The 46,982-nt window shown below is 69.6% G+C and carries 41 protein-coding genes and 2 pseudogenes (1 of these 43 cut by a window edge); 18 read left to right on the top strand and 25 right to left on the bottom strand.

Annotation, left to right across the window (positions count from 1 at the left end; translation table 11 throughout):
• Positions 1-228: 228 nt before the first annotated feature.
• Positions 229-1,067: pseudogene (locus MKK54_RS09905) on the bottom strand (3-keto-5-aminohexanoate cleavage protein).
• A 132-nt stretch (positions 1,068-1,199) separates the two neighbouring features.
• On the opposite strand from MKK54_RS09905, the gene aroQ reads away from it, so the two are divergent.
• Entirely contained in the window at positions 1,200-1,643 is a 444-nt protein-coding gene (gene aroQ / locus MKK54_RS09900; RefSeq protein WP_244010619.1) for a type II 3-dehydroquinate dehydratase, read from the top strand.
• A gap of 223 nt (positions 1,644-1,866) precedes the next feature.
• Here the strand turns inward: aroQ and MKK54_RS09895 are convergent, their stop codons facing one another.
• Positions 1,867-2,859, bottom strand: a complete 993-nt coding sequence (locus MKK54_RS09895) for a DUF808 domain-containing protein (RefSeq protein WP_244010618.1) — start codon at positions 2,857-2,859, stop codon at positions 1,867-1,869.
• 309 nt (positions 2,860-3,168) lie between these two features.
• Here MKK54_RS09895 and MKK54_RS09890 point away from each other — a divergent pair, with 309 nt between their 5' ends.
• The 6 genes from MKK54_RS09890 (at position 3,169) to MKK54_RS09865 (ending at position 13,058) form a co-directional block, all read left to right on the top strand.
• A complete protein-coding gene (locus MKK54_RS09890) occupies positions 3,169-3,954 on the top strand; it encodes an ABC transporter ATP-binding protein (RefSeq protein WP_244010617.1) in 786 nt (261 codons plus the stop codon).
• Entirely contained in the window at positions 3,954-4,844 is an 891-nt protein-coding gene (locus MKK54_RS09885) for an ABC transporter permease (RefSeq protein ID WP_244010616.1), read from the top strand. Before MKK54_RS09890 ends, MKK54_RS09885 begins: the two co-directional genes overlap by 1 nt.
• A 118-nt stretch (positions 4,845-4,962) precedes the next feature.
• Positions 4,963-5,946 (top strand): ABC transporter substrate-binding protein, encoded by a 984-nt coding sequence (locus MKK54_RS09880; protein ID WP_244010615.1) that lies wholly within the window; start codon positions 4,963-4,965, stop codon positions 5,944-5,946.
• Positions 5,947-6,153: 207 nt separating this feature from the next.
• Positions 6,154-7,476, top strand: coding sequence for an amidase (locus MKK54_RS09875; protein WP_244010614.1), 1,323 nt, complete (start codon positions 6,154-6,156; stop codon positions 7,474-7,476).
• Positions 7,477-7,520: 44 nt separating this feature from the next.
• A complete protein-coding gene (locus MKK54_RS09870; RefSeq protein ID WP_244010613.1) occupies positions 7,521-8,771 on the top strand; it encodes an amidase in 1,251 nt (416 codons plus the stop codon).
• A 444-nt stretch (positions 8,772-9,215) separates the two neighbouring features.
• A complete protein-coding gene (locus MKK54_RS09865) occupies positions 9,216-13,058 on the top strand; it encodes an autotransporter domain-containing protein (protein WP_244010612.1) in 3,843 nt (1,280 codons plus the stop codon).
• 167 nt (positions 13,059-13,225) lie between these two features.
• Here MKK54_RS09865 and MKK54_RS09860 read toward each other — a convergent pair whose 3' ends face one another.
• From MKK54_RS09860 to MKK54_RS09835, 6 genes are all read right to left on the bottom strand, one after another.
• Positions 13,226-14,116, bottom strand: a complete 891-nt coding sequence (locus MKK54_RS09860; RefSeq protein WP_244010611.1) for a 2-hydroxy-3-oxopropionate reductase — start codon at positions 14,114-14,116, stop codon at positions 13,226-13,228.
• A 39-nt stretch (positions 14,117-14,155) separates the two neighbouring features.
• Entirely contained in the window at positions 14,156-14,935 is a 780-nt protein-coding gene (gene hyi, locus MKK54_RS09855) for a hydroxypyruvate isomerase (RefSeq protein WP_244010610.1), read from the bottom strand.
• Positions 14,936-14,991: 56 nt separating this feature from the next.
• Positions 14,992-16,797 carry a glyoxylate carboligase gene (gene gcl, locus MKK54_RS09850; RefSeq protein ID WP_244010609.1) on the bottom strand — a complete coding sequence of 602 codons (1,806 nt, stop codon included), beginning with the start codon at positions 16,795-16,797 and terminating at the stop codon, positions 14,992-14,994.
• A gap of 68 nt (positions 16,798-16,865) precedes the next feature.
• Positions 16,866-17,816: a LysR family transcriptional regulator gene (locus tag MKK54_RS09845; protein WP_244010608.1), complete on the bottom strand. Its 951-nt coding sequence runs from the start codon at positions 17,814-17,816 to the stop codon at positions 16,866-16,868.
• Positions 17,804-17,977 carry a hypothetical protein gene (locus MKK54_RS09840; RefSeq protein ID WP_244010607.1) on the bottom strand — a complete coding sequence of 58 codons (174 nt, stop codon included), beginning with the start codon at positions 17,975-17,977 and terminating at the stop codon, positions 17,804-17,806. The genes MKK54_RS09845 and MKK54_RS09840 overlap by 13 nt, the downstream gene beginning before the upstream one ends.
• Positions 17,974-18,252 (bottom strand): hypothetical protein, encoded by a 279-nt coding sequence (locus MKK54_RS09835; protein WP_244010606.1) that lies wholly within the window; start codon positions 18,250-18,252, stop codon positions 17,974-17,976. Before MKK54_RS09835 ends, MKK54_RS09840 begins: the two co-directional genes overlap by 4 nt.
• A 127-nt stretch (positions 18,253-18,379) precedes the next feature.
• On the opposite strand from MKK54_RS09835, the gene MKK54_RS09830 reads away from it, so the two are divergent.
• The 3 genes from MKK54_RS09830 to MKK54_RS09825 are packed head-to-tail and all read left to right on the top strand — an operon-like array spanning position 18,380 to position 19,907.
• Entirely contained in the window at positions 18,380-19,633 is a 1,254-nt protein-coding gene (locus MKK54_RS09830) for a urate hydroxylase PuuD (protein WP_244010605.1), read from the top strand.
• The gene (locus MKK54_RS24515; RefSeq protein WP_279597275.1) at positions 19,630-19,761 is read left to right on the top strand and encodes a hypothetical protein; all 132 of its coding nucleotides are present in this window, start codon (positions 19,630-19,632) and stop codon (positions 19,759-19,761) included. The genes MKK54_RS09830 and MKK54_RS24515 overlap by 4 nt, the downstream gene beginning before the upstream one ends.
• Positions 19,746-19,907 carry a hypothetical protein gene (locus MKK54_RS09825; protein ID WP_244010604.1) on the top strand — a complete coding sequence of 54 codons (162 nt, stop codon included), beginning with the start codon at positions 19,746-19,748 and terminating at the stop codon, positions 19,905-19,907. Before MKK54_RS24515 ends, MKK54_RS09825 begins: the two co-directional genes overlap by 16 nt.
• Positions 19,908-19,930: 23 nt before the next feature.
• On the opposite strand, the gene MKK54_RS09820 is transcribed toward MKK54_RS09825, so the two are convergent.
• From MKK54_RS09820 to MKK54_RS09755, 14 genes are all read right to left on the bottom strand, one after another.
• A complete protein-coding gene (locus MKK54_RS09820; RefSeq protein ID WP_244010603.1) occupies positions 19,931-20,569 on the bottom strand; it encodes a response regulator in 639 nt (212 codons plus the stop codon).
• Entirely contained in the window at positions 20,566-21,123 is a 558-nt protein-coding gene (locus MKK54_RS09815; RefSeq protein ID WP_244010602.1) for a hypothetical protein, read from the bottom strand. Before MKK54_RS09815 ends, MKK54_RS09820 begins: the two co-directional genes overlap by 4 nt.
• Positions 21,120-22,061 (bottom strand): YncE family protein, encoded by a 942-nt coding sequence (locus MKK54_RS09810; protein WP_244010601.1) that lies wholly within the window; start codon positions 22,059-22,061, stop codon positions 21,120-21,122. Before MKK54_RS09810 ends, MKK54_RS09815 begins: the two co-directional genes overlap by 4 nt.
• Positions 22,058-22,618, bottom strand: coding sequence for an SRPBCC family protein (locus MKK54_RS09805; RefSeq protein ID WP_244010600.1), 561 nt, complete (start codon positions 22,616-22,618; stop codon positions 22,058-22,060). Before MKK54_RS09805 ends, MKK54_RS09810 begins: the two co-directional genes overlap by 4 nt.
• Before the next feature lie 3 nt (positions 22,619-22,621).
• Positions 22,622-23,611 carry a VWA domain-containing protein gene (locus MKK54_RS09800; protein WP_244010599.1) on the bottom strand — a complete coding sequence of 330 codons (990 nt, stop codon included), beginning with the start codon at positions 23,609-23,611 and terminating at the stop codon, positions 22,622-22,624.
• Positions 23,608-24,252: an MxaK protein gene (locus MKK54_RS09795; RefSeq protein WP_244010598.1), complete on the bottom strand. Its 645-nt coding sequence runs from the start codon at positions 24,250-24,252 to the stop codon at positions 23,608-23,610. The genes MKK54_RS09800 and MKK54_RS09795 overlap by 4 nt, the downstream gene beginning before the upstream one ends.
• Entirely contained in the window at positions 24,249-25,313 is a 1,065-nt protein-coding gene (locus tag MKK54_RS09790; protein ID WP_244010597.1) for a vWA domain-containing protein, read from the bottom strand. The genes MKK54_RS09795 and MKK54_RS09790 overlap by 4 nt, the downstream gene beginning before the upstream one ends.
• A complete protein-coding gene (locus MKK54_RS09785; RefSeq protein ID WP_313898385.1) occupies positions 25,310-26,254 on the bottom strand; it encodes a nonribosomal peptide synthetase MxaA in 945 nt (314 codons plus the stop codon). The genes MKK54_RS09790 and MKK54_RS09785 overlap by 4 nt, the downstream gene beginning before the upstream one ends.
• A 9-nt stretch (positions 26,255-26,263) precedes the next feature.
• Positions 26,264-27,118, bottom strand: coding sequence for a DUF58 domain-containing protein (locus MKK54_RS09780; protein WP_244010596.1), 855 nt, complete (start codon positions 27,116-27,118; stop codon positions 26,264-26,266).
• On the bottom strand, positions 27,115-28,146 hold the full coding sequence (locus MKK54_RS09775; protein WP_244010595.1) for an AAA family ATPase: 1,032 nt from the start codon (positions 28,144-28,146) through the stop codon (positions 27,115-27,117). Before MKK54_RS09775 ends, MKK54_RS09780 begins: the two co-directional genes overlap by 4 nt.
• A gap of 120 nt (positions 28,147-28,266) precedes the next feature.
• Positions 28,267-28,557, bottom strand: coding sequence for a methanol dehydrogenase [cytochrome c] subunit (locus MKK54_RS09770; protein WP_244010594.1), 291 nt, complete (start codon positions 28,555-28,557; stop codon positions 28,267-28,269).
• 104 nt (positions 28,558-28,661) lie between these two features.
• Complete coding sequence (gene moxG / locus MKK54_RS09765; RefSeq protein ID WP_244010593.1) at positions 28,662-29,255, bottom strand: cytochrome c(L), periplasmic; 594 nt, start codon at positions 29,253-29,255, stop codon at positions 28,662-28,664.
• Between the two features lie 117 nt (positions 29,256-29,372).
• A complete protein-coding gene (gene moxJ, locus MKK54_RS09760) occupies positions 29,373-30,230 on the bottom strand; it encodes a methanol oxidation system protein MoxJ (RefSeq protein ID WP_244010592.1) in 858 nt (285 codons plus the stop codon).
• Between the two features lie 235 nt (positions 30,231-30,465).
• A complete protein-coding gene (locus MKK54_RS09755) occupies positions 30,466-32,346 on the bottom strand; it encodes a methanol/ethanol family PQQ-dependent dehydrogenase (protein WP_244010591.1) in 1,881 nt (626 codons plus the stop codon).
• A gap of 460 nt (positions 32,347-32,806) precedes the next feature.
• On the opposite strand from MKK54_RS09755, the gene MKK54_RS09750 reads away from it, so the two are divergent.
• Positions 32,807-33,028, top strand: a complete 222-nt coding sequence (locus MKK54_RS09750) for a hypothetical protein (RefSeq protein ID WP_244010590.1) — start codon at positions 32,807-32,809, stop codon at positions 33,026-33,028.
• Between the two features lie 101 nt (positions 33,029-33,129).
• Positions 33,130-34,044 carry a trypsin-like peptidase domain-containing protein gene (locus MKK54_RS09745; protein WP_244010589.1) on the top strand — a complete coding sequence of 305 codons (915 nt, stop codon included), beginning with the start codon at positions 33,130-33,132 and terminating at the stop codon, positions 34,042-34,044.
• Positions 34,045-34,102: 58 nt separating this feature from the next.
• Here MKK54_RS09745 and gyrB read toward each other — a convergent pair whose 3' ends face one another.
• Both gyrB and MKK54_RS09735 read right to left on the bottom strand, forming a co-directional pair.
• Positions 34,103-36,550, bottom strand: coding sequence for a DNA topoisomerase (ATP-hydrolyzing) subunit B (gene gyrB / locus MKK54_RS09740; protein WP_244010588.1), 2,448 nt, complete (start codon positions 36,548-36,550; stop codon positions 34,103-34,105).
• A 210-nt stretch (positions 36,551-36,760) separates the two neighbouring features.
• Positions 36,761-37,405 (bottom strand): MBL fold metallo-hydrolase, encoded by a 645-nt coding sequence (locus MKK54_RS09735; protein ID WP_244010587.1) that lies wholly within the window; start codon positions 37,403-37,405, stop codon positions 36,761-36,763.
• A gap of 222 nt (positions 37,406-37,627) precedes the next feature.
• On the opposite strand from MKK54_RS09735, the gene MKK54_RS09730 reads away from it, so the two are divergent.
• From MKK54_RS09730 to MKK54_RS09720, 3 genes are all read left to right on the top strand, one after another.
• Positions 37,628-39,262 carry an ABC1 kinase family protein gene (locus tag MKK54_RS09730; RefSeq protein WP_244010586.1) on the top strand — a complete coding sequence of 545 codons (1,635 nt, stop codon included), beginning with the start codon at positions 37,628-37,630 and terminating at the stop codon, positions 39,260-39,262.
• 327 nt (positions 39,263-39,589) lie between these two features.
• The gene (locus tag MKK54_RS09725; protein ID WP_244010585.1) at positions 39,590-42,616 is read left to right on the top strand and encodes a penicillin-binding protein 1A; all 3,027 of its coding nucleotides are present in this window, start codon (positions 39,590-39,592) and stop codon (positions 42,614-42,616) included.
• 47 nt (positions 42,617-42,663) lie between these two features.
• Positions 42,664-43,788: a hypothetical protein gene (locus MKK54_RS09720; protein ID WP_409564155.1), complete on the top strand. Its 1,125-nt coding sequence runs from the start codon at positions 42,664-42,666 to the stop codon at positions 43,786-43,788.
• A 717-nt stretch (positions 43,789-44,505) separates the two neighbouring features.
• Here the strand turns inward: MKK54_RS09720 and MKK54_RS09715 are convergent.
• Complete coding sequence (locus tag MKK54_RS09715) at positions 44,506-44,721, bottom strand: hypothetical protein (RefSeq protein ID WP_244010584.1); 216 nt, start codon at positions 44,719-44,721, stop codon at positions 44,506-44,508.
• 254 nt (positions 44,722-44,975) lie between these two features.
• Here MKK54_RS09715 and MKK54_RS09710 point away from each other — a divergent pair, with 254 nt between their 5' ends.
• The 3 genes and pseudogenes from MKK54_RS09710 to MKK54_RS09700 form a co-directional block, all read left to right on the top strand.
• On the top strand, positions 44,976-45,224 hold the full coding sequence (locus tag MKK54_RS09710) for a hypothetical protein (RefSeq protein ID WP_244010583.1): 249 nt from the start codon (positions 44,976-44,978) through the stop codon (positions 45,222-45,224).
• A gap of 189 nt (positions 45,225-45,413) precedes the next feature.
• On the top strand, positions 45,414-46,226 hold the full coding sequence (locus MKK54_RS09705) for a Crp/Fnr family transcriptional regulator (protein WP_244010582.1): 813 nt from the start codon (positions 45,414-45,416) through the stop codon (positions 46,224-46,226).
• Between the two features lie 176 nt (positions 46,227-46,402).
• Positions 46,403-46,982, top strand: a pseudogene (locus MKK54_RS09700) (PAS domain S-box protein) (its annotated part continues 1,652 nt past the right edge of the window); the annotation flags it as partial.

Genomic DNA, 46,982 nt, shown 5'->3' with positions numbered 1-46,982 from the left:
GTACTGTGTCTCAAGACACGGGAGAGTCGGTCGCCGACAGACCTGCACAGGACAAGACAAACACCACCCACCCTCAAACGATCAAACGGTGGCGGGGGGTGGAGCAGCCCGGTAGCTCGTCAGGCTCATAACCTGAAGGTCACAGCTTCAAATCCTGTCCCCGCAACCAAATACATCAACCACACGACCCGCCTCGCCACCGCGAGGCGGGTCGTGGGCGTTCAAGCCTCACGAGCCCGTCAGGCCCAGCATCCCCCGGGCCTGCGCCGGCGTCGCCACCCGGCGCCCGTGCCGTCTCACCGCCGCCGCCGCGAGCGTGACCAGTTCGGCGTTGGATGCGGCCAGACGGTCCTTGGTGATCCGGATGTTGTCCTCCAGGCCCGTTCGAACCGCGCGGGCGCCGCGCGCCAGGGCCCAGTCCATCACTTCGGCCTAATGCCGCCCGTTCCCCCCCGCCGTCCAGGTCGCCCGCGGCAGGATGCGGCGCATCTCGCCGAGGAGCAGGTCGAGGAGGTGCGGGTCGGCCGGCAGGGCATTCTTCACGCCCATGACGAACTGCACATGCGGGCGTCCGTCGATCAAGCCGGCCTCCACCAGACGCGCGGCACCGTGCAGATGCGACAGGTCGAAGATCTCGATCTCGGGGCGCACGCCGAACTGTTTCATCTGGCAGGCGAGGTCGGTCACCAGCGTGGCGTGGTTTTCGTAGACGATCGTTGGGCAGTTGACCGATCCCGTGGAGAGCGAGGTCATGTCCGGGGGGGCCGGAGTGACAGGCCTCGGCTCGCCGGATCGCGACCCCGCCCTCCCGTCGAGAACTGGACGATCATGCCCGGACAGCTTCGGCGCAGGCCTTCCTGCACCGCCGCGAACCGGTCGGGGTCCGAGGACGGGGTCTCGTCGTCGTTGCGCACGTGGATATGCGCCAGGGTGGCGCCGGCCTCGTACGCCTCGGTCGTCGACGCGATCTGTTCGGCCACCGTCGCGGGCAGCGCCGGGGTGTCGGATTTGCGCGGTACGGAGCCGGTGATCGCGACCGCGATGACGACGGGCTCGCTTCCACGCAAACTCTCCCTTCTGCCTCTTGCTCTGGCGTGTCTCGCGGCAGGACCCCTCCCCTTCCAGGCCGGAAAGGCACCGCTGCCCGCGCGGAAGCGAGACCTTTTCGATGGCACGCGCTACGCCTATGGATGGACGCCATGCGCGACACCATCCTGATCCTCAATGGTCCGAACCTCAATCTGCTCGGTCAGCGCGAGCCTCATATCTACGGGCACGAGACGCTGGCGGATGTGGAGGCGCGATGCCGGACCCTGGCGGCGACGTTCGGCCTGGCCATCGATTTCCATCAGAGCAACGCCGAGCACCAACTCATCGACTGGATCCACGCTTACCGGGTCGGTTCGGCCGGGATCGTGATCAACCCCGGCGCCTATACCCACACCTCGATCGCGATCCTCGACGCGCTGAACGCCTGCGAGGTCCCGATCATCGAGTGTCACATCTCGAACGTCCACCGGCGCGAGGCGTTTCGGCATCATTCCTACGTCTCTCTGGCGGCCACCGCCGTGATGGCGGGGTTCGGGACGCAGGGCTACGAACTCGCGGTCCGGCACATCGCCCACCTGCGCGGCGCGCGGTAGGACCGGACCACGATGCACGCGATGCATCGAGGTCCATGCGGGCGGTTTCCCCGCGAAGTCCGCCGAACCTCGGTGAGACCGTCTTCGGCTTGATCGAAGCGGAGACAGGATCGCTCAGCCCGCGCGGCCTCTGAGCGAAGCCCCAATCCGCCATCCCGAAGGGGGCAAGCGGATTCGGGATGAGACGGCCGTTGGACCGGGCTCATCGCGGCCGGGTCTCGGATCAGGCGGCCTTCACCCCCGGACCCGCGATGCTTTTCCAGGCCGGTGCGAGGACGAGACTCGTCACCGGAATGAGGACGGCGCCGATTGCGAGGCCGACGAGGCCGGAGCCGGCGGCGGTGACCAGCCATTCGACGGCGCCCGCGAAGGGGCCGCTCACCCCTCCGACGGCCGCCGCCACGGCATGAATGGCGTGGCCGATCGCCGGCAGGCCATAGCCCTCAAGGCCATGCACCAGGATGCCGCCCCCGACCCAGATCATCGCGGCGGTGCCGACGATCGCGAGCATCGTCAGGAAGCCCGGCATGCCCTTCACCAGGCCGCGTCCGATGGCGCGAACCAGGCCGCCGAACGCAGAGCGTGACGTGTTGGCCGCCATCGCCACGCCGGCATCGTCCGCCTTCACGATCAGGGCGACACCCCCATAGACCGCGACGGTGATCCCGATCGCGACCACGGCGAGCACGGCCGTCTTGATCCAGATCGAACCCTCGGGCAGGGCCGCGAGGGTGATGGCCATGATCTCGGCCGACAGGATGAAGTCGGTCTTGATCGCGCTCGATACCTTCCGGTCCTCGAGGGCCCGCGCGTCTTCCGGCCCGACCTCCAGCCTCGCCTCGTGCGCATGGGCTTGATGCGGGAACAGCGCCTCGTAGACCTTCTCGGTGCCCTCGTAGGAGAGGTAGGCCCCGCCGAGCATGAGCAGCGGTGTGATGGCCCAGGGAGCGAAGGCGCCGAGCGCCAGGGCGGCGGGAAGCAGGAACAGGAGCTTGTTGCGCAGCGAGCCGAGGGCGATGCGGCCGACGATGGGAAGCTCACGCTCGGCGGCGAAGCCCACGACGTAGCGTGGGGTCACGGCGGCATCGTCGATCACCACGCCGGCGGCCTTGACCCCTGCCCGGCCGGCCTGCGCCGCGACGTCGTCGAGGGAGGCCGCCGCCACCTTGGCGAGGCCTGCGATGTCGTCGAGAAGCGCGATCAGTCCGATGCTCACGAAACCTCCTGTCGGCCGGCGATGCGACCATCGATCGCCCGCCTCATCGCCCGCCCCTCGGCTTGGCCTGCACGGGAGACGAACGAAACGGAGATTTGATCCCGCTTCCCCGTCGATGTGCGGACGGCGCGACGGTCGGCATGGGGAGACGATGTGGCGATCCCGCCGAAGAACCGGCCGGGCCCGCTCCGATTCATCGCGGACCGGGAGGCGCGACCCGTGCGCCTTCGCCCATCGTCCTCGATTCTGCATTCATAATTTCAGTTGGCCCGAGGATTGCTGGAAGCCCGCCATAGACACGGAGGGTTCATGACGATTCCCGAGGTCCAGCTCAGCCTGGACGGCATCCGCAAGTCCTTTCCCGGCAAGGGCGGCCCCGTGCCGGTGCTCGATGGGCTCAGCTTCGATATCTACGAGCGCGACTTCGTCAGCATCATCGGCCCGAGCGGCTGCGGCAAGACGACGGTGTTCAACGTCATCGCCGGGCTTCTCGAGCCCGATGGCGGGACCATGACCTTCCGCGGCGAGGTGGTGCCGGGGCTTCAGGGCCGTGTCGGCTACATGATGCAGAAGGACCTGCTCTTTCCCTGGCGCACGGTTCTGCAGAACGTGATGCTCGGCCTGGAGATGAAGGGCGTCGATCGCGCCCAGGCCCTCGACACGGCTCGCGAGTACCTCGCGACCTTCGGCCTGTCGGGCTTCGAGAACGCCTATCCCAAGACGTTGTCGGGCGGCATGCGGCAACGCGCGGCCCTGATCCGGACCCTGATCATGGATCCCGACATCCTGCTCCTGGACGAGCCCTTCTCCGCCCTGGACTACCAGACCCGGCTCTACCTGGAGGGCATTCTCCTCGACGCGGTGGAGACCTTCCACAAGACCGTGGTCCTCGTGACGCACGACATCGACGAGGCCGTCGCCTTGTCCAAGCGCGTGGTCGTTCTCGGCAACCGCCCCACGACGGTGAAGTCGGTCCACGAGATCGGCCTTGATGCCCGTTCGCCGATCGGCGCGCGCAGCGATCCGCGCTTCTCCGACTACTTCCACACCCTGTGCGGTGAACTCGAGATCCAGACCCGTCAGAGGGCCGCCTGATGACGACGCAAGCCCTGAAGACGTCCCGAACCCTGAAGGCCTCGGCGCGGCCGGCCCGCGCGGCCGTCACGCGGCCCCGCGCAAGGCCGGCTTCCCTCATGCGGGCGGCCGACACGACGCTCGGGCGCGGCATCATCCAGCTGCTGGCGGTCGCCGTGTTCTTCCTCGCCTGGGAGGTCGCGGTTCGGGCCGGCTGGCTCACGGAATTCCTGGTCGGCGCTCCGTCGGGCATCTGGCGCGTCTTCCTCGCCTCGCTGCTGGACGGGTCGCTGCCGGTCGACACCTGGTACACGCTGATCGAGGCCATCATCGGCTTCCTGATCGGGACGCTTCTCGGCTCGCTCGCGGGGCTCGGCCTCTGGTACTCTGCCTTCGTGGCGCGTCTCGTCGAGCCCTTCATCGTGGCGATCAACTCGGTGCCGAAGATCGCGCTGGCGCCGATCGTCATCCTGTGGTTCGGCACCGGTTTCGTCTCGAAGGTGGCGCTGGCGGTGTCGCTCACCGCCCTGGTCGCCCTCATCGCCGCCTATCAGGCCGCCCGCGACGCCGACCCGGACCTGCAGGCGCTGCTGGCCTCCATGGGCGCCTCGAAGAACCGCATCTTCAAGAGCGTGATCGTGCCGTCGACCCTGCCGGCCATCATCGGGATGTTCCGCATCAACATCGGCTTCGCCCTCGTGGGCGCGGTGGTCGGCGAGTTCATCTCCTCCCAGCGCGGCCTCGGGCACCTGATCTACTCGGCCTCCAGCCTCTACGACCTCAACACGGTCTGGGTCGGCCTGTTCGTCCTGATGTTCGTGGGCTTTCTTCTCTACCACGTCATCGATTTCGCCGAGCGCCGCATCCTGCCCTGGCGCCAGATCACGACGGCGGGACAGGTCCAGGTCTGAACGTCCCCGTCTCTCCGCGCTCACCCGGCCGCCCGTCCAGGGCGTGACCGGGGCGGCGGGCGCGTGCCGCGCCGAGCTTCACCGAACCACCGACATGTCTCGAAGAAGGGCCCCACGGATGATCCGTTCCAAACGCTTCCGTCTCTCGACATCCCTCGCCGCCGGCCTAAGCCTTGCCAGCCTGGGCCTCGCAGCCCTGCCGGCCCGCGCGGCGGACAAGGTCACGATCTCGCAGGCCTTCCAGTCGATGCTCTATCTGCCCTTCTATGTCGCCATGGATGCGGGCTTCTTCGCGGGCGAGGGCGTCGAGGTGACGAAGGAGACGGCGGGCGCCCCCGCGGTCGCGCTCTCGGCCGTGATCTCGAAGAGCGCGCAATACTCGATCCACGGCCCCGAATGGACCGCGATCGCCGCCTCGAAGGGCGCGCCCGTCAACGTCGTGGCGAACGTGGTCAACGGGGCCGCGGTCTGGATCGCCACCGCCCCCGATGTGACCTTCAACGACGTGAAGGACCTGAAAGGCCAGAAGATCGTCACCGGCCTGATGCCGACGACGAGCACGTCCCTGTTCCTGAAGCTCCTCAAGGAGAACGGCCTCAAGCCCGAGGACGTGGAGATGACCCAGGTGCAGCTCGGCTCCGAGCCGGGGCCCCTCCTGGCCGGCCAGGCCAAGATCGCCGTGATGTACGAGCCCGGCCTCGATCAGGTGGTGGCCAAGGGCATGAAGGTCGTGCTGAGCTTCCCCGAGCGCTATGGCCCCTATGCGTTCTCGGCCGTGAGCGCGCGCAAGGACGTCGATCCGGCCGTCACCCAGAAGGTGGTCTCCGGGTTGCAGAAGGCGATCCGCTTCATGCACGCGGAACCCGACAAGACCGTCGCCATCGCCAAGAAGCAGTTCCCGAACCTCGACCCCGCCGTGGTGGAGGCCGCCGTCAGGCGCATGATGCGGGAGAAGGTCTACCCGGACAGCGTCGACATCACGGCGGAGGCCCTGAAGACCGGGATGGAGACGCAGGTGGCGCTGGGCAATCTCTCCGCGTTGCCCGACTACGCCACCTTCGTGCGCCGCGACTTCATCGAGAAGAGCCTCGCGGCGAACTGAGACCAGACCGCGACGAGCGTCACGCATCGAGGTCTGCCCGCGCGGTTGTCCCGCGAAGTCTGACGGCGCGGCGGCGGGCATCCGCCGAACCTCGGTGAGACGGACCGATGGGTCGGACTCACCGAGACCTGGTATGAGACGATCGATCACCGGGAGCCGCGCCGCGTCGGCGCGGCTTTCCTTGGCGGAAACCAGGGGACCACGTGGATGCCAGGTGACCACCTGATGCTCAACCAGCTCGGCCTCGTCGACGCCCTGCGGGCCTTTCGCGACGGGCAAGCGACGCCGCGCGACTACCTCGCGGCCTGCCGTGAGGCTGCGTCCGCGCGGTCGGATCTCGCCGCCTTCACCCACCTCGCAGCGGATCTCGGCCCGGGCGACGGTCCCTGGGCCGGCATTCCCGTGGGCGTGAAGGACATCATCGCCACCGCCGACATGCCGACCACGAACGGCTCGCCCGTCTATGCCGACCACGTGCCCGCCGCGGATGCCTGGATCGTCGCGCGCCTGAGAGGGCTCGGCGCCTCGGTGCTCGGCAAGACGGTCTCCACCGAATTCGCCTGGCGCCATCCGGGGCCCACGCACAACCCCTGGAAGCGCGGGCATACGCCGGGCGGCTCGTCCAGCGGCTCGGCCGCCGCCGTCGCGGCCGGGATCGTTCCCCTGGCCCTGGGCACCCAGACCTTCGGATCGGTGATCCGGCCGGCCGCCTATTGCGGCGTCGTCGGCCTCAAGCCGAGCTACGGCGCCATTCCACGGGTCGGCGTGCACCCGCTCGCGGCCTCCCTCGATCATCTCGGGCTGTTCACGCGCTCGGTGACGGATGCCGCCTTCGCCCTGTCGCGGCTGATCGGCCAGGACGACGCGGACCGGCACGGCCGCCCGCTCCCGGGCTTTCCGATCGGTCTCGACGAGGCCCTGGAAGCCCGGCCCGCACCCCGGCTGGCGCTGGTCCGGACATCGGTCTGGGACAGGGCCGAGCCCGAGGCGCGTGCGCTTCTCGAAGCGGCGGCTGAGAGCTTCAGGAGGGCCGGAGCCCATGTCTCCGACCTCTCGCTGCCGACCCCCTACGACGCGCTTCCGGACGATGCGCGCACGATCCTCGCCGTCGAGGCGAGCGCCCACTTCGGACCGCTGGTGGACCGCTTCCCCGACCGGACGAGCCAGCCGCTCAAGGATCTGGTGGCGGAGGGAGCGGCGATGTCCGCCGTGGCCTACGTGGAGGCCCTGCGCCGGCAAGCCGCTCTGCGGGCGGATTTCGGTGCGGTGCTCGCGGGTTGCGACGCGGTCCTGACCCTGCCCGCCGCCGGCCCCGCGCCGGACGGACTGACCTCGACCGGCGATCCCGCCTTCTGCGTGCCCTGGACCTGTCTCGGCGTCCCGGCCATCGCGCTCCCGGCAGGGAAAAGCGATGGGCTACCGCTCGGCCTGCAGCTCGTCGGTTCCTATCGCAACGATCTCGCATTGCTGCGCACGACGCTCTGGTGCGAGACGGTCCTGGCCCGACCGGTCACGTTCCCCGCCGTGTAACCTGCGCGTCTCGATCAATGGTCCGATCAATGGAAAGCCGTCCCATGCTCTCCCTCCTGTCGCTGCGCGGCCGCATCGATGCCGGATCGCTCACGCCGCGTGCCGCGATCGCCCTGTGCGAGACGGCGATCGCCGAGCGCGAGCCGGAGATCGGTGCCCTGGTCGGCCGCCAAACGGACCCGATCGTGCCGGAGCGCGGTCCCCTCGCGGGCATCGCGGTCGGCGTGAAGGACATCCTCGACACCGCCGACCTGCCGACGCAGATGGGCTCCCCGATCTACGCGGGCTGGCGCCCGCGCGCCGATGCGGCGGTCGTGTCCCGCCTGAAGCGGCTCGGCGCCGTCCCCCTGGCCAAGACCACTACGACGGCCTTCGCCTTCCTCGACCCGACGGAGACGCGCAACCCGCGCCGGCCCGGCCATACGCCGGGTGGTTCCTCCGCCGGCTCGGCGGCCGCGGTGGCGGCGGGGATGCTTCCCCTGGCCCTGGGAACGCAGACCGGCGGCTCCGTCATCAGGCCCGCCGCGTATTGCGGTGTGGTGGGGATGAAGCCGTCCTTCGGGCTGCTGCCCACGGTGGGCATGAAGTGCTTCTCCTGGACGCTCGACACGCTCGGCCTGTTCACCGCGGGCGTCGCGGATGCCGCCCATGCCCTCGCGCTGATGACGGGACGTCCCGGCCTCGATCTGCCCGCGACCGATCCGGGCAGGCCGCGCATCGGTCTCGTCCTTCAGGATTTCTGCGCGCCGGCCGAACCCGAGGCGCTGGACGCGCTCGCGCGCGTCGCCGCCGCCGCCGAGGCCGCCGGAGCCCGCCTGCGCGACGTCGCCCTCCCGGCCATCCTCGCCGAAGCCTTCGGGCTGCACGGGACGATCCAGGATTTCGAGGCGGCCCAGTCGCTCGACTGGGAATACGCCACGCATCGCGCGGATCTCGGCCCCCTGCTCAGGCCGCATCTCGACGCGGCGCAGGCGGTGACGGCCCAGGCCTACGAGGCCTCCCTGAAGGTGGCGCGCCGCGCGCGGGAGCACCTGCCCGACCTCTTCGCCGAGCACGATCTCGACGTGATCCTGACACTCTCGGCGCCGGGGCCGGCACCGGAAGGCTATGCCAGCACCGGCGATTCCCGCTTCAACCGGCTCTGGACCCTGATGGGCGTTCCCTGCGTGACCGTGCCGGCGGGGTCGACCGGAACCGGCTTGCCGCTCGGCGTGCAGGTCATCGCCCGCCTCGGCGACGATGCCCGGGCCTTGCGCGCGGCGCGCTTCGTCGAAACCCTCGCGCATCGGGACTGATACTCGGTCTCACCGCGGTCTGGTGCGAGGCCCGTTCCGACGCGGAATCGCGGTCCTGCTTCGCGGAGCGGGGCCGGCCGGGTGACGCTCGCCTTCGAGCCGGACCGGTCTGATCACGCCGTCGTGATATGCCAAAATATCCCGATTTCGATTTCCTGATTCACATGAATTGATCAGGTAAAAAGACATAATAAGGATGTTGAGATCGGAATTTTCCATCGAAATAGTGCTAATTATGCATCGCGCGATGGGATTGATTGGGTTGCTTAGGATTACGTTTGACTCTCTCCGGGGATCGCGACTTCTAAGAGTCTAGCCGACAGGATGATCGGCGATTCTTGGTTAAAGTCCGGGGGGAGTATTTCGATGGCAGGCTTAGGCTTGACGCTGCGTCGTTCGTTGCTTGTGACAGTTCCGGCATGGTCTGTCCTCGTCTCGGAAGCGATGGCCGATTGCCAACCGGGTACGCCCGTCAGCGGACAGACCGTGACCTGTTCCGGTGCATCCGCCGCCTTCATCGCTCCCGCGACCGCAACGGGCCTGACCGTCAACGTGGCGTCCGATGCCACCGTGAGCTCGGTTCAGACGAGCACCGGCGCCAATCCGAGCTTCACCAACATTCGGGTCAACGGCTCCAGCATCGTCAACAACGCCGGTACGATCTCCACCCCCGCCGGCCAGTTGCGCGACAATTTCGGCGTCAACCTCGCGGGCGATCTCTCGACCCTGAACAACACCGGCACGATCATCCTCGCGGCGCCCGTCGGGAACACGGCCACCCGCGTCTACGGTGCCTATTCGAGCGCGCCCAGCACCGCGCAATACGCCAGCACGACGGTGAACAATTCCGGCACGCTGAGCGTGATCCAGAACGGCAACGGCATCGCGCGCGGCATCTATTCCGGTGAGAACACCACGCTCTTCACCATCAACAACACGGGCGTCATCAGCGCGACCCGTGCCGCCACGGCGACCGCCACCACGGCGATCGTCGCGGGCATCGATTCCGACGACGACACCGACCGCCTCGTGGTGAACAACGCCGCGGGCGCGCGCATCACGGCGAGCGGGATCAACACCCGCGCGGTCAACGGGCGCGCGGCCGATTTCGTGATCAACAACAGCGGCACGATCGAGAACACCACCGCCGGTGAGGCAGCGATCGCGACCTACGCGCTCAATTCCGGCAACGCGGGCGACGCCACCACGCCGCGTGCCTACAGCACCACCCTCACCAACACCGCCACGGGCCTGATCACCGGCGACGTCCGGCTGCTCGACCAGGACCTCCAGACCGACGCCACCCTGGTGAACCTGCGCCGCGCGGGCACGCTCACCAACGCGGGGACGATCAACGGCAACGTCGCCTTCGGCGGCGGCAACGGCACCGTGACCAATACGGGCCGGATCAGCGGGAACATCAGCTTCCTCGACGTGGCCGGGACCGTGAACGCGGTGAATCTCGGCACCGGCTCCAGCATCGGCGGGAACATCACCGCGCGCGGCCTCGGCACCAACACCCTCACCCTCTCGGGCACCGGCACCCTGACGGGCGCCGTGACCGGCTTCACGAGTCTGACCCAGTCCGGCGGCGCCTGGACCACGGGCAGCGGCTCGTCGCAGACGATCTCGGGCAACCTCACGGTTGCCGGCGGCACGCTCACCCTGGGCGCGGGCTCGACCCAGACCATCGGCGGCCTCGTGCAGGTGACGGGCTCGGGCGCCCAGCTCACCGTGGCCAACACCCTCACCAACAAGACCGTGAACCTGTCGGGCTCCAACACCACGGTGCTGAACCTCGGGACCATCACCGGCACCGGCGCGGCGGGCCGCACCAACACCGCGGCGAACCGCGTCTACGGCGTGCTCGCCAACTCGACCGGCGCCGACTTCACCAACGTCACGGTGGTGAACCGGGGCACGATCGCGGTGACGGAGAACGGGATCGGCGTCTCACGCGGCATCTATGCCGGTGAGAACATCGCCTCGATGTTCATCACCAATTCCGGCACGATCTCGGCCACCCGCTCGGCGACCAGCACCGGCACCGCCGCCGTGGCGGCCATCGATTCCGACGACGACGTCGCCGCGCTGACCGTGACCAACCAGGCCGGCGGCACGATCTCGGCCACCGGCACGGGAACGCGCGCGATCCAGGGCCGCGCGCAGAGCTTCACCATCGCCAATGCGGGCACGATCACGGGTCCGGCGGGCGGGCAGGCCATCGTGGTCTACGGCAACGGCACCGCGCTTCTCACCAACGCGGCCACGGGCACGATCAACGGCGACGTCCGCTTCATCGATTCCGACCCGCAGGTCGCCACCAGCACCGCGCGGCGCAACAGCACCACGACCAATGCCGGCCGCATCAACGGCAGCATCCTCTACGGCATGGGCAACCAGACGCTGACCAACACCGGCACCATCACGGGCGGCATCACCTTCAACGACGTCGCGGCGAGCCGGAACACCGTCACGCTCGGCACCGGCTCGGTCGTGGGGGGCAGCATCGTCGCGCAGGGCCGGGGCCGCAACGCCCTCGTGCTGACCGGCACCGGCACCCTCGCCAGCAACGTCTCGGGCTTCACCACCCTGTCGGCGCAAGGCGACGCCTACACTCTGGCCGCCGGCACCACCCAGAGCTTCTCGGGGGGCGCCACGGTCGCCAGCGGGTCTCTCACGGTGAACTCGATCCTGAACGCCGACACGCAGGTCGCATCGGGCGCAACGCTCCTCGGCACCGGCCGCGTCAACGGAACCCTGACCAATTCCGGAACGCTCGCGCCCGGCAACGCCGCCGCCCCCTACGGCACGCTCGGCGTCGGCGGCAACTTCGTCCAGACGTCCGGCGCCGCGCTGACCACCGCCGTCGCGGCGACCGGCGAGGCCGCCCGCCTCAGCGTCGACGGCACCGCGACGCTGGCGGGCACGGCCAACCTCGTGCAGGCCGCCGGCGTGTATCGCCCGGGCACGCGCTACACCCTCGTGACCGCCCAGGGCGGCGTTAGCGGCGGCTTCAGCGCCGTGACCACGAGCAACGCGCTTCCGACGCTGATCCGCGCCGTGGCCTCGAACGACGCCAACAACGCCTACGTCACCCTGGCCCAGCAGAGCTTCGGCCTGGTGGCGCGGACGTCGAACCAGGCCAACGCGGCCCGGGGCCTCGACACGGCGCTCGCCGGCAACACCAGCGCGCTCACGGTGCTCGACTACCAGAGCGACGGCGCCAACGCGGCGCTGCTCGACCGGGTGGCCGGCCAGGGCTACGCCTCCGTCGCCGACCCGCAGCTGCGTGTGGGCCGGGCCTTCGCGGACCAGCTGGTCCAGCGCGGCTACACGGCCATCTTCGAGCAGGGCCAGGACGGCTTCACCCTGCCGCCCGCCGTCTACGCCGCCGACCTGCCGAAGCGCGGGCCGGCGCCCGAGCCGCGCTTCGTCCCGACGAACCGAGGCTACGGCGTCTGGGCCACCGGATACGGCCAGTTCGGCTCCGTGGACGGCACCGCGAACGCGGCCGGCCGCACCGAGACCATCGCGGGCTTCGCGGGCGGCATCGACGCCCACACCCAGCCCGGAACCGTGCTCGGCATCGCGGCCGGTTACGGCTCGGTGGATGTCGGCCTGTCCCGTACCGGCGAGCGCGCTCACACGGACAACGCGCAGGTCGGCGTCTACGGCGGCATCACCAGCGGCACCCTCTACGGCACCCTGGCGCTCGGCTACTCCCATGCCGAGGGCCGGATGGACCGCTCGCTCGGGGCCTCGGTCCTGCAGCCGAACGGCGCGCGCGGCACGCTCAGCGGCGACCAGTTCCTCGCCGCCGGCGAGGCCGGCAGCCGCATCGCCCTCGCGCCGGGACAGGCCCTGGTGCCGTTCGTCGGGTTCCAGGTCGCGACCTTCGACCAGGACCGCGTCGTGGAGCGGGGCAACGGCCCGTTCAACCTGAACGTGGCGGCGCAGGACTTCCTGTCGGCCCGCACGCTGGTCGGTGCCCGGGGCGAGGCGAGCTTCACCTTCGGTGAGCGCGTCGTCAGCGTCGGCGTGAAGGCCGCCTACGTCCACGACTTCGCCGACGTGGCGCGCACGATCCAGTCCTCCTTCGCCCTCGCGCCGACGGTGCCGTTCCTGGTGAACGGCCGCCGCCTCGACCGCGACCGGGCCCTGGTCGGGGTGGGAATCGCCACCGTGTTCACGTCGGGCTGGACCGGCTTCGTCAACTATGACGCCGAACTCGCCTCGAGCGATACCATCCAGGCCGTGCGCGGCGGCGTGCGCTACGCCTTCTGAAGAAACGACGACCGCACGAACGAAGGCCCCCGGAGACGCGTCAGGCTTCTCCGGGGGCTTTTGCATGCCGACGCCGTGACCGCGAACAGCGTTCCTGCCGGCATCGCTGCCCTCCCCCTTGGTCGAGACGTGCGGCCGAGCCTCGACCCAACGGTCGGCCTCGCCGGTCAGCGCGGCGCGGCGATCTCGTGCGCGGCCATGAGTTCGAGGGCGCGCACCATCGCCGAATGATCCCATTGGCCTCCGCCCTGCGCCGCGCAGGTGCTGAACAGCTGCTGGGCCGTGGCGGTGTTGGGCAGCGCGCCGCCGAGCGTCCGGGCGCCCTGGAGCGCCAGGTCGAGGTCCTTGCGGTGCAGGTCGATCCGGAAGCCGGGATCGAACATGCGCTTCACCATGCGCTCGCCGTGCACCTCCAGGATGCGCGAGGCGGCGAACCCCCCCATCAGGGCCTCGCGCACCCGGGCGGGGTCGGCGCCCGCCTTGGAGGCGAAGACCAGCGCCTCGGCCACCGCCTCGATGGTGAGCGCGACGATGATCTGGTTGGCGACCTTGGTGGTCTGGCCGTCGCCGTTGCCGCCGACCCGGGTGATGTTCCGGCCCATGGCCTCGAAGAGGGGCCTGGCCGTCTCGAAGGCGCCGTCCGGGCCGCCGACCATGATGGTGAGGCTGGCGGCCCTGGCGCCGACTTCGCCGCCGGAGACCGGCGCGTCGAGGTAGTCGCCGCCGCGCGCCTCGATGCGCCGGGCGAAGTCCCTGGTGGCGATCGGGTCGATCGAACTCATGTCGATCACGATCTTGCCAGCCGTGATGCCCTCGGCGACGCCGTCGGCGCCGAACAGAACCTCGGCGACCTGCGGCGTGTCCGGCAGCATCGTGATTACGATCTCCGCCCGCTCGGCGACGGCGCGGGCCGAGGCGCATTCCGTGCCGCCGGCCGCGATCAGGTCCGTGGGCACCGCGCGCCGGCTCTTGAGGAAGAGCCTGTGCCCGGCCTTGATCAGGTTCTCCGCCATGGGCCGGCCTATGATGCCCAGCCCGATGAATCCGATGTCTGCCATGGTGGTGGTTCCTCGTGGTGCGATGGGCGAGCGGTCGGCTCAGGCGCGGTAGGGCGCGAACCAGGAGAGATCGTCCCGGGTGGCGGAGGCGGGGCGGTACTCGCAGCCGATCCAGCCGCCGTACCCGATCGCGTCGAGGTGCCCGAACAGGAAGGGGTAGTTGATCTCGCCGGTGCCGGGCTCGTGCCGGCCGGGATTGTCGGCGAGCTGGATGTGGGCGATGCGGGCGAGGTTCGCCGCGATGGTGCGGGCGAGATCCCCCTCCATGACCTGCATGTGGTAGGCGTCGTATTGCAGGAAGAGGTTTTCGGAATTGACCTCCTCGATCAGCGCCAGGGCCTGGGCGGTGTTCGTCAGGAAGAAGCCGGGGATGTCGCGGGTGTTGACCGGTTCGATCAGGAGGCGGATCCCGGCCTTCGCCAGTTCCGTGGCGGCGAAGGCGAGGTTTTCGCGGAACGTCGCGTGCAGCCGTGCCCGCTCGGCGCCGGGCGGCGCGATCCCCGCGAGACAGTTGACCTGATCGCAGCCGAGGGCGCCGGCATAGTCGATGGCGCGGGCGACGCCGTCACGGAACTCGGCCCCCCGCTCCGGCAGCACCGCGATGCCGCGCTCGCCCGCCTCCCAGTCGCCGGCCGGCAGGTTGTGCAGCACGAGGCTGAGGCCGTGCCGCACGAGGCGCTCGGCGATCGCCTCCGTCCGGAACGCGTAGGGAAACAGGAACTCGACGCCCCGGAAGCCGGCCTGCGCCGCCTCCCCGAAGCGGTCGAGGAAATCGTGCTCCTGGAAGAGCATGGTCAGGTTGGCGGCAAATCTCGGCATGGCGGATCTCTTCGGGAGCGCGGAATCTTGAAGCGCGCGGAATCTTGGCGAGCGCGTCAGGCGACGGCGGGCGCGGGCAGCGCCTGGCTCGTGCGCAGCGAGAGGTCGGGGTCGAGGCAGAGGATCTCCTCGAACTCGTTGATCCCGTCGACCTCGGTCCCCATGGCGATGTTGGTGACGCGCTCCAGGATGAATTCCAGGACGACCGGGACCTGATGCTCGGCCATCAGCGCCTCGGCGCGGGCGAAGGCCTCCTTGAATTCGTTCGGGCTCTTCACCCGGATCGCCTTGCAGCCGAGCCCCTCGGCCACCGCGACGTGATCGACGCCGTAGCCCGGCACCGCGTCGCCATCGGGCCGCGCGTTGATGTTGTCGAAGGCGAGGCTCACCTCGAAATCCATGGCAAAGCCGCGCTGCGACTGCCGGATCAGCCCGAGATACGCGTTGTTCACGACGACGTGCAGGTAGGGCAGTTTGTGCTGCGCTCCGACCGCCAGCTCCTCGATCAGGAACTGGAAGTCGTAGTCGCCCGACAGGGCGACGATCTTGCGGTGGGGATCGGCCGCGCGCACGCCCAGAGCCGCCGGCAGCGTCCAGCCGAGGGGGCCGGCCTGGCCGCAATTGATCCAGTGGCGCGGCTTGTAGACGTGCAGGAACTGCGCGCCGGCGATCTGCGACAGGCCGATGGTGGTGACGTAGCAGACGTCCCGCCCGAGGGCCTCGTTCATCTCCTGGTAGACGCGCTGGGGCTTCAGGGGCACCTGATCGAAATGGGACTTGCGCAGCATCGCGCGCTTGCGGTGGGCGCAGGACGCCGCCCAGGGGGCGCGATCACGCAGGGCTTCGCGCGCCTTCAGGTCACGGGCGACGGCGATGAACGCTCGGAGCGCGGCGGCGGCGTCCGAGACGATGCCGAGATCGGGGCCGAAGACCCGTCCGATCTGCGTCGGCTCGATGTCGACGTGAACGAAGGTGCGCCCCTTCGTGTAGACCTCGACCGAGCCGGTGTGGCGGTTCGCCCAGCGATTGCCGATGCCGAGCACGAAATCGGATTCGAGGAAGGTCCGGTTGCCGTAGCGATGGCTCGTCTGCAGCCCGACCATGCCCGCCATCAGCGGGTGGTCGTCGGGGATCGCGCCCCAGCCCATCAGGGTCGGGATGACGGGCACGCCGGTCAGCTCGGCGAATTCCACGAGCAGGTCGCAGGCATCGGCGTTGACGATGCCGCCGCCCGCCACGATCAGCGGGCGCTCGGCCGCCTGGAGCATGTGGATCGCGCGCTCCGCTTGGCGCCGCGAGCAGGCGGGCTTGTAGGGCGTCAGCGGCTCGTAGGTCTCGGCGTCGAACTCGATCTCGGCGACCTGCACGTCGATCGGCAGGTCGATCAGCACGGGCCCCGGCCGGCCGGAGCGCATGACATGGAAAGCATGCTGGAAGACCTGCGGCACCAGGGCCGGCTCGCGGACCGTGACCGCCCATTTCGTGACGGGCTTGGCGATCGCCTCGATGTCGACGGCCTGGAAATCCTCCTTGTGCAGCCTGGCCCGGGGGGCCTGCCCTGTGATGCACAAGATCGGGATGGAATCGGCGGAGGCCGCGTAGAGCCCGGTGATCATGTCGGTGCCGGCCGGACCGGAAGTGCCGATGCACAGGCCGATATTGCCGGGGCTCGCCCGCGTGTACCCCTCGGCCATGTGCGAGGCGCCCTCGACATGGCGGGCGAGGATGTGACGAATCGAACCGCGCGCCCGCAGCGCCGCGTAGAGTGGGTTGATGGCCGCGCCCGGAACCCCGAAGGCACAGGTCACGCCCTCGCGTTCCAGGACGAGGACCGCGGCATCGATCGCGCGCATCTTGGTCACATCTTCCTCCAGAAGATTATCTTCGATGTTTTATTGTTATCATCCGCATCGATGTATTCGAAGATGGCTCAGTCGATTTGATTTATTCTCTCCGGGAATAAGTCGACGGTTCCGTCGCCGTCGCGCCACCACGCGTCGCGCAGGCGCGGGACGAGGTGGCGGATCAGGGCCGTGACCTTGCGCGGCACGAGCTTCGGAGAGGGAAAGACCGCGTAGAGTTCCTGGTCGGGCAGGGAAAAGCCGGGCAGGCATTCCGTGAGTTCGCCGGAGCGCAGCGGAGCCTCGGCGACGTAGCGGGGCAGGATCGCGATGCCGAGGCCGGAGCGCACGGCCGAGAGCAGGGTCGGCAGGTTGTTCGAGCGCAGGCAGCCGCGCACGCTCACCGCATGGGTGCGTCCGTCGGCTCCCCGCATCTGCCAGACGGCGTCGCCCTGCACGCTGGAATAGACCACGCAGTCGTGCTCCGAGAGCTGGTCCGGCGCGTCCGGACGCCCGTGGCGCGCGAGATAGCCGGGCGCGGCCACCATCACCCAGGGATTGGCGCCGAGGTAGCGCCCGCCGAGGGAGGAATCGGCCAGCCGGCCCATGCGAAGCGCCACGTCGATGCCGCGGGCGATCAGGTCGACATAGGAATCCTCGCAGGTGAGGTCGACCTTCAGACGTGGGTTCGCCTGGATGAAGGGCAGCAGCATCGGCCCGATCACCGCCTCGCCGAAGGCGACCGAGGTCGAGATCCGCAGGGTCCCGTCGAGCTCGGCGTCGTGGCCCCGCACCAGCCCCTCCGCCTCCTCGATCTGGCGCAGGATGGAGCGGCAGGTCTCGTAGTAGAGGCGGCCCGCCTCGTTGAGGCCGATGCCCCGCGTGTTGCGGTTGATGAGCCGTGTGCCGAGGCGGGTCTCGAGCCAGGCGATGGTCTTCGTCACGGTCGACTGGGCGATCTCCAGATCCTCGGCGGCCCTGGAGAAGCTGCCGAGTTCCGCCACCCGTACGAAGACCCGCATCCCGGTCAGATGATCCATGTCAGATGATCCATGATGAAGTCCTCGGGGGCTGGTCGCGGGCCGCGACGTCGCTCGCCATCGGTATGGATGTCGGGGCTTCGAGCGCGGTCGGCTCCTCCGGCGGCGCTCCCGCGCCGGAAGCCGCGCCGCGACGGGCTCGGGTTCGACGGCTCGGTCATGTCCGCCTCCTCAGGCCGCGCGGCCGGATGGAGTGGATTCCCGCGTGCCGGAGCGCGGCCGCCGGGACCGGAGCCGGCTCGCCCGCCGTCTGGCCGAGGCGGTCGGAGTTCAGCAGCGGGTGCAGGACGATCGCGCGGATGGAGCCCAGCGTGATGCCGCCGTGCGGGATCGGGCCGGTCCAGTCGGGCATGGTCGCGGAAAAGAAGGTCGGCGCGGCCATCGGGATCAGCGACAGGCCGATCGAGACCGCAGCGACAACATCCCGCTCCTCCAACCGCCGTGGCATCCTTCCTGCCGACCTCGACCTTATGAAAAATTCGAAACCGGACAGGGCATTTGGCGGGCATACAGGACGGCCCGCTTCGCTAGGATCGCTCTCGGGCATTCGGAGGGTTCAGGCCGTGGAAAGCTTTGTCTGGGAGTGGGGAAGCCTGCTGCTGCGCTGGCTTCACATCGTGGCGGCGATGGCCTGGATCGGCTCGTCGTTCTTCTTCATGCACCTCGACGCGTCGCTGAAACGCACGCCCGACATCCCGGCCGGCGAGGGTGCCGCGGCCTGGCAGGTGCATGGCGGCGGATTCTACGAGATGCGCAAGTATTTCGTCGCGCCGGGCCATCTCTCCCCGGACCTCACCTGGCACAAGTGGCAGGCCTACACGACTTGGGCTTCGGGCTTCGTCCTGCTCGCCTGGATCTACTACGCGCAATCGAAGCTCTACCTCGTCGATCCGGCCGTGATGGATTTGTCCGCGCTCGCCGCGACGGCGCTCGGCATCGGCGCGCTCGCTCTCGGCTGGCTGGTCTATGACGGCCTCTGCCGCTCGCCGGTCGGGCGGAGCGAGGCGGGGCTCGCCGCCGTCGGGCTGCTCGTCGTCACGGTCGCGGCCTTCGGCTTCTCGCGGGTGTTCAGCGGCCGGGGCGCCCTGATCCACACCGGCGCGCTGATGGCGACCTGGATGGCCGGCAACGTCTTCCTCATCATCATCCCGAATCAGCGCAAGGTCGTGGCTTCGCTGATGAAGGGCGAGCGGCCGGACCCGAGCCTCGGCAAGCAGGCCAAGCAGCGCTCGGCGCAGAACAACTATCTGACGCTGCCGGTCGTGCTGCTGATGATCTCGAACCACTCACCGATGCTGTTCGGATCGAGCGCCACGATCCCGCTGATCGTCGCGCTGATCACCGCCTCGGGCGCCATGATCCGGTTCTTCTACAACGTGCGCCACGCCGACCACGACCGCTCGCCCTGGTGGGCCTGGGCCGTGGCCTCGGCGGGCCTCGGCGCCGCCTTCGCGGTGGCGCTCGTCGGAAGCGCCGGCGGCCGCGCGGTGCTGGGCCTGCCGCCTCGGGCGGAGGCGACGCCGGTGGTCACCTTGGCCTCCGCCGATCCCGTGATCGCCGCGGCGCCGCCGGAGCACGTGGTCGATCTCGTCATGGGGCGCTGTGCCATGTGCCACGCCGCCGAACCGGCCTGGGGCGGGATCGGCGTCGCGCCGAAGGGCGTCCGGCTGGACAGCGCAGCGGCCATCGGACGGCAGGCCGAGGCCATCCGCCGACAGGCGGTGCTGACGCACAACATGCCGCCCAACAACGTCACCGAGATGACGCCCGCGGAGCGCGCCGTGCTGGCGGCCTGGCTGAAGGACGCGAAACCGTGACGTCCCTGCGCGAGGGCGTGCGCGTCGGGCTCGGCGTCGACGGCTCGGCCTCGAACGACGGCTTCCACATCCGACGTGGTCGCCTTCGACAGGCGAAGCCTGGAGACCGCCGGTGCCTGCCGCGCTGATCTTCCGCGCGCCGCAACGGGTGGCCTGGAGCATCATCGACGGACGCGTGGTCGTGCGCGAGGGCCGTCTCACGACGCTGGACACGCGGGCGCTCGTTGCCCGCCATCCCGAAGGCAGCAACCGGTCTGAGACGAGACCTCGATGAGCACGACGCGGCAAGGTCTCGGATCAGATCTCGATCGCCATCGAGAAGTTGATCAATTCCGCGAAGCTGTGCGCGCCGGATTTCTGCTTGATCGTGGAAATGATGTTCACGACGGTCTTGTACTTCATCGACAGTTTTTCCGCGATGATGTGGTAGGAGTTCCCTTCCCGGATCAGCAGCAGAACCTGCAGCTCGCGCTCCGAGAGGGTCGAGAGGGGCGAGCGCTGAGCGCTGGCGTTGAGCATGGCCACGCGCAGGGCGACGTCGTGATCGAGGTAGCTCCGGCCGCTCCGGACATGGTCGAAGGCCCGGAGGAATTCCGTGGCCGGCGCATCCTTGAGGACATAGCCGGTCGCCCCGCTCTCCAGGGCGCGCGCGACGATCGCCGGATCGTCGTGCATGCTGAAGGCGAGGATCCGGGTCCTGCGCTCGAGGTTGCGGATGCGCCGGATCAGGGACAGCCCCGAAACGCCCTGGTCGCCGAAGGCGAGGTCGGCGATGACCATTCCCGGACGTTGCCGGTAGAAGGACCGGTAGGCGTCGACGATGGTCGTCGCCTCGTGGATCGTCTCCATGCCGGCATCCTCCATGAGGGTCCGGAAGCCGCTCAGGATCACCGGATGATCGTCCACGATGAGAATGCTCGTCGCGGGCAACGTCATGGGGTCTTTCCCGGCTGGGCCGGCTGCGCTGCATAGCGCTCTGTCAGGCGCAGAAGGGTCTGGGTCCGGTCCAATCCCTGCTGGCGGGTGTTGTAGTAGTGCTGGCACAATTCGCCGTAGAGCTGCTTGCGCCGGGTCGTGGCGGCGGCTTCCTCCAGGCCGTCGAGGAGGTCGTCGTAGGATTCGGGCTTGCCGGCTTCGGCCAGCATCTGGCCGAGCTGCACCGTCCGGTTGGCGATCATGCGGGGATCTTCGATGAAGGTCTCCTTCGCCCGCGCGAGGCTGTGGCGCAGGTGATCGCTCCGCGCGGCGGCGGTCGCGCCGGACTGGCCGGGCTCCCGCCGGGCGAGCCACAGCGCCGGCTCCATCCCATCGGTGGGCGAGAGCCAGGCCGGCACCTCCGCGTCCGACTTCGTGGCGACGACGGCCGAGTCCTGCGCGGGTTCGCCGCCGTCGCAGGCGGCAAGGCCCAGGACAAGACACAGGACAAGCCCCAGAAGCGGCGGTGAAACGAGCGCGAGCCGGACGCGGCTCGACCGAGCGGGGCTCCTCATCGGCCCTCCCCCTGGGGCACCGCGAGGCTGCGCGGGCCGTCCGGCACCGCGATGCGGGCCGTCTCACGCAGGCTCGTCAGGTCGACGACGGAGACGGAATCGGAGAACCAGTTGGCCACGTAGGCCTGGGCTCCGGCGACGGCGACCCCCTCGGGGTATCGGCCGACCGGCACGGTGGCGCGCGTCGTCCCGTCGCGCGCGTCGAGGACGACCAGGGTCCCGGCCTGCTGGTTGGTGACAAGGACCCGGCCTCCATCCGGGCTCACGGCGACGCCGTAGGGCATGCCGCCGACCGCGAAGGTCGCGACCGCCTTGCGGGTGGCCGTATCGATGACGCTGACGTCGCCGCTGCGCACGTTGGCGACGTAGAGCCGGTCCTCGGCCGGGTTCAGCCCGAGGGCGAAGGGCGCCGCCCCCACCGGAACCACGGCGACCCGCGCCATGGTCGCCGTGTCGATCACGCTGACCTGCCGGCTCTCGCGGTCCGCCACGTAGAGCCTCCCCCGCCGGTCGAGGACGAGGGCGGCCGGCTCCTTCCCGACCGCCACCGTCTCCTCCAGCGCGCCGGTCTCGGCGGAGAGGCGCATCACCCGGTCGCCGCTCCAGTCCCCGACAAAGAGGTGCGTGCCGTCCGCCGAGACCGCGATGCCGAAGGGCTGGCCCGGCACGGAATACGTCCGCAGCACCGATCCGCCGCTCTCATCGACCACCGTCACCCGATGGGTGTCGGGATGGGTGAGATAGAGGCGTCGACCGGGGCCGGCCGCGACCTGGGCGGGGCCGTCGGCGACGCGCAACGGTGTGCCGCTCACGGCCGATCCGGGCGCGAGGGCGACCAGGGTCCCGGCGCCCTGGCTCGCCACGTAGACGTTCTCCGCCCCGGCGGCGCGGGGCATGAGCCCGAGGAGCAGGCCGGCGAGGACGAACCGTCCGATCATCGTGCGCCCGATGCGGGGGCGGCCTTCCCCTCGGGCTTCCCCTCCACCTTGGCCTTCAGGCCCTTGAGGCCGTCGGCGAAGTAGCGGTTCATGGCGGTGCGGCCCGCCTCGTCGCTCAACTCCTCCGGGGGCTCGTTGCCGGTATCGCCCCGGTAGAAGCGGCCGACCCATTCCACCCGGCTGCCGTCGCCGTCCGGCGTCACAGAGAGGGTCGCCGAGTAGGACGAGACCGGCAGGGCCTTCAGGTCGGGCTCGGACAGGCGGTAGGAGTAGGTCCGCCCGGAGGCGTTCATCTCGTCGAGCCCCTCGTCGAGGGTGCCGCCGGACTTGAGCGTGACCTGGCGCCGTCCGCCGGACTCGTTCCCCCCGCTGCCCTGGCTCCCGGCCACGTCGGGATGCCATCCGCCGATGCCGGCGAAGTCACCGACCACCTTCCAGACCGCGTCGGGCTTGGCCGCGATGACGATGCTCTGGTCGACCTTCTGCGGGGTCGGTCCGTGAGCGAGCGCCACGGTGGCGAAGAGGGACAGGACGAGAGCCGAGGTCACAAGACGCATCAATCAGGCCTTTTTCCAGGTCGGGAACCCGCGCGCGCGCAGGTGTGGTGAGAGGAAGGCCGCGAGCAGCAGCACCAGCGCCGCCCCCCCGAGGAAGGGGCGCGGGTCGAGGCGCCCCGGGACGGGACGCGGCGTCGCGGCCGTCTTGAGGGCCGCGGCGAGGCCGCCGGGGCCGTCGAGATGCGCGTAGGTGAGACCGGTCTCGCGGCCGAGCTTGCGCAGGTAGGGCTCGCGCACGGAGGACAGGTGTTCGGTGCCGGTGGCGGCCGCCGCGCCGAAGGGAGCGTTGCGCGGGTTGTAGCCCTCGCGGCTCTCGGCATCGGACGGCGGCGGGCCGAAGCGGTTCTCCTGCTGCACGTCGCCGGCGCCGTAGAATCCGGTCTCGCGGCCCCGGTCGTTGTAGCGCGGGATCGGCGACAGGCCGGGCGCGCCCGCGCCCACGATGAGGCCCCGCACGGCCCCGGGCTTGCCCTCGAAGGCCGGACCGCCGCTGCTCGGCAGGGGCGGCGCCTCCTGACCATCGGTGATGAAGACGAGGTCGGTGCCGAGTTCGGCCGCGAGATCGATGCTGCGGAACAGGCCGGCGGAGATCCGGCTGTCGCCCTCCCAGGCCATGCGCCAGTCGATCGCCTCCAGCGCCCCCTCGATCGGCGCGAACCCCCCGCAGGTCTCGATCGGTGCGAACAGCAGGAAGGGCCGGCGTTCGGTGAAGAGGCCGAGCGCGAACCGCGAGCCGCAGGGCAGGCCGGCGACGAGGTCGCGCAACGCGGCCTTCGCGGTTTCGAGCCGGCTCGCCGGCTGCCCGTCGGTGCCGGCGTAATCGCGCACGTTCATGCTGCCGGTGATGTCCACGATCGCCAGGACCGCGACGCCGTCCCGCGTGAGCGCGAGCGGGCGCACGAAGAAGGTGAGCGCCACCAGCCCGAGGGCGCCGGCCAGGAGGCGCAGGCGCCAGTCCCGCAGGTTGCGCGCGACGAGGCTCGCCGCCGTCACGGCTCGCCCCTGGGCTGGCCGGGAATGTCGGTCCAGATCTTCTTCGGCTCGGCCGCCAGGGCATCGCCGGACTTGCGGTCGAAATCGGGAAAGTCGCGCAGCAGGCGCGAGGCGACGTCGAGGTTGAACTTCGCGTCCCAGAATTCCGGACGGCCCTGGAGGGCCCGCCGATATTCCTGGCGCGCGAGGGTGATGCGGGGGCCGGCGGGATCGAGATCGCCGCGCTCCAGGTGGTCGAAGGCCTGACGCAGGTGCGCGTTGCCGAGAGCGAAGCGGGCGCGGGCGGCCCGGTCCGTCTCGCCGCGCCGATCGAGGGCCTCGATCAGCGGCTCGATCGCCTCGACGGCGCCGCGCCGGGCCAGGAACTGGACGCGGGCGAGCACGAGGGATGGCGCGGCCTCGGCCAGGACCGCGATGTCCCGACCGGCGGCGAGGGCCTGGATCGCGGTGTTGTCGCGCGTGATCCGCCAGGCGCCGTAGGCACAAGCCACCGTCACGGCCAGCAGCAGGACCGGCAGGGTGGCGATGAGGAGCGGGCGGGCGCGCGCCCATCGCCCGCGCAGGTCGGCGCGCGCGGTCCAGGCGCGCGCCGCGCGCGGAGGCACGGGGGTTCGCACCGGGACGGTGGCGATCGTCGTCATGCGGCGAGTCTCGTCGGTTCGGGCGCGGAGGCCCGGGGTTTCGCCGTGGGCCCGGAGGCGGCTCTAACGCGGCGCAGGTCGGCTTCGCCGAGCTTGGCCGCGACGAGGATCAGAAGTCCGATCAGGCTCAGGCCGTAGGCGAGGCCCGTGAGGTCCCGGCGCGGCCGCTGCTCGGTGTAGGGGATCGGGTCGCGTTCGAGGCGCTCGATCTGCGCGATGGCCTCGGCGACCGCCTCGGCGCCCTCGGCCTCGAAGGCGCGATAGGGAATCCGGAGGCTCCTGAAGAACAGGTCGAGATGGCGCTCGGGCGCGGCCTGCGGCGTGTCCTCGCCCGCCGGCCGGTCCGAGATCGAGGGCGAGCCCTTGGTGCGCAGGAAGAGCCAGTACAGGTTCGGCCGCAGGCGGGTGAAGGCCGCGCGCAGGGCGTCCTGCGCGCGCGGGTCGATCACGGCCGCCCCGTCGGAGACCAGCAGAAGGGCGCGGGAGGTGGCGGGGCTCGCCGGACCGAACTGCGACAGGCCCATGGCGAGGCCGCGCGCGATGTTGGTGTAGTCGAGCCCCGGCCGGTCTATGGCCGCGATGGCGGCCCGGACCGCGTCGTGCCGGTCGGTCATCGGCACCACCAGCATCGGCGCGGTGGAGAAGGCCGTGACGGCGAACTGGTCGTGCGCCCGGCTGCCCACGAAGGCGGCGAGCAGCCGGCGGGAGGCCGCGGCCTTAGACTCCTCGGCCCCGGAGGGCTGCCGCCCCGCGAAGGTCTCGTTCATGCTGCCCGAACGGTCGATCAGGATCGAGACCTGCGCGCCGATCCCGGTCCGGATGATGGTCTCGCCCTGCCGGTAGGGGCCCGACAGGGCGAGGATCAGGCCGGCGAAGCTCAGGATTCCCCCGGCGCGCACGACCCGGCCGATCGCCCGCGACAGGCCGTCGGCCGGGCCGGCCGCGATGGCCGCCACCGGCGTCGAGCGCTGGGCGGAGACCAGCAGCGGCAGCAGCGCGAGCGGCAGCAGCCAGAGCAGGCCAGGATGGTCGACGCAGAAGCGTGCGAGGGCGTCGTTCATGCGGCGCGCTCGGCTCGCGCGAGGCGACGGGCGAGATCGGCGAGATCCTGGAGCGGGAGCACGCCGCGGCCCGCCTCCGGCCCCGGTCCGAAGAAGGTCCGGCGGGAGGCCTCGTAGAACCGCGCGAGCCCCGGCCGATCCGCCCGGTAGGCCGGGTGGGCCTCGATGAAATCGCCGAGGTCGTCGGCCAGGAGCCGGCGTCCGGCGCCCGCGTCGAGGGCAAGGTGAAGCGCCAGCAGGGCGTCGCGGTAATTGGCCTCGCGGTCGCCGGCCTCCGGGCTGGACCGGCGGGCGAGTCCCTGGATGCGCCGCGCCGCGACGCCGAAGGGGCGCCCGCGCCGGGTGCGGAACGGCCACCAGGTCCGGTCCCGGGCGAGGCCCGCGAAGGCCAGGAGCGCGAGGGCGGCCGAACCGGCGGCGCCCATGAGCAGGGGGCGCGGGTCGCCGGGGCCGACCTGCCCGTCGGGGCGCATGTAGTCGCGCGGATCGTCCCGCGCGGGGGGCTGTATCTCGCGTAAGGGCGAGACGTTGAACGACCAGGCCGGCACCTCGGCCTTGGCGGTGGTGGCGCCGTGATCGCTCTCGCTCACGAAGGTGACGGTGAACCCCGGAATCTCCAGCGCGCGCGCATCGAGGGCGGCGTAGAAGCTCTGGTAGGTCAGCGAGAGGCGCACGCGCTGCGCGTCGCCGGCCCGGGTCTGGGACACGCCGAGATCCCTCAGGTCGAGCCAATAGGCGAGCGCGCCCGGCTGCGGCAGGGATGCGGGTTGCAGCGTGAAGCCCGGCTCCACCACGATGTCGACCTGAGCCCGAACGAGGTCGCCGAGGAAGTAGCCGAAGGGGCGCGGCGTGCGGACTTCCACCGACCGCACCTGCGCCACGGCGGACTGGGCGAGAAGGGCGAGGAGCAGGCCCAGACGGATTGCGGGAGGAATGCGCACGGGACCGCTTCACGAACCGAGGAGGTGGCGGCTGACCGCATCGGGATCGAAGCGGCCGGCCAGGCGGAAGGGCGGGCGGCCATGCGCCGTCGCGATGCGCCGCAGGGTTTCGGCGCGCTCGGTCTCACGGGCGATCCAGCGCCGGCGGAGAGCCGGGCGCATGAACACCACGCGACGCCCGGCGCCCTCGAGATCGTCGAGTTCGAGCAGGCCCCATTCCGGCAGGCCTTCGGCCTCGGCCGCGTCGCCGAGCACCACCGGCACCAGATCGTGCCGGCTCAGGCTCGAGAAGACCCGGGTGATCAGCGCTTCCGGCCAGCGGAAATCCGAGATCAGGAACACCATCTTGGGAGGTCCGACGAGGCGGCGGGCCGCCTGCACCATGCCGTCGGCGCGTCTGCCGGTGCAGGGCGTGGCCGCGAGGCGCCGGGCGACGTCCGATGCGCGGCCGCGCGCCCGGCTCGCGGGGAGAAACGCCTCCTCCCGCACGGTCTCGTCGCAGCCGATGAGACCGAACGCGTCGCCGATGCGGGTCGCCGAGGCGGCGAGCGCGACGCAGAGTTCGGATGCCAATCCGATGCGGTCGGCCTCACCGGAGAAGCGCATGGAGGCGGTGAGATCGAAGAGCGCCCAGACCTCCACCAGGGTGCGCGCCTCGAAGCGTCGCACGAAGGTGCCCTCGAACGGATCGCGCAGGGTGGCGCGCACGTCGATGCGCCGGGCATCCGGCATGCGCAGGAACGGCACCTGGTCGCGGAAGGTGCCGAGGCCGCCGGCATCGCGGCCGCGATGGGCGCCGAGGCGGGTGCCGGGCAGACGCCCGCGCGGGCGGTAGACGATGTCGGGTTGCGCGGCGTCCGTCATGGCGCCGGCACGGTCTCGAACACCGCCCGGCAGAGTTCGGGCATGATCGCGGCGCGGCGCATCTCGTAGATCGGCTCCAGGAAGACCCGGTGCGCCATGACCTGCGGGAAGATCGCGCGGATGTCCTCGGGCACCATCCAGTCGCGCCCCTCCAGCCAGGCGCGGACGCGGGCGGCGCGGACCAGGAAGGCGACGCCACGCGGCGAGGCCCCACCCTGGACCAGGGATTCCATGTCGATGCCGGGCAGGCGGATGCCGGCCTGCGCCGGCCGGACCAGCGCCTCCCAGAGCCCGATCACGTAGGCTTGGATCGCGGGGCTCGCCTGGACGCCGTGCTGGATCGCCGCGCCGATGCCCGCCATGGCGGCGTGATCGAGGACGCCGCCGTCGATGCCCGCGATGAGCGCGTCGGTGTCGTGAAAGCGCGGGTCGAAGATCAGGGCGCGTCGGGCCTCGGGGTCGCGGGGCGCCTCCAGCCCGATTTCCATCAGGAAGCGGTCGCGGGCCGCCGCCGGCAGCTCGAACGTCTCCTCCCGCTCGACGCGGTTGCGGTCGGCGAAGACCTGGAGGTTGGGAAAGCGGTACTCGCGGTTGAAGGCGGTGAGCGTGCGCTCCGCCATGAGGCGCAGCAGCAGCGCATGCACCTGCGGCCGGGCCCGGTTGATCTCGTTGAAGAAGAAGATCGACAGGTCCTCGGATTGCCGCAGCACCGGGCCGGGCTCGACGCGCGGGCGGCCGTCATCGGCGAGGTAGGTGTGGTAGACGAGGTCCGTGGGCATCATGTCCACCGTCCCCTCGACGCGTTCGTAGGCGCCGCCGAGCGCGCGCGCCACGGCGCGCAGCAGCGTCGTCTTGCCGACGCCGACATCGCCTTCGAGCAGCACGTGGCCGCGCGCGAAGAGCGCGATGGTGAGAAGACGGATCGCCTGATCCTGTCCGAGCACGGCTCCCGCCACGGCGCGCTCGAAACGGCCGGCCGCCTCGCGCCAGTCGGTGAGCATCGCATCCCCGGAGCGGAACTGGTTCATGATGTCTGCCTTGCGGAAGGACGGCCGCGGCCTCGGGCGCTGCGCCCGGATCGCGACCGTCTCGAGGGCCGCCCGACGCGGGGACGGGCGGCCGGAGATGTCAGCCGAGGAACGGCGGGTTCAGTTCGAGGACAGCTTGGTGACGTCGTACTCGAACTTGCCGGACTTCTTGGCGGCCTCGATGCGCTTCTTGTTGCGCTCTTCCATCGCCTTGATCGACTCGGACTGCTTGTTCAGCTCCTTCGGGTCGTGCTTCGGATCGTACTTCGTGCCGGCGATCTTGTCGGGGAAGCCGGGCTTCGGCTCCCAGCAATTGCCGGCCGCCTTGCACTTGGTGCCGTCATAGGCGAGCGCGGGAAGCGCGAGCAGCGCGCCCGCACCGATCGCCAGGGCCGTGATGAATGTCCGCATGGTCGTCTCCTCCGTTGATCGTTGTTGCGGCGTCTCGCGCCGTTGCGTTGTTCACGGATCGGCGCCGTGGCGCGATCCACGGCGCGCCGTGACTTCCTCGGACGTCAGTCGGCCAGCGGGGGGCACTGGCCCTTCACGTCCTTGGGGAAGGTCTCGCCCTGCTTGTAGGGCGTGTAATTCTTCTTCTGCTCGTCGTTGAGCCAGACGGCATCCTTGACGGGACCCGTATACAGATGCCGGATCCAGGCGATGACCTGGAGCATCTCGTCGGGCGTGAGGTTCTCGTTGTGGGGGCCCATCATCCCGTTGGCGCCGCCGAAGATCGTGGAGAACAGGCCCGCATCCTCCGTGTTGGCGGGGTAGGTCCAGTAATTGTCGTTGAGGCCCGGCCCGAGCTTGCCCTCGGCGAGATGGCCGTGGCAGCCGGAGCACGAGGTGGCGAAGAGGGACTCGCCGTTGCGCAGGCAGGACTTGTCGTCGATGTAGGCGTTCTTGCCGGTCTGGAAGAACTGCTTGACCGCGGGGGTGTCGCGGCCGCCTTCCTTGCCTTCCGCGATGTTGAGCTGCTCTCCGGTGACGGTGTTGCGGAAGACGATGCCGGTCTGAGGGCCTGCGGCGGGCTGCGCCAGGGCCGCGACGCCGCCGAGAACGGCCGCGAGGCTGAAGCAGACGGCCAGGATGCCGTGGGAATCACGCATGTATTGGACCTGATGGCGCCGGGCGGCTGGGCGACCGGGCTCGGCTGGGCCGGGCTCCGCTGCGAGCGCCGGCGATGAGATTCGGGACGGGTTCAGGCGCGGCGCGGGATCGCCGCGTCAGTTGGTGGCGACGACGGGCACGCCGTCCTGCTTCAGGATCGCCTCGATCTTCGGCTTCGCCTTCAGGATCGCCGCGTCGAGGGCCGTCTTCAGGGCCTCGTCGCCGCGCCGCACGCCCATGGACTGATCGAAGCTCTGCGGCATCTTGCGGCCGTCGCTGCGGGTGGTGTCGTCCGGGACCAGGTTCATCCGCAGGGGCTCGGAGGAATCCTTGACGTAGCGCGCCACGTCGGGACCGAAGGCCACCGCCACGTCGGCCTTGCCGGCGACGACCTCATTGACCATCCGCGCCGGATCGATCTGGGTGTAGGTGTTGCGCGCGGCCCGGAAGTTCACCAGCGAGTAGAGGTAGGCCATGTCCTCTTCGTAGCGGCCGATATCCTTCAGCATGGCCTCGCCGGGCGTGCCGAAACCGACCACCATGTGATCGACGGTCTTGAGGCGCGGGTCGGTCCAGGATTTCACGTCGAGGTCGCGGTCGGCGCGCGTGATGAACACGTATCCGCTGCGATAATAGGGTTTCGTGGTGAGGACGCGCTGGTCGTCGCTGTCGAGGCCGACGACGACGTCGCAGAGCTTCTTGTCGAGGCTGTCGCGCACCAGGTAGATCGCCGGCTTGTCCGACCAGACGAACTGCGCCGTGCGGCCCATGGCTTCCGCGACGGCGGAGACGATGCGGTTCTCGAGGCCGCTGCCGTCCTTCATCGAGAGCGGCGGCTGGTTGGCGGCGCAGACGCGCAGGGTCTTGTCGTCGGAGGCGGATTTGGTGTCGGCCGCCGGGGCGGCCTGCGCGAGCGCGGTACCGCCGAGGGCAAGGACGGCGGCGGCGCACAGGAATCCTTTGGCGAAGGACATGGGAGCGTTTCCGTTCTTCTTGATGGTCGGTTTTTTCGTGACTTGGGCGCGGCTCTCCTCCCCAGCGGATCTCGGGCCGTCCCGAGATCCGCTGGGGAGGAGGTGGAGGTGGGAGTGTGGGTGACTCTCGGCCCGCGAAGGCCAGCGGAGCCACCCACACTCCTGGCCTCTCCCCACGAGGGGGAGAGGGACGCGCTTACGGTCTATGTGCCGAGGGGACTCGACGGGCCGGCGCTCACTTCGCCGCCGTCTGGTACTCGCCGACGTTCGGATCGTCGTAGGGGCCCTTGCCGTTGAGCGAGAACACCATCACGCCGCCACCCATCTGGGTGTAGTTCGCGAGCTTCTTGAACGCGCCCACGGCGCCGAGGCCCGCGGTCGGATCCTGAAGGTCGAACACGAGGCCGACACCCGGCCAGCCGCCGACGCCGTAGTAGATGGCGACGTACTGGTCACCCTTGTGGGTGTAGGTGATCGGGTAGCCGATCGCGCCGGACGGCATCTTGAACTTCCAGAGAAGGTCTCCGTTGTCCGAGTTGCGCGCCTTGATGTAGCCGTCGAGGGTTCCGTAGAACACCAGACCGCCGGCGGTGGCCGTCGTGCCGCCCCAGACCGCGAAGCGCTCCATCTTCTCCCACTGGAACGCGCCGGTGATGGCGTTGTAGCTCTTGATCTGGCCGAGGCCTTCGTAGTTCTGACGGTCACCCTTCGGGCCCGGATACATGTTCAGCGTCGCACCGACGAAGAACTGACCCGCGCGGTAGGGCAGCATGAAGGGCTCCCAATCCATGCAGATGTGGTTGATGCCCATGAAGAACGCCTTGCGCTCCGGATCATAGGAGTCGTGGCCCTGGTTGTGATAGCCCATCGCGGAGGGACAGATGTCCTTGCCGAGATGGTCCATCCGGGTGCCGTATTCCGGATCGCGCACCGGCTGGCCGGTCTTCAGATCCACCGACTTGAAGACGTTGACGGTGTCGTCGATCTTGTTGGCCGAGACCAGCGATCCGTCGGTGCGGTCCAGCGTGTAGACGATGCCGTTGCGGTCCGGATGGGTCAGGAGCTTGCGGTCCTTGCCGTCCTTGTCCTTCTGGTTCGAGAGCATCATCACGTTGACGCCCGCGTAGTCCCACTCGTCGTGCGGGGTCTTCTGGTAGCCGAACTTGGCCTCACCTGTATCTGCGTCGCGGCCGAAGATCGTCATCGTCCACTTGTTGTCGCCGGGGCGCATGGTCTCGTTCCACGGCGCCGGGTTGCCGGTGCCGAAGTAGATCAGGTTGGTGCCCGGGTCATAGGCGTACCAGCCCCAGTTCGTGCCGCCGCCGATCTTCCAGGCATCGCCCTCCCAGGTGGAGGTGCCGAGGCCCTTCTGGCCGTAATGCGCGTTCTTGATGTTGAAGTCGTCGGCCAGCAGCAGGTCCTTGTCCGGACCGGTCGCGTAGGCGCGCCAGACCTGGGCACCGGTCTTCACGTCGTAGGCGGTGAGGTAGCCGCGCACGCCGAGCTCGGCGCCGGACGAGCCGATGATGACCTTGTCCTTGACCACGTAGGGCGCGATCGTCAGCGTCGAGCCGACCTTGATGTCGGAATTCTCGACCTTCCAGACGGTCTCGCCGGTCTCGGCGTTCAGCGCCATGACGTTGCCGTCGAGGAGCGTTTTGAGGATCAGGGCCGGCGTCTTGCCGTCGCCCGGCCAGTAGGCGAGGCCGCGGTTCACGAGATCGCAGCAGGCCACGGCGCGGGCGGCCGGGTTCTGCTTCGGCTTGTCCTGCCACAGGATCTTGCCCGGGTCGTCGAGGCCGAGGGCGAAGGTGTTGTTGGGGAAGGACGTGTGAATGTACATCTTGTTGTTCACGACGACCGGAGCGCCCTCGTGCCCGTTGAGCAGGCCGGTCGAGAACGTCCAGGAGACCTTCAGGTCCTTCACGTTGCTCGTGTTGATCTGCTTGAGCGGGCTGTAATTGTCCGAGTCGTAATTCTTTCCGGGCATCACCCAGTTGGCGTCGTCCTTCGCCATCTCGATGAGCTTGTCGTTCGCGGAAGCGATGCTTGTCAGGCCAATCGGCGCGAGAGCACCGATCGCCAGCACCGAGACCGAAGCCAGAAACCTGTTCATCTGAACGTCTCCTACCCTGAATGCCGCGCACGTTGACCGATCGGTCCGTCACAGCCTTTGATTTCACCGGAACAGCGCAGATGCCTGTATTGAACATCAGGCGATCTGGTATTCATAAGAGTATCTTGAGCAAAATTGCTCTTATGAAGTTTTTATTACTGATCCGCTGGCTATTCATAAAAGCATTTGTCAGAAGCGGTGTCTGCGGTCAGTTGGCACTTTTTTATTGGGAGCAATCGGCAATCGATGCGGTCGGATTGAGAATAAACGAGAGGCGCAATTGCCCTTTCGCTCCGGTGTGAAAGATCGAATTGACAGCGTGACAGATGCGGAACGAATGTGGGCCACCAAGGACTTTCACGCATCGAGTGGTTCAAGACCTGTCATGACGCGATATCTTAGTTTTGTCTTATGTTTGTCTCTCGGCCTTGTCTCGACCGCTCAGGCGGCAAAGCTTTCCATGGACGACCCGGTCGCCCGCTGGCCGCGCGCTTCCCTCGACGAGAAGGTCGATTTCGCCACGCGGATGGGCAAGGCATTCTCGAGCCTGTCTCCGGAGCTCGACATGAATTATTTCATTCGGTGCATCGAAGAGACCGCCAATATTGGCAACCCGGGCGACATCAAGCTCGAGCAGGCTGTGAAGATCTGCGTCTCGGTCCATCAGAAGGCGGACGAGTAGCGCGCCGGTGCCGCGGCGCGTCACCGGATGGCAGAGCCATCCGGACAACCGGGAACGACGGGAGCGCCGCAGGGCGCCCGGGGCGGGAGGGGCGGAGACGGATGCCGGGATTCCCGTACTGGAGACACTCGAACCCCGTGATCGCGCGCGTCGGCGTGCCGAGCCGGCTCGGCCTGGGCTTGGCCCTGGCCTTGATCCTCGTCTTGGCGGCTCTCCTGTGCATCGCACTGGCGGTCACCGCCCTGCATTCCGCCCGTGTCGAGGCGGGGGGCGACCAGCGCCTGGCGGCGCTCTATCCCAAGGACGAGCGCCGGGAACTCTCGGGCGCGGATTACGAGCGCTATCCGGGCGCGGGCGTGCTCTTCTGCAGGGCGGACGGCATCCCCCGCAAGGCGGCCGCCGCCTGGCTGATCGGAAACCAACGCCTCGTGGTGCTCAACGCCCACAACTTCCGCAGTCGGCACCTCGAACGGACGCGGGAGGTCGCCGATTGCTTCTTCCAGATCGGTGGCCGGAACTACGACTTCGCGCCGGAGACGCTGCGCCTCGGCACCGCGCCGGGCGCCATGTCCCTCCACATCACCGACGATTGGGCGCTCCTCGACCTGGCGGAGGCGGCCGAGAACGTGCGTCCGCAGCCGATTCCGGCCTCACCCGACCTGCCCACCGGCACCGCGACGATTCCCGTCGTCATGGTCTCACCGGGCGGGCACGCGAACTACGCGGGCCAGACCAGCCTCGAGCGCTGCGCGATCCGCCAGATCGATCCCCCCAGCGAGGACGCCATCCGGCGCGTCCGGCACGATTGCAACAACGGCTTCGGCGGCTCGGGGTCCGGTCTGTTCGACGAGAGCGGCCGGCTCGTCGCGCTGCACAGCGCGTCCCTGTCGATGAATTCGCGCCGGATCTTCGACCTCGAATACCATTACGGCTCCGCCATGATGTTCGAGGGCGCCCTGCTGGACGCGATCCGGACGCGGGTCGCCGCGGAGCCGGCAAAGCCGCCGGTCCGCTGAGGGCGATCCTCGGGCCAAATCCGCCTGCTCCCTTCGGGAGGGCGGATTGGGGCTTCGCTCAGACGTCGAGGTTGGCCACGCTCAGGGCGTTGTCCTGGATGAATTCGCGGCGGGGCTCCACCACGTCGCCCATCAGCTTGACGAAGAGATCGCCAGCCTCCTCGGTGTCCTTCACCTTGACCTGCAGGAGCGAGCGCACGTCGCGGTCGAGGGTGGTTTCCCAGAGCTGCTGGGCCGTCATCTCGCCGAGGCCCTTGTAGCGCTGGAGCTGCAGGCCCTTGCGGCCGAAGGCCATCACCGCCTCGAACAGGCCCACCGGACCGTGCAGGGTCGTCTCGTCGCCCTTGCGCGCGTAGGTCACGGGCTGGTCGTAGATCTCGCGCAGGGCGTCCGCCCGGTCGGCGAGGCGGCGGGCCTCCTGCGAGGCCAGCAGCGAGGGGTCGAGGGTCGCCACCTGGCGCACGCCGCGCAGGGTCCGGCTGAGGACGTAGCCGCCCTCCGCGACCGAGCCCTCCCAGCCGCGCTCGATGTCGTCGACGATCCGGTCCATGCGCCGGGCGACCTCCTCGGCCAGCACCTCGGCCTCGGCCTGGTTCTCGTCGACATGGACGCGGAAGGCCCCGGCGATCAGCGCCTGCTCGACCACGGCGCGGTCGTAGCGCGTGTGCAGGGCCTGCATCAGCCCGCGGAACTGGCGCGCCTCCTCGACCAGGGATTTCAGCTGGGCGCCGCCGAATTCGGTGCCGGAGGCGAGGCGCAGCACGGCGCCGTCGACGCCCGCATCGATGAGGTAATCCTCCAGCGCCCGCTCGTCCTTGAGGTAGATCGCCGACTTGCCCTTGGCGGCTTTGTAGAGCGGCGGCTGGGCGATGTAGAGGTGCCCGCGCTCGATCACCTCCGGCATCTGCCGGAAGAAGAAGGTCAGCAGCAGGGTGCGGATGTGCGAGCCGTCGACGTCGGCATCCGTCATGATGATGATGCGGTGGTAGCGCAGCTTCTCCGGGTTGAAGCCCTCGCGGTCCGTGGACGAGCGGCCGATGCCGGCACCCAGCGCCGTGATCAGCGTGCCGATCTCGGCCGAGGACAGCATCCGGTCGGCGCGCACGCGCTCGACGTTGAGGATCTTGCCCCGCAGCGGCAGCACCGCCTGGAAGGTGCGGTCGCGGCCCTGCTTGGCCGAGCCGCCGGCGGAATCGCCCTCGACCAGCAGGATCTCGCATTTCGAGGGGTCGCGCTCCTGGCAATCGGCGAGCTTGCCGGGCAGCGAGGCGATGTCGAGGACGCCCTTGCGGGTCACGGTCTCGCGGGCCTTGCGCGCCGCCTCGCGGGCGGAGGCCGCCATGATGACCTTGGCCATCACCGAGCGGGCGAGCGCCGGGTTCTCCTCCAGCCAGTTCGACAGGCCCTCGTTCAGCACGTTCTCCACGGCCGGGCGCACCTCGGAGGAGACGAGCTTGTCCTTGGTCTGCGAGGAGAATTTCGGATCGGGCACCTGCACCGAGATGACGGCGGTGAGGCCCTCGCGGCAATCCTCGCCGGTGAGCGAGATCTTCTCGCGCTTGGCGATGCCCGACGATTCGGAATACCCCGTGATCTGGCGCGTCAGCGCCGCGCGGAACCCCGCCATGTGGGTGCCGCCGTCGCGCTGCGGGATGTTGTTGGTGAAGGGCAGGACCGTCTCGTTGAACGAGTCGTTCCACCACAGGGCGACCTCGACCCGGATGTTGTCGCGCTCGGCCCGCACCATCACGGGCTTCTGCATGCCCTCGATGGGTTTGCGCGAGCGGTCGAGGTAGCGCACGAAGGCCTCGATGCCGCCCTCGTAGAACAGCTCCTCGCGCTTGTGCTCGGCGTGGCGCGCGTCGGTGAGGACGATGCGCACGCCCGAGTTCAGGAAGGCGAGTTCGCGCAGGCGCTTTTCGAGCGTCCCGTAATCGAACTCGATCATCGTGAAGGTGTCGGTGGAGGGCAGGAACGACACCTCCGTGCCGCGCCGGCCGTTGCCGTCGCCGACGATCACCAGCGGCGAGACCGCGTCGCCGTGGCGGAACTCCATCGCGTGCTCCTTGCCGTTGCGCCAGATGCGCAGGCGGAGCCATTGCGAGAGCGCGTTGACCACGGAGACGCCGACGCCGTGCAGGCCGCCCGAGACCTTGTAGGAGTTCTGGTCGAACTTACCGCCCGCGTGCAGCTGGGTCATGATGACCTCGGCCGCCGAGACCCCCTCCTCCTTGTGGATGTCGGTGGGGATGCCGCGGCCGTTATCGGAGACCGTGACGGAGCCGTCGGCGTTCAGCGTGACGGCGACGAGGTCCGCGTGGCCCGCGAGCGCCTCGTCGATGGCGTTGTCCACGACCTCGTAGACCATGTGGTGCAGGCCCGAGCCGTCGTCGGTGTCGCCGATATACATGCCGGGGCGCTTGCGCACGGCGTCGAGCCCCTTGAGGACCCGGATGGATTCCGCGCCGTAGGCATCGGCCGCGAGGTTGTGGGAGCTGTCGGACATGAACTTCCTCGGGCAGGCGGGCTCTTGGGCTGGGCTCGTCGGCCCAGGCCGAACCCCCGCGCGCCTGCGTTTCTTCTATCCACGCAATATAGGCGTTTCACGTTGAGAATGCATCGCTTCCTGGCCCTGGCGGGCCCGGAAACGATGCCTTTCTACGCGGACCGCGTTAACCTCCGGTCAAGGGCGCGCGGCCGCCCCCGGACGGGGGCCTCAATCCTGCAGGAACGGGTTCGTCATCCGCTCCTCGCCGAGCGTGCTCGTGGGGCCGTGTCCGGGAATGAAGGCGACGTCGTCGCCGAGCGGCAGGACCTTGTCCTTGATCGCCCGGATCAGTTGCTCGTGGCTGCCGCCGGGCAGGTCGGTGCGGCCCACCGAGCCCTTGAACACCACGTCGCCCACGAGGGCGAAGCGCGCGTCGCGGCTCATGAACACCACGCTGCCGGGCGAGTGGCCGGGGGCGTGCAGGATGTCGAAGGCGAGACCGCCGACCTCGACCCTGTCGCCGTCGGCGAGCCAGCGGTCGGGCGTCACCACGCGGGCGCCGTCGATGCCGTAATTGGCGCCCGTCTCCGGCAGGCTGTCGAGCAGGTAGCGGTCGGCCTCGTGCGGCCCCTCGATCGGCACGCCGAGGCGCTCGCGCAGTTCGGCCGCCCCGCCCGCATGGTCGATATGGCCGTGGGTGAGCAGGATCTTCTCGATGGTGATGCCTTGCGCGGCGATCGCCGCCTCGATCCGGTCGAGGTCGCCGCCCGGATCGACCACGGCGCCGACCTTGGTCTCGTCCGACCAGATCAGGGTGCAGTTCTGCTGGAAGGGGGTCACCGGAACAATTCCGGCGCGGGGCGTGCCTGGCATCGCTGGTCTCGCGGGATGGCGCCGCGCGGGCGCGGAGAGGCGCCGCGCGGACGCGGGAGGACGCCTGTCTAGCCCGAGATCGGCGCGGGCGCGAATCCGCCGCGCGTCGCGCGGGCCGCGTGGACAAACTTCGGCCTCGCCACGGGACTAGCGGAGCCTTAACCAATCGTCCGGCCGCGCGTTTACGGCCAGCCTCCTTCCCTTCCCGGGTCCCTTGCGCACATGCTGAAAACCGCCTTCGTCGCCGCACGGGACCGGCAGCGCCTCGGGGAGATCGCCGCCGTCCTCATCGGCTTCGGCGTCACCAAGGTCGTCGAGCGCCTCGGCCTCGCGCAGGTGGCGCGCCTCGCCAAGCGCCGGACGCCGCAGGTCGACATCGCGCGGCTGTCGCAGCCCCAGCGCGTGCGCCGGGCCATCGAGACCCTGGGGCCGACCTTCGTGAAGCTCGGCCAGATCCTGGCGAGCCGGCCCGACCTCCTGACCCCGGAATGGACCGAGGAGCTCGAGAAGCTCCACAGCCAGGTCAAGCCGATCCCGTGGGAGCGCATCCGGCCCCAGCTGGAGGAGGATCTCGGCGCCCCGCCCGCGGAGGTCTTCGCCGAGTTCGACACCACGCCGCTCGCGGCCGCCTCCATCGCGCAGGTCTACCGCGCCCGCCTGCACACGGGCGAGGAGGTGGTGGTGAAGGTGCTGCGCCCGGGCCTGCGCAAGGTCATCGAGGCGGATCTGCGCCTGATGGGGCACGCCACCCGCATCGTCGTGGACGAGTGGCCGGAATTCGGCCGCTACCAGCCCCAGGAGCAGATGCGCCACCTCGCCAGCGGCCTCTACGGCGAGCTCGACCTCATCAACGAGGCACGCAACTGCGAGACCATCGCGGCGATCTTCGCCGACCGCGACGACATCGTGGTGCCCAAGATCCACTGGGAATGGACCTCCGAGCGCGTGCTCGTGCAGGAATTCGTGCACGGCATCCCGCCCAACGACCATGCCCGCCTGGATGCCGCCGGCTACGACAAGGTGCTGCTGGCCCAGAAGGGCACCGACGCCTTCCTGCAGATGGCGCTGATCGAGGGCGTGTTCCACGCCGACCCGCATCCCGGCAACATGCTGATCATGCCGGACAACCGGATCGGCTTCATCGATTTCGGCATCATCGGCCGCCTGTCCCAGCGCCGCCGCACCCAGCTCCTCATGCTCATCGGCGCCATGCTGAAGGAGGATTCCGATGGGCTGATGGCCGTGCTCCTCGACTGGAGCGGGTCGAGCAACCCGGACCTGACCAAGCTCGAGGCCTCGTCGCAGGCCTTCGTGGCCCGCCACACCGGAGCCTCCCTCGATTTCGGCGCGCTGCTCACCGACTTCATGACCATGGCGCGCGAGAACGACCTCGCCATGCCGACGGATCTCGCCATCCTGTTCAAGGGGCTGGTGACGGCGGACGGCGTGATGCGCCAGCTCGACCCCGGCTTCGACCTGTTCTCGGCCGCCGGCCCGACCGTGAAGCGCAAGCTCGCCTCGCAATTCTCGATCAAGGGCCTGACCCGCAAGGTCGAGGCGGTGGGCGCGGGCCTGTTCGGCGCGGCCTCCGAGCTGCCGACCCTGATCCACCTCATGCTGGTGCGCCTGAAGCAGGGCCGCGTCACCGTCGAGATCGAACTCAAGGGCATCGAGAAGCTCACCCGCGGCATCGAGCGCGCCGCCGCCCGCATCGCCGTGGCGCTGATCGTCGCCGCCTTCGCGACGCAATTGGCACCCCGCTTCATGGACCTCGGCACGCCGGCCTTCGTCACCGTGGGGGCGATGGTGTGCGTGATCGGGATCGGCTGGCTCGTGCTGCTCGGGCGCAACAAGTAGCGGGCCCGACCTTACTGCGCTTCGACGGAGTGGGCCTCGCAATCTCGGACAGGCGATTGGGCGGAACGCCGACCTCCGTTGCCAAAGCCGGACGGAGGGGCCGAGCGGCGTCAGGTATTCTTGGGCGAGGATGCCGCCAGGCTGCGTGCGGAAGCGGGGCATGATCGATCGCCTCCGTCGTGTCTTAATGGCATCCGCGTCAGGGCCGGATCACGTCCTTAAATCAGCCGCGTTGTGCAACGCATCCTTGGGCTCGTATGACCGGCCCGATCGAGCCCGTCCGACGAGCCGTTCCTCGCGTTCCCCGACCCCGGTCCCTCGCCCCGCATGAACATCATCCTGATCAAGCTGTTCGCCACGGCGCTGACGCTCAGCCAGGTCACCACGCGGCCGGACGCGGTGAGGACCCAGTTCGATCCGGTGGCCGACAAGGGCCAGGTGGTGCAGATCCTGCGCGACGGCTGCGCCCACATGCGCAAGGCCTTCGACATCGAGGACATCAATCTCGACGAGTTGATTTCCACCGCGATGGAGGATCCGAGCGCCGTCGCGGGGGCCGGCGCGCCCAAGATCCTGCACGGGCTCGATATCGGCGAATTGAACGTCAGTTACCGCCAGTTCTGCAAGGGCGAGAACCCGAAGGACTCGCCCTTCGACGCGGCCGAGGTCATCGCCTTCTACAACAAGGCGGTGGCCGACCTGCCCTCGGCCGAGGCCCTGAAGGAGCGCAAGCTCCCCGGCGCCAGCCTCATCTTCGACGGGGCGGGCAAGCGCTACGCCGAGGCCTTCGAAGCCAATGGGCGGCGCCTCAGCGTGCCCATCGCCGAGGTGCCGGTGATGGTGCAGAAGGCCTTCGTGGCGGCCGAGGACAAGCGCTTCGAGACCCACCACGGCATCGACGAGCGCGGCGTGATCCGCGCCTTCATCGGCAACCTCGCCTCGCCGGGCCGCCCGGCCGGCGGCTCGACCATCACCCAGCAGGTGGTCAAGAACCTCTCGGTGGGCGACGACGTCACCTACGAGCGCAAGATCCGCGAGATGATCGTGGCCTCCCGCCTGGAGCGCATCCTGGCTAAGCCGCAGATCCTGGAACTCTACCTCAACGGCATCTATCTCGGACGCGGCGCCTACGGCATCGAGATGGCCGCGCGCAGCTACTTCGGCAAATCGGTGGGCCAGCTCACCGTGCCCGAGGCCGCCCTCCTGGCCGGCATGCCCAAGGGCCCGAACTTCTACAGCCCCGACAAGTACCCCGACCGGGCGCGCGAGCGCCGGGCCTACGTGCTCGCGCGGATGAAGGAGGAGGGCGTGATCACCGAGGCGCAGCTCGGCGAAGCGGCCAACGCGCCCCTGGGATTGAAGCCGATCGAGACGGCGCGGCGCGATTCCGGCTTCTACTTCGTCGATCACCTGACGCGCGAGGTGCGCACCTTCGCGGGCGTCGACTCGCTCACGACCGCCAGCCACGTGGTGCGCTCCACCATCAATGCCGGCCTCCAGACCGCCACCGAGACCGCGCTTCAGGACGGGCTGGCCAATTACGAGCGCTCCACCGGCCGCCAGCGCTACGAGGGGCCGGAATTCAACCTCGCCGACGCCGTGCGCCGGCTCGAGGGCGCGGCGCCCGCCGCCGAGGCCTCGCCGCTGGGCGTGCCCCTCCTCGTCGGCGACGCGCCGAAGCCCGCGCCCGCGCCCAAGACCAAGGCGGAGCGCAAGCGCGCGGCGGAGGCCGACAGGGCGGCCGCGAAGGTCGAGCGTCCGAAGCCCGCCTGGCAGCGCGCCCTGGAGACCGCGCGGCCGGTGCTCTACGACGTGCATTGGCCGCTCGCGGTGGTGCTGGAGACCGGGCGCGGCGGCAGCGCGAAGGTCGGCCTCGCCGATGGCCGCACCGCCAGCCTGGAGCCCGGCCCCGCGCGCGGCAAGCTGCAAGCCTACGACGTGGTCCGGGTGAGGCTGCGCGATCCCAGCGCGCGCAACCCGCGCGCCGACCTGCGCGTGCGCCCGGCCGTCCAGGGCGCCGCCCTGGTGCTGGAGAACCGCACGGGCCGCATCCTCGCCATGGCGGGCGGCTTCTCCTACCCGGTGAGCCAGCTCAACCGCGTGACCCAGACCGTGCGCCAGCCGGGCTCGACCCTGAAGCCGCTGACCTACCTGGCGGCGCTGAACGCGGGCCTTCAGCCCAACACCCTGGTGATGGACTCGGCCATCACCCTGCCGCCCATCGGCGGGGTCGGCGATTCCTGGTCGCCGAAGAACTACGACGGCGGCGGGGCCGGCGCCACGACCCTGCGGCGGGGCCTCGAATTCTCGAAGAACCTCGTCACGGCGCGCCTGCTCCAGGGCGGCATCAGCGACAAGGCGCCGGCCAGCCTGCAGAAGGTCTGCGACCTCGCCCTCGAGGCGCAGATCTACGCCGAGTGCGAGCGCTACTATCCGTTCGTGCTCGGCGCTCAGCCCGTGCGGATGGTGGATCTGGCGGCCTTCTACGCGGCGGTCGCCAACGAGGGCGCGCGACCCGCGCCCTACGCGCTGGAATCCGTCGAGCGCGACGGCCGGACCCTCTACACCCACGAGGCGAAGGCGCCGACCCGCATCGGATCGGCCGACCGGGTGGCGTTCTACCAGCTGAAGACCATGCTCCAGGGTGTCACCAACCACGGCACGGCCGCGGCGCTGAGCCGGTTCTCCTCCGCGATCGCGGGGAAGACCGGGACCTCGGAGAACGAGAACGACGCCTGGTTCGCGGGCTTCACCAACGAGATCACCATCGTGGTCTGGGTCGGCTACGACAATGCGGACGGCACCCGCCGGACCCTGGGGCGCGGCCAGACCGGCGGCCACCTCGCGGTGCCGATCGCGGGCTCCATCCTGCAGGCCGCCTGGGCCAACGGCGTGCCCCGGACGCCCCTGGCGCCGCCCTCCCCCGAGGCGCGCCCGTACCTCGCCGACGTCAGCATCGATCCGCGCAGCGGCGAGCGCGTGGAGGGCGGGGGCTTCCGCGAGCACTTCCGGATCAAGGACGGCCGCATGGCCGACACCCAGTACCAGCTCCTGCCGCGCGAGACCCGGACCGCCATGCGCCCCGACGCCGAGGACGGCGACCTCGGCGCGGACGAGGACGCGCCCGACGTGGCGGGCGGCCTCTTCGGGGGACTGGCCGGCGGGCGCCGGGCGCAGCCCGATTCCGATCTCCTCGATCCCTTCGGCGAGCGGCGTGGCCGCCGGGCGCAGGGCGAGACCTACCAGCCCTGGCCGGGCACGCAGCGCTCGCCCTTCGGCGACGACGAGGAGGTCCGGCCGCGTCCGCGCCGCCGCGATCCCGACTACCTGTTCGGCGACGATCCGCGCTTCTGAGCGCGGTCCCGGCCGCCAGCCACCCTCCCCGACTTCGAGGCCTCGACGTGCACAGCCCAGTTCCGGCGTCCCTTCTCCTTGCCCTCACCCTCGCCCTGACGGGGGCGAGCGCGCCCCGGACGGCGCTCGCCCAGGAGGGTATGAAGCAGCAGCCCCCGGCGGCTCCCGCCGGCGGGGACCAGACCAAGGACGCCCGGATCAGGGACGTGCCGTCCATCGAGGCGGCGAACCTCGCGGGCCTGAAGCCCGGCACCATCCTGTTCACGGATCATCGCGACGACCCGGCCAAGCCCGAGAACGGCCTCGTGCCCTATCTCGACTGGGGCCGGCTGCGGCCGGGCGAGCGCGCCGCCCTGGCGCCCTATCCGGGCTATGCGGAGCCCGATTACATGCAGACCCTGAACGGGGTCGCCAAGCGCCGGCACGAGACCCTCAAGGTCTACGTGGCCCAGGGGCGTTTCGTGGTGGCCAGGCCCCCGGAGAGCATCGATCTCGCCGCCTACGCCACCCTCGGCTTCGTCGCGAAGATGGACCCGGTGATCAAGCACAAGGCGCTCAACCCCGCCGACGCCACCCCGAACAAGGACCCGGCGGCCGCCTTCGCCAAGCGCCCCGACCGGCCCTGGTGCGAGGTCGGCACCACCTGCATCGAGTCGCGCTACGATCTGGAGGGCAAGCTGCCGCTCGGCGTGAAGCTCGCCAACCGGCTCGAGGACGGGGCCTCGAAGAAGATCGCCGAGTTCGTCTCGTTCCAGAGCGAGTTGCGCACGCTGCCGCCCGCGGAGATCGCGGCCCTCGGGGGCGGGGCTCTCGGGGGCGGGGCTCTCGGAGGATTGACGAAGGTCGACACGCCGGTGACGGGCGGGCTGGAGCAGACGATCTTCTGGGTCAACCAGATCCTGCGCTTCGGCAAGTTCCTGGCGGTGTTCCAGCCCATGCCCGGCGATCCGGGGAAGACCGTGGTGACCACCTACATGGCGCTGGCGATCAAGGCCGACGTCCTCGACCGCAAGCAGGAATATGCCCGCGTTCCGGTGCTCAAGAACCTGCTGCCGGCCCAGGTGCTGATGGGCAACTCGTCCTTCAACACCGGCACCTCGATCAGCGCAGGCCTGCCGACCTACGCCCGCAACCGCATGATCGCGTTCGCGGACGCGCTCGCCAAGAACTGAGCCGAGAGACAAGAACTGAGCCGAGAGATTCGGTGATTCTCCCGTTCGCGCATACGGCTGTGACGAGCCTTCGCGATCCGCTCTGGATTGGGTTGTCGCCGCGGCCGTCTGAGCAAAGGCGCTCGCAGCAAATTTGCGCCCTATTCCGGTGCGACCTTCTGTTCCCGGGAGAGGTGAACGATGTGCAAGAACCTGATCGTGATCGTGCTCCTTGCCTGCACCGCGTCGGGCTGCATATCGAGGAGCGCGTCCGATTCGGGGTCGGGCCGCAAGAGCGCGTTCAACCTTGATCCTGACCGGCCGCGCTCATGCTACGGCGGCCCCGTCTACCAACCCTGCTGATCGGATCAGCACGCCGGATTTCGGGCGCACGCTTCGGCTTCGCGATCCGTTTCAACGCGGTATCGATGTCGGTTTCATCCGCGCCGGCGCCAGCCACCCTCCCGCGCGGCTTCGATGAACCCATGCCGCTGTTCCTCAGGCGTCAGCCTCTCGGTGCTGAGCTCGGAGGCGTCTTGGATCTGGCGTGCGTGTCGATGGCCGTCAGAGCGGTCTGCGGATCACCCTCGATGAAGCCGCGCGGCGCTCGCTCGGCAAAAAGCCGCCGGCGGGCACCCCGATGGCCGGATCCATCTGGTTCGACGATATCGTCGCCAACGGACTTGAGCCGAAGAATTGCCCCGAGCGAACCGACCCGCGAGCGGGTCGGACCGGGACTCAGTTCCCGCGATTGATGATCGAGGGCATCGAGGGCTGGGTGTACTGGCGGTTCACGTCGCGGCGGGTCTGGGTGCCGTTGGTGTCGTTGGACCGGCGATAATTGCTGGTGTCGAAGGCATCGGAGACGCCGCCGCGACCGCTGGGGCTGTCGCTGTTGCAGGCGCCGAGTCCGCTCAGGAGCAGGGTCGCGAGGGCGAGGGTGGCGAGGCGCATCGTCGGAGATCCTGGTGGCACGTGGGGCCCGTGGTGCTGCCACGGGCGCCTGCGCGTCAAGCGCCGGGACCGCGACCGGGATGACGAATCGCGCAAGGCTAACGAATCGTCGCCGGTTCCTGACGGAGTGATGTCACCGCGCCACGAAAACGCTCACCACCCCGGAAGGGAAGCGCCCGTTTCCGGTCGAACGTGTGGAATCCCGGTCCGCGCAGGCTGGCGCTTTGCCCGTGAACACGCGACACATGATGCCAATGAGCAACGTGCTTCCCTTCCTCCGACGCCCCTCCGCACCGCCTGTCGTCGTCACCGACGTGGTGGCGGTGGCCGACGATCTCTTCGCCCTCCTGGAGCAGCTGGAGGTCGTGAGCGCCCGAGCCGCCGCCATGGGGCGCCCGGCCCGCGAGGTCGAGCGCACGGTCCAGAACCTGCTCGACGCCGTCACCGCGGTGGAGCGCGCCCTCGACTGCATCGGCGAGGGTGACGAGGCCGGTCAGGCCTGAGCCAAGTCCTATTACCAAGTCCCCTCATCAAACCCCTGGCCGCCGGGTCCGGCGCGTCCGGAATCCCTTCCGTCGGAAAGGTTCCCATCAATTCGCCAAAATTGTCTCGGTTACGTCTACTTCTAGACAGACGCCCGCACGGCGATGCGCTAGAGGCCCGAGAGACAGACGGTGGACACAGCGCGTTCCATGGCTTCGGGCCCCGGCATGCCCGTTCCGGGCAATCTCCTCCTCGACGGACTTCGCCCCGAGGACCGGGCGCTGCTCGATCCGCATCTGGAGTTCGCGCTCTGCCGGCGCGGCGAGACCTTGTTCGCGGTCGGCACCTCCGTCACGACGATCGCCTTCCCGTGCGATCAGACCGTCGTCAGCCTGATGATCGTCATGCGCGACGGGCGCAGCGCCGAGACCGCCACGATCGGCCGCGAGGGGGCGGTCGGGGGCGTCGTCAGCAGCGGATTTCTCCCGGCCTCGACGCATGCCGTCGTGCAGCTCGGCGGACCCGTCCTGCGCCTCGACGCGGCGCGTCTGCAGGAAGCCAAGTGGCGCTCGCCGGCCCTGCGCAACCTCTTCACCCGCTACGGCGACTGCCTGCTGGCCCAGGTGCTGCAATCCGTGGCCTGCAACGCGCTGCACCCCATCGAGGCGCGCTGCCTGCGCTGGCTCCTGACCCTCCAGGACCGGATCGGGACCGAAGTCCTGCCGGTGACGCAGGAATTGCTCGCCGCGATGCTCGGCGTCCAGCGCACCTATCTCACCCGCATCCTGCGGACCTTGCAGCGGCAGGGGCTGATCGAGGTCGGGCGCGGCCGCATCGTCATGCGCAGCCGGGTCGCGGCCGAGGCCGCCGCCTGCGAGTGCCACGGCGTGGTCCGGCACCATTACGAAACGGTGCTCGGCGCGATCTACGGCACGGACGGCGTACTCCTCGCGGTCGATCCCCCCGGCCATCGGCCCGGTCCGGAATCGCTCCTGGCCCTGACGGATCGCGAGCCGGCCTGACCCGCACCCTCGCGCGCGCCATCCGGCGACGCGCCTCACCAGACAGGATTTGACGCTCTCCCTCGATGATGACGCCCTCGGCAGACAGGCAGCACGGTCTGCCGCAGGACGCGTCCGGCCCGGACCTGCCGTCTCCGGCGGGGCACGGCGACGCGGCGCGGAATGCTCCGACGCTCGGCGAGAACGCCGTCCTCCTGCGCCTCGCGGTCGAGGCCACCGGCATCGGGATCTTCGATTACGACCTGGAGGCGGAGCGCCTGCGCTGGGATGCCCGCGCCCACGCCCTGTTCGGCCTTCGCCCGGAGGCGCCCGTCACCTATGCGGGGACCTTCCTGCCCGCGCTCCATCCGGACGACCGGGACCGGGTGGACGCGGCCATGCGCGCGGCCCTCGACCCGGCGGGACCGGGGACGTTCGACTGCGAGTACCGGATCGATGCCGGCGGGACGTCCCGCTGGCTGGCGGCGCGGGGTCAGCGGGTGACCGAGGCGGGCCGCGCCATCCGCCTCGTCGGCACGGTGCGCGACATCACCCAGGCCAAGACCGCCGAGATCGCCCTCCGGGCGACCGAGGAGCGCTACCGTCTCGTGGCGCGGGCCACCAACGACGCGATCTGGGACTGGGACCTCGTCAACGACACCGTACTGTGGAACGCGGCCCTCACCGCCGCCTATGGCTGGCCGCTCGATCGGATCGAGCCCACCGGCGGCTGGTGGCTGGCCCAGATCCACCCTCAGGACCGGGCCGCCGTCGAGG

Origin of the sequence: Methylobacterium sp. J-068 (assembly GCF_022829445.1) — a bacterium.
Classification (GTDB): Bacteria; Pseudomonadota; Alphaproteobacteria; order Rhizobiales; family Beijerinckiaceae; genus Methylobacterium.
Note: the sequence above shows the minus strand (reverse complement) of the source record. Positions and strands in the feature narration are given on the sequence as shown.

Excerpts from the sequence above, each read along its gene's own strand:
- MKK54_RS09780 (WP_244010596.1), bottom strand. The coding sequence starts at position 27,118 with ATGACGGACGCCGCGCAACCCGACATCGTCTACCGCCCGCGCGGGCGT.
- MKK54_RS09730 (WP_244010586.1), top strand. The coding sequence starts at position 37,628 with ATGCTGAAAACCGCCTTCGTCGCCGCACGGGACCGGCAGCGCCTCGGG.
- MKK54_RS09750 (WP_244010590.1), top strand. The coding sequence starts at position 32,807 with ATGGACGACCCGGTCGCCCGCTGGCCGCGCGCTTCCCTCGACGAGAAG.
- MKK54_RS09840 (WP_244010607.1), bottom strand. The coding sequence starts at position 17,977 with ATGACCGAGCCGTCGAACCCGAGCCCGTCGCGGCGCGGCTTCCGGCGC.
- MKK54_RS09865 (WP_244010612.1), top strand. The coding sequence starts at position 9,216 with ATGGCCGATTGCCAACCGGGTACGCCCGTCAGCGGACAGACCGTGACC.
- MKK54_RS09710 (WP_244010583.1), top strand. The coding sequence starts at position 44,976 with ATGAGCAACGTGCTTCCCTTCCTCCGACGCCCCTCCGCACCGCCTGTC.
- MKK54_RS09885 (WP_244010616.1), top strand. The coding sequence starts at position 3,954 with ATGACGACGCAAGCCCTGAAGACGTCCCGAACCCTGAAGGCCTCGGCG.
- MKK54_RS09875 (WP_244010614.1), top strand. The coding sequence starts at position 6,154 with ATGCCAGGTGACCACCTGATGCTCAACCAGCTCGGCCTCGTCGACGCC.
- MKK54_RS09775 (WP_244010595.1), bottom strand. The coding sequence starts at position 28,146 with ATGAACCAGTTCCGCTCCGGGGATGCGATGCTCACCGACTGGCGCGAG.
- aroQ (WP_244010619.1), top strand. The coding sequence starts at position 1,200 with ATGCGCGACACCATCCTGATCCTCAATGGTCCGAACCTCAATCTGCTC.
- hyi (WP_244010610.1), bottom strand. The coding sequence starts at position 14,935 with ATGCCGAGATTTGCCGCCAACCTGACCATGCTCTTCCAGGAGCACGAT.
- MKK54_RS09725 (WP_244010585.1), top strand. The coding sequence starts at position 39,590 with ATGAACATCATCCTGATCAAGCTGTTCGCCACGGCGCTGACGCTCAGC.
- MKK54_RS09745 (WP_244010589.1), top strand. The coding sequence starts at position 33,130 with ATGCCGGGATTCCCGTACTGGAGACACTCGAACCCCGTGATCGCGCGC.
- MKK54_RS09890 (WP_244010617.1), top strand. The coding sequence starts at position 3,169 with ATGACGATTCCCGAGGTCCAGCTCAGCCTGGACGGCATCCGCAAGTCC.
- moxJ (WP_244010592.1), bottom strand. The coding sequence starts at position 30,230 with ATGTCCTTCGCCAAAGGATTCCTGTGCGCCGCCGCCGTCCTTGCCCTC.
- MKK54_RS09770 (WP_244010594.1), bottom strand. The coding sequence starts at position 28,557 with ATGCGGACATTCATCACGGCCCTGGCGATCGGTGCGGGCGCGCTGCTC.
- MKK54_RS09870 (WP_244010613.1), top strand. The coding sequence starts at position 7,521 with ATGCTCTCCCTCCTGTCGCTGCGCGGCCGCATCGATGCCGGATCGCTC.
- MKK54_RS09820 (WP_244010603.1), bottom strand. The coding sequence starts at position 20,569 with ATGACGTTGCCCGCGACGAGCATTCTCATCGTGGACGATCATCCGGTG.
- MKK54_RS09790 (WP_244010597.1), bottom strand. The coding sequence starts at position 25,313 with ATGAACGACGCCCTCGCACGCTTCTGCGTCGACCATCCTGGCCTGCTC.
- gyrB (WP_244010588.1), bottom strand. The coding sequence starts at position 36,550 with ATGTCCGACAGCTCCCACAACCTCGCGGCCGATGCCTACGGCGCGGAA.
- MKK54_RS09815 (WP_244010602.1), bottom strand. The coding sequence starts at position 21,123 with ATGAGGAGCCCCGCTCGGTCGAGCCGCGTCCGGCTCGCGCTCGTTTCA.
- MKK54_RS09735 (WP_244010587.1), bottom strand. The coding sequence starts at position 37,405 with ATGCCAGGCACGCCCCGCGCCGGAATTGTTCCGGTGACCCCCTTCCAG.
- moxG (WP_244010593.1), bottom strand. The coding sequence starts at position 29,255 with ATGCGTGATTCCCACGGCATCCTGGCCGTCTGCTTCAGCCTCGCGGCC.
- MKK54_RS09845 (WP_244010608.1), bottom strand. The coding sequence starts at position 17,816 with ATGGATCATCTGACCGGGATGCGGGTCTTCGTACGGGTGGCGGAACTC.
- MKK54_RS09715 (WP_244010584.1), bottom strand. The coding sequence starts at position 44,721 with ATGCGCCTCGCCACCCTCGCCCTCGCGACCCTGCTCCTGAGCGGACTC.
- MKK54_RS09810 (WP_244010601.1), bottom strand. The coding sequence starts at position 22,061 with ATGATCGGACGGTTCGTCCTCGCCGGCCTGCTCCTCGGGCTCATGCCC.
- MKK54_RS09795 (WP_244010598.1), bottom strand. The coding sequence starts at position 24,252 with ATGACGACGATCGCCACCGTCCCGGTGCGAACCCCCGTGCCTCCGCGC.
- MKK54_RS09705 (WP_244010582.1), top strand. The coding sequence starts at position 45,414 with ATGGCTTCGGGCCCCGGCATGCCCGTTCCGGGCAATCTCCTCCTCGAC.
- MKK54_RS09880 (WP_244010615.1), top strand. The coding sequence starts at position 4,963 with ATGATCCGTTCCAAACGCTTCCGTCTCTCGACATCCCTCGCCGCCGGC.
- MKK54_RS09755 (WP_244010591.1), bottom strand. The coding sequence starts at position 32,346 with ATGAACAGGTTTCTGGCTTCGGTCTCGGTGCTGGCGATCGGTGCTCTC.
- MKK54_RS09805 (WP_244010600.1), bottom strand. The coding sequence starts at position 22,618 with ATGCGTCTTGTGACCTCGGCTCTCGTCCTGTCCCTCTTCGCCACCGTG.
- MKK54_RS09860 (WP_244010611.1), bottom strand. The coding sequence starts at position 14,116 with ATGGCAGACATCGGATTCATCGGGCTGGGCATCATAGGCCGGCCCATG.